General features: G+C 72.5%; 51 protein-coding genes (2 of these 51 running past the window's edge). 32 read left to right on the top strand and 19 right to left on the bottom strand.

All coding sequences use genetic code 11. The annotated features are described in order from the left end of the window. Window positions 1-767, bottom strand: the 5' end (the start) of a protein-coding gene (locus tag OHS82_RS19110) for a phosphatidylglycerol lysyltransferase domain-containing protein (protein WP_057577724.1). Its footprint begins 1,045 nt before the window's first position; 767 of the gene's 1,812 nt are visible here — the first part of the coding sequence; the start codon lies at window positions 765-767; its stop codon lies off the left edge, out of view. Window positions 768-1,001: 234 nt separating this feature from the next. Between OHS82_RS19110 and OHS82_RS19105 the strand changes: the two genes are divergently transcribed. After that, window positions 1,002-2,129 (top strand): alpha/beta hydrolase, encoded by a 1,128-nt coding sequence (locus OHS82_RS19105; RefSeq protein WP_057577723.1) that lies wholly within the window; start codon window positions 1,002-1,004, stop codon window positions 2,127-2,129. Between the two features lie 239 nt (window positions 2,130-2,368). Beyond that, window positions 2,369-3,898: a hypothetical protein gene (locus tag OHS82_RS19100; RefSeq protein WP_328434196.1), complete on the top strand. Its 1,530-nt coding sequence runs from the start codon at window positions 2,369-2,371 to the stop codon at window positions 3,896-3,898. Window positions 3,899-4,006: 108 nt separating this feature from the next. Here the strand turns inward: OHS82_RS19100 and OHS82_RS19095 are convergent, their stop codons facing one another. Both OHS82_RS19095 and OHS82_RS19090 read right to left on the bottom strand, forming a co-directional pair. Continuing rightward, the gene (locus tag OHS82_RS19095) at window positions 4,007-5,341 is read right to left on the bottom strand and encodes a PH domain-containing protein (protein WP_328436081.1); all 1,335 of its coding nucleotides are present in this window, start codon (window positions 5,339-5,341) and stop codon (window positions 4,007-4,009) included. Window positions 5,342-5,388: 47 nt separating this feature from the next. After that, window positions 5,389-5,901: a PH domain-containing protein gene (locus tag OHS82_RS19090; protein WP_057577721.1), complete on the bottom strand. Its 513-nt coding sequence runs from the start codon at window positions 5,899-5,901 to the stop codon at window positions 5,389-5,391. 31 nt (window positions 5,902-5,932) lie between these two features. On the opposite strand from OHS82_RS19090, the gene OHS82_RS19085 reads away from it, so the two are divergent. Then, window positions 5,933-7,084, top strand: coding sequence for an NADH-quinone oxidoreductase subunit D (locus tag OHS82_RS19085; protein ID WP_057577720.1), 1,152 nt, complete (start codon window positions 5,933-5,935; stop codon window positions 7,082-7,084). 95 nt (window positions 7,085-7,179) lie between these two features. On the opposite strand, the gene OHS82_RS19080 is transcribed toward OHS82_RS19085, so the two are convergent. Then, window positions 7,180-8,436, bottom strand: coding sequence for an SAM-dependent methyltransferase (locus tag OHS82_RS19080; protein WP_328434195.1), 1,257 nt, complete (start codon window positions 8,434-8,436; stop codon window positions 7,180-7,182). Between the two features lie 154 nt (window positions 8,437-8,590). Between OHS82_RS19080 and OHS82_RS19075 the strand changes: the two genes are divergently transcribed. The 3 genes from OHS82_RS19075 to OHS82_RS19065 all read left to right on the top strand — a co-directional run bounded on the left by OHS82_RS19075 (window position 8,591) and on the right by OHS82_RS19065 (window position 11,267). Then, on the top strand, window positions 8,591-9,796 hold the full coding sequence (locus tag OHS82_RS19075; RefSeq protein ID WP_328434194.1) for a sensor histidine kinase: 1,206 nt from the start codon (window positions 8,591-8,593) through the stop codon (window positions 9,794-9,796). 110 nt (window positions 9,797-9,906) lie between these two features. Next, window positions 9,907-10,575 (top strand): response regulator, encoded by a 669-nt coding sequence (locus OHS82_RS19070; protein WP_057577717.1) that lies wholly within the window; start codon window positions 9,907-9,909, stop codon window positions 10,573-10,575. Between the two features lie 59 nt (window positions 10,576-10,634). Next, window positions 10,635-11,267 carry an AAA family ATPase gene (locus OHS82_RS19065; protein WP_057577716.1) on the top strand — a complete coding sequence of 211 codons (633 nt, stop codon included), beginning with the start codon at window positions 10,635-10,637 and terminating at the stop codon, window positions 11,265-11,267. A gap of 16 nt (window positions 11,268-11,283) precedes the next feature. On the opposite strand, the gene OHS82_RS19060 is transcribed toward OHS82_RS19065, so the two are convergent. Both OHS82_RS19060 and OHS82_RS19055 read right to left on the bottom strand, forming a co-directional pair. Beyond that, window positions 11,284-12,390 (bottom strand): DUF5937 family protein, encoded by a 1,107-nt coding sequence (locus OHS82_RS19060; RefSeq protein ID WP_057577715.1) that lies wholly within the window; start codon window positions 12,388-12,390, stop codon window positions 11,284-11,286. Between the two features lie 237 nt (window positions 12,391-12,627). After that, window positions 12,628-13,824 carry a threonine aldolase family protein gene (locus OHS82_RS19055; protein WP_057577714.1) on the bottom strand — a complete coding sequence of 399 codons (1,197 nt, stop codon included), beginning with the start codon at window positions 13,822-13,824 and terminating at the stop codon, window positions 12,628-12,630. 282 nt (window positions 13,825-14,106) lie between these two features. Here OHS82_RS19055 and OHS82_RS19050 point away from each other — a divergent pair, with 282 nt between their 5' ends. From OHS82_RS19050 to OHS82_RS19005, 10 genes are all read left to right on the top strand, one after another. Beyond that, window positions 14,107-15,072: a Rossmann-like and DUF2520 domain-containing protein gene (locus OHS82_RS19050; protein WP_057577713.1), complete on the top strand. Its 966-nt coding sequence runs from the start codon at window positions 14,107-14,109 to the stop codon at window positions 15,070-15,072. After that, window positions 15,069-16,061, top strand: coding sequence for a pantoate--beta-alanine ligase (gene panC / locus OHS82_RS19045; RefSeq protein WP_057577712.1), 993 nt, complete (start codon window positions 15,069-15,071; stop codon window positions 16,059-16,061). Before OHS82_RS19050 ends, panC begins: the two co-directional genes overlap by 4 nt. Further along, the gene (locus OHS82_RS19040; protein WP_057577711.1) at window positions 16,058-17,773 is read left to right on the top strand and encodes an L-aspartate oxidase; all 1,716 of its coding nucleotides are present in this window, start codon (window positions 16,058-16,060) and stop codon (window positions 17,771-17,773) included. Before panC ends, OHS82_RS19040 begins: the two co-directional genes overlap by 4 nt. A gap of 5 nt (window positions 17,774-17,778) precedes the next feature. Next, window positions 17,779-18,780, top strand: coding sequence for a carboxylating nicotinate-nucleotide diphosphorylase (nadC, locus tag OHS82_RS19035; protein ID WP_057577710.1), 1,002 nt, complete (start codon window positions 17,779-17,781; stop codon window positions 18,778-18,780). Window positions 18,781-18,796: 16 nt separating this feature from the next. After that, on the top strand, window positions 18,797-19,594 hold the full coding sequence (locus OHS82_RS19030) for a type III pantothenate kinase (RefSeq protein WP_057577709.1): 798 nt from the start codon (window positions 18,797-18,799) through the stop codon (window positions 19,592-19,594). Window positions 19,595-19,929: 335 nt separating this feature from the next. Then, the gene (locus OHS82_RS19025; protein ID WP_057578085.1) at window positions 19,930-20,625 is read left to right on the top strand and encodes a hypothetical protein; all 696 of its coding nucleotides are present in this window, start codon (window positions 19,930-19,932) and stop codon (window positions 20,623-20,625) included. Between the two features lie 52 nt (window positions 20,626-20,677). Then, the gene (locus tag OHS82_RS19020; protein ID WP_057577708.1) at window positions 20,678-20,857 is read left to right on the top strand and encodes a hypothetical protein; all 180 of its coding nucleotides are present in this window, start codon (window positions 20,678-20,680) and stop codon (window positions 20,855-20,857) included. A 134-nt stretch (window positions 20,858-20,991) separates the two neighbouring features. Next, complete coding sequence (locus OHS82_RS19015; RefSeq protein WP_079041156.1) at window positions 20,992-21,471, top strand: BlaI/MecI/CopY family transcriptional regulator; 480 nt, start codon at window positions 20,992-20,994, stop codon at window positions 21,469-21,471. A 9-nt stretch (window positions 21,472-21,480) separates the two neighbouring features. Further along, window positions 21,481-22,029: an amino-acid N-acetyltransferase gene (locus OHS82_RS19010; protein ID WP_057577706.1), complete on the top strand. Its 549-nt coding sequence runs from the start codon at window positions 21,481-21,483 to the stop codon at window positions 22,027-22,029. Window positions 22,030-22,253: 224 nt separating this feature from the next. Then, the gene (locus OHS82_RS19005; RefSeq protein ID WP_057577705.1) at window positions 22,254-22,589 is read left to right on the top strand and encodes a histone-like nucleoid-structuring protein Lsr2; all 336 of its coding nucleotides are present in this window, start codon (window positions 22,254-22,256) and stop codon (window positions 22,587-22,589) included. Here the strand turns inward: OHS82_RS19005 and OHS82_RS19000 are convergent. Continuing rightward, entirely contained in the window at window positions 22,568-23,206 is a 639-nt protein-coding gene (locus OHS82_RS19000; protein WP_328434193.1) for an SCO3374 family protein, read from the bottom strand. The genes OHS82_RS19005 and OHS82_RS19000 overlap by 22 nt on opposite strands. A 430-nt stretch (window positions 23,207-23,636) precedes the next feature. On the opposite strand from OHS82_RS19000, the gene OHS82_RS18995 reads away from it, so the two are divergent. Continuing rightward, window positions 23,637-26,165 (top strand): ATP-dependent Clp protease ATP-binding subunit, encoded by a 2,529-nt coding sequence (locus tag OHS82_RS18995; RefSeq protein ID WP_057577703.1) that lies wholly within the window; start codon window positions 23,637-23,639, stop codon window positions 26,163-26,165. Window positions 26,166-26,232: 67 nt separating this feature from the next. Here OHS82_RS18995 and OHS82_RS18990 read toward each other — a convergent pair whose 3' ends face one another. Continuing rightward, complete coding sequence (locus tag OHS82_RS18990) at window positions 26,233-26,877, bottom strand: HAD family acid phosphatase (protein WP_057577702.1); 645 nt, start codon at window positions 26,875-26,877, stop codon at window positions 26,233-26,235. A 536-nt stretch (window positions 26,878-27,413) separates the two neighbouring features. Between OHS82_RS18990 and OHS82_RS18985 the strand changes: the two genes are divergently transcribed. Further along, a complete protein-coding gene (locus OHS82_RS18985; RefSeq protein ID WP_057577701.1) occupies window positions 27,414-27,995 on the top strand; it encodes a M23 family metallopeptidase in 582 nt (193 codons plus the stop codon). A 20-nt stretch (window positions 27,996-28,015) separates the two neighbouring features. Here the strand turns inward: OHS82_RS18985 and OHS82_RS18980 are convergent, their stop codons facing one another. Continuing rightward, entirely contained in the window at window positions 28,016-28,603 is a 588-nt protein-coding gene (locus OHS82_RS18980; RefSeq protein WP_328434192.1) for a TetR/AcrR family transcriptional regulator, read from the bottom strand. A gap of 170 nt (window positions 28,604-28,773) precedes the next feature. Between OHS82_RS18980 and OHS82_RS18975 the strand changes: the two genes are divergently transcribed. Further along, entirely contained in the window at window positions 28,774-30,354 is a 1,581-nt protein-coding gene (locus OHS82_RS18975; protein WP_328434191.1) for an MDR family MFS transporter, read from the top strand. 544 nt (window positions 30,355-30,898) lie between these two features. Here OHS82_RS18975 and cseC read toward each other — a convergent pair. From cseC to OHS82_RS18950, 5 genes are all read right to left on the bottom strand, one after another. Further along, window positions 30,899-32,242, bottom strand: coding sequence for a two-component system sensor histidine kinase CseC (cseC, locus tag OHS82_RS18970; RefSeq protein WP_057577698.1), 1,344 nt, complete (start codon window positions 32,240-32,242; stop codon window positions 30,899-30,901). Window positions 32,243-32,261: 19 nt separating this feature from the next. Next, entirely contained in the window at window positions 32,262-32,963 is a 702-nt protein-coding gene (gene cseB / locus OHS82_RS18965; protein WP_057577697.1) for a two-component system response regulator CseB, read from the bottom strand. A 199-nt stretch (window positions 32,964-33,162) separates the two neighbouring features. After that, window positions 33,163-33,807: a hypothetical protein gene (locus OHS82_RS18960; RefSeq protein ID WP_057578083.1), complete on the bottom strand. Its 645-nt coding sequence runs from the start codon at window positions 33,805-33,807 to the stop codon at window positions 33,163-33,165. Window positions 33,808-33,881: 74 nt separating this feature from the next. Continuing rightward, window positions 33,882-34,424 (bottom strand): SigE family RNA polymerase sigma factor, encoded by a 543-nt coding sequence (locus OHS82_RS18955; RefSeq protein WP_057577696.1) that lies wholly within the window; start codon window positions 34,422-34,424, stop codon window positions 33,882-33,884. A 401-nt stretch (window positions 34,425-34,825) separates the two neighbouring features. After that, on the bottom strand, window positions 34,826-35,764 hold the full coding sequence (locus tag OHS82_RS18950) for an A/G-specific adenine glycosylase (RefSeq protein ID WP_328434190.1): 939 nt from the start codon (window positions 35,762-35,764) through the stop codon (window positions 34,826-34,828). A gap of 237 nt (window positions 35,765-36,001) precedes the next feature. On the opposite strand from OHS82_RS18950, the gene OHS82_RS18945 reads away from it, so the two are divergent. Then, on the top strand, window positions 36,002-36,853 hold the full coding sequence (locus OHS82_RS18945) for a hypothetical protein (protein WP_328434189.1): 852 nt from the start codon (window positions 36,002-36,004) through the stop codon (window positions 36,851-36,853). A 79-nt stretch (window positions 36,854-36,932) separates the two neighbouring features. On the opposite strand, the gene disA is transcribed toward OHS82_RS18945, so the two are convergent. After that, on the bottom strand, window positions 36,933-38,057 hold the full coding sequence (disA, locus tag OHS82_RS18940) for a DNA integrity scanning diadenylate cyclase DisA (protein WP_057577693.1): 1,125 nt from the start codon (window positions 38,055-38,057) through the stop codon (window positions 36,933-36,935). An 81-nt stretch (window positions 38,058-38,138) separates the two neighbouring features. Continuing rightward, the gene (gene radA, locus OHS82_RS18935; protein WP_057577692.1) at window positions 38,139-39,548 is read right to left on the bottom strand and encodes a DNA repair protein RadA; all 1,410 of its coding nucleotides are present in this window, start codon (window positions 39,546-39,548) and stop codon (window positions 38,139-38,141) included. A gap of 219 nt (window positions 39,549-39,767) precedes the next feature. On the opposite strand from radA, the gene OHS82_RS18930 reads away from it, so the two are divergent. Then, window positions 39,768-41,579 (top strand): RNA polymerase sigma factor, encoded by a 1,812-nt coding sequence (locus OHS82_RS18930; RefSeq protein WP_063894241.1) that lies wholly within the window; start codon window positions 39,768-39,770, stop codon window positions 41,577-41,579. Window positions 41,580-41,712: 133 nt separating this feature from the next. Here OHS82_RS18930 and OHS82_RS18925 read toward each other — a convergent pair whose 3' ends face one another. Then, window positions 41,713-42,582 carry a hypothetical protein gene (locus OHS82_RS18925; protein WP_079041154.1) on the bottom strand — a complete coding sequence of 290 codons (870 nt, stop codon included), beginning with the start codon at window positions 42,580-42,582 and terminating at the stop codon, window positions 41,713-41,715. A gap of 71 nt (window positions 42,583-42,653) precedes the next feature. On the opposite strand from OHS82_RS18925, the gene OHS82_RS18920 reads away from it, so the two are divergent. The 4 genes from OHS82_RS18920 to ilvD all read left to right on the top strand — a co-directional run bounded on the left by OHS82_RS18920 (window position 42,654) and on the right by ilvD (window position 47,641). Then, on the top strand, window positions 42,654-43,586 hold the full coding sequence (locus OHS82_RS18920; protein WP_057577689.1) for a Ppx/GppA phosphatase family protein: 933 nt from the start codon (window positions 42,654-42,656) through the stop codon (window positions 43,584-43,586). Between the two features lie 413 nt (window positions 43,587-43,999). Further along, a complete protein-coding gene (locus tag OHS82_RS18915; RefSeq protein ID WP_328434188.1) occupies window positions 44,000-45,058 on the top strand; it encodes a sugar phosphate isomerase/epimerase family protein in 1,059 nt (352 codons plus the stop codon). Continuing rightward, window positions 45,055-45,660, top strand: coding sequence for a TetR/AcrR family transcriptional regulator (locus OHS82_RS18910; RefSeq protein WP_057577686.1), 606 nt, complete (start codon window positions 45,055-45,057; stop codon window positions 45,658-45,660). The genes OHS82_RS18915 and OHS82_RS18910 overlap by 4 nt, the downstream gene beginning before the upstream one ends. Before the next feature lie 127 nt (window positions 45,661-45,787). Further along, a complete protein-coding gene (gene ilvD / locus OHS82_RS18905; RefSeq protein WP_057577685.1) occupies window positions 45,788-47,641 on the top strand; it encodes a dihydroxy-acid dehydratase in 1,854 nt (617 codons plus the stop codon). A gap of 199 nt (window positions 47,642-47,840) precedes the next feature. On the opposite strand, the gene OHS82_RS18900 is transcribed toward ilvD, so the two are convergent. Continuing rightward, window positions 47,841-50,126 carry a protein kinase domain-containing protein gene (locus tag OHS82_RS18900; protein WP_057577684.1) on the bottom strand — a complete coding sequence of 762 codons (2,286 nt, stop codon included), beginning with the start codon at window positions 50,124-50,126 and terminating at the stop codon, window positions 47,841-47,843. Between the two features lie 181 nt (window positions 50,127-50,307). Between OHS82_RS18900 and OHS82_RS18895 the strand changes: the two genes are divergently transcribed. From OHS82_RS18895 to proC, 6 genes are all read left to right on the top strand, one after another. Continuing rightward, complete coding sequence (locus OHS82_RS18895) at window positions 50,308-50,631, top strand: SH3 domain-containing protein (RefSeq protein ID WP_057577683.1); 324 nt, start codon at window positions 50,308-50,310, stop codon at window positions 50,629-50,631. A 327-nt stretch (window positions 50,632-50,958) separates the two neighbouring features. Beyond that, a complete protein-coding gene (locus OHS82_RS18890) occupies window positions 50,959-51,531 on the top strand; it encodes a hypothetical protein (RefSeq protein ID WP_057577682.1) in 573 nt (190 codons plus the stop codon). Window positions 51,532-51,604: 73 nt separating this feature from the next. Further along, on the top strand, window positions 51,605-52,381 hold the full coding sequence (locus tag OHS82_RS18885) for a class I SAM-dependent methyltransferase (RefSeq protein WP_057577681.1): 777 nt from the start codon (window positions 51,605-51,607) through the stop codon (window positions 52,379-52,381). A gap of 201 nt (window positions 52,382-52,582) precedes the next feature. Then, window positions 52,583-53,383, top strand: coding sequence for an ABC transporter ATP-binding protein (locus tag OHS82_RS18880; RefSeq protein WP_057577680.1), 801 nt, complete (start codon window positions 52,583-52,585; stop codon window positions 53,381-53,383). Then, window positions 53,380-54,183 carry an ABC transporter permease gene (locus OHS82_RS18875; RefSeq protein ID WP_328434187.1) on the top strand — a complete coding sequence of 268 codons (804 nt, stop codon included), beginning with the start codon at window positions 53,380-53,382 and terminating at the stop codon, window positions 54,181-54,183. Before OHS82_RS18880 ends, OHS82_RS18875 begins: the two co-directional genes overlap by 4 nt. Window positions 54,184-54,419: 236 nt before the next feature. Beyond that, complete coding sequence (gene proC / locus OHS82_RS18870; protein WP_057578082.1) at window positions 54,420-55,232, top strand: pyrroline-5-carboxylate reductase; 813 nt, start codon at window positions 54,420-54,422, stop codon at window positions 55,230-55,232. A 31-nt stretch (window positions 55,233-55,263) separates the two neighbouring features. On the opposite strand, the gene OHS82_RS18865 is transcribed toward proC, so the two are convergent. Further along, entirely contained in the window at window positions 55,264-55,851 is a 588-nt protein-coding gene (locus OHS82_RS18865) for a cysteine hydrolase family protein (RefSeq protein WP_328434186.1), read from the bottom strand. A 75-nt stretch (window positions 55,852-55,926) separates the two neighbouring features. Here OHS82_RS18865 and OHS82_RS18860 point away from each other — a divergent pair, with 75 nt between their 5' ends. Beyond that, a protein-coding gene (locus tag OHS82_RS18860) for a GlxA family transcriptional regulator (protein WP_057577677.1) crosses the window boundary here: on the top strand, window positions 55,927-56,819 show its 5' portion. It continues 157 nt past the right edge of the window; 893 of the gene's 1,050 nt are visible here — the first part of the coding sequence; the start codon lies at window positions 55,927-55,929; the stop codon falls past the right edge of the window.

Raw genomic sequence — 56,819 nt, 5'->3', positions numbered from 1 at the left:
GAGTCGCGCCGGCCGTGCTTGTCCAGCAGGGCGCGCAGCCGGCTCTCGTCCTCCTCGGTGAGGCGCGCGGCCGGGTGCTCGGGGCGGAAGGCGAGGTAGATCGTGGTGACGGCGGTGATCCAGCCGAGGGCGCCGAGGGAGAAGGCGACCGTCCAGGAGGTGTTGCCCTGGTAGTCGACCGGGCCCTCGAAGCCGAAGAGGCCGTACAGGACGTGCGTGATGCGATCGGCCAGGCTCGGGTCGCCGATCAGGCGCCCCGGGTGGACGCTGACGATGACCAGGCCCAGACCCAGGGAACCGGCGCCCATGAGGACGAAGTTGGCGAGTGCACGCCAGCGGCTGCGCGGATCGGGCAGCGCCTTGAACTGGTCGCGGTGCACCAGCAGCGGAACGAGGAGGGCGACCGAGATGAGCGCGCCCACGATCGAGTGCCGGTACATGAACTGCGAGATCGCGCCCGCCGGGAGCAGGACCACCGCGGCTCGCCAGGCGCGCCGCTTGCCGCGCCGGAGACCGTGGGCGAGCAGCAGCAACAGGACGCCGGCGCTGAGCGACAGCGCCGCCGCGAAGGGGCCGAACGAACCGGGCAGCACCTCGGCGAAGCTGTGCATACGGCTGTGCCGGAACCGCGGGAAGACGCCGCCGGCGACGTCCAGCAGGCCCACGAGGGCACAGGCCCGGGCGACGAGGGAGGGCACGGCCTCGGGGCGCGGACCTCGCACTATCCGCCGCACCCGGCTGCTACGGGGCGGAACCCCACCCGACATTTCCCCATCTTCGGTGACAGACATCGCATCCCGTAGTTCCGCGAGAGACTTTGGACCCGGTGCCGATTCGGGCATCCGGCGACATTGCGCCCTCTAGGACGGTGTCTTGGGGAGAGAGGTTCACTCGTCTCGCCAAAGCCGTTGAAAAGAACAGGGAAAGTTCGGGACAAGCCCTCGCGAAGGAGTCGGGGGAGCGGGCGTGATCCCGGACGGAGAGCAGGCAGGAAACACCGCATGGGTCTCACGAGCAACAAAGTGCTGCTGCTGTCAGTGCTGTTCGCCGTATTGCTGTTCATCGGAACGGTGTGGCTGTGGCCGCGGCTGGCCAAGCGCAACTGGCGGGCCGTCGGCGGGCGCATCGGGCTGCTGCTCGCCACGCAATTGGCGCTCTTCGTGTCCATAGGGCTGTCCGCCAACCAGGCGTTCGGCTTCTACGCCAGTTGGGCGGACCTGTTCGGTCAGGAGACGGATCAGGGCGTGGTCGTCGACCATGCGAAGGGCGGCGCGCCGGCCGGTCCGCTGCGGGTGGTCGACACCCGGCGGGTGGACGGCAGCGGCAGCGGGATGCCGCGCTTCGGCGGGCAGATCCAGAAGATCGCCGTCATCGGGCGTACGACGGACATCGCCACGCCCGCGTACGTGTATTTGCCGCCGGAGTACTTCGAGCCGCAGTACCGCACGCGGACCTTCCCCGCGGCCGTCGTCCTGACGGGCTACCCGGGCACGGCGGAGGCGCTGGTGAACAAGCTGCACTACCCGAGCACCGCGCGGACGCTCGCGAAGAACGGGCGCATGCAGCCGATGATCCTGGTGATGATGCGGCCGACCGTGGCGCCGCCGCGGGACACCGAGTGCGTGGACATCCCGCACGGCCCGCAGACCGAGTCGTTCTTCGCCAAGGACCTGCCGGAGGCTGTGACGGCCCACTACCGGGTGAACAAGAAGCCCGGCGGCTGGGGCATCATCGGCGACTCCACGGGCGGCTACTGCGCCCTGAAGCTGGCGATGCACCACCCGGAGGTCTACGGGGCGGGCGCGGGCCTGTCGGCCTACTACAAGGCGCCGAGCGACCCGACCACCGGCGATCTCTTCCACGGGAACAAGAAGCTCCGCAATGAAGCCGATTTGCACTGGTTTCTGAAGAATCGTTCCGCTCCGGCCACCTCGCTGCTCGTCACCAGCAGCAAGGCCGGGGAATCGAACTACAAGCCCACGCTGAAGTTCATAGAGCTGGCGAAGTCCACCCACCGGACCAGGATCTCGTCGATCATCCTGGAAAGCGGCGGGCACAACTTCAACACCTGGCGCCGGGAGATCCCGCCGACCCTGGAGTGGATCAGCGCGCGGCTCACCGCGCGGTGAACGGGGCGATGAGGCGGGCGGTGAACGGGGCGGTGAACGGGGCGGTCGGCGGGGGCCGGGGCCCCGTGGGGCCGGGGAGACCGGTGAGGTGATTCGGGATCCGGGGGCCAGAAATGATCTTGTCGTTTGTCGAATTCGGTGACAGCCGGGATTCGTGATGTCGTGTGAAGGCTTCGGTATGGCTGAGTTTTTGTGGGGCGGGGCGCCAACATTCGCCTACGCGCGGTAAGTTTCTGGCCATGCCACGTGGACGTCACCGTCATTCCCCGCCTCTGCACAGGCTGCTGCCCCCCTCGGTGATCGCAGGCGTCTCCCTTGTCTGCGCTCTCGGCCCCTGGGTGTTCACGCAACAGACGACTCTCCGCGGCCTGGCGGCGGCGGCCGCGGCCACGGCGATCGTCGGCGCGGTCGTGATGCGCCGCTGGGACATGCAGGCCGGCAAGCACGTCGCCGACCTCACGCGCGCGCGTGCCAGTGACGAGTGGCGTTACGAGGAACGGGTCGCCGAACTGGAGAGCGACCTCGACGAGTCGCGTGAGCTGCGGGTCAAGCTCGAGCAGCGGCTGCGGGCCAAGCGTGCCGAACTCGCCGGCCTGCGCAACGAGCACGCGGCGCTGCTGCGCCGCTACGCCACCGCGGAGACCGAGCGGGCAAGCGCCCTGGAAGGTCGCCGGCTGCTCGAGATAGAGGCGGTGCCGGCACTGCCGGGCGCGCCCGCGAGCGAGGCCGCCGAGTCGGCGGAGGTCGACGGGGCGGTTGCGGCGGACAGCGCGGTTGCGGCGGACGAGACGGCTGCCGCCGAGCCGGCCGAGCCCCGCGAGGACGCGGCGCCGTTCTCGACGGTCTTCTCGCCCGAGGGTTCGAAGCTGTTCCTGCGGGCGCAGGCCGCGCTGGCGCGGCTGGACACCGACGTCGTCGAGTCGGGGAAGGACGAGGACCTCGCCGGGGACCTCGCCGCGGACCCCTCCGGGGAGGAGCCCGCGCGGGCGGCCTCCGCGGAGCACGGTGCCGCCGACGACGCGAACGCCGCCCAGGAGGACGAGGCGCAGGGGAAGCCCGAGGCGGTCGACGAGCACGCGCACGCGACCGCCCCCCACCCGGCAGCCGACACCGAGACCTCGCAGGACACCGAGACCTCGCAGGACTCCGAGGCTTCGCAGGACTCCGAGACGCCGCAGGGCGACAGGGCGCCGCACGACACGGCCCCGGGAATCGCCCTGGAGACCGCGCGCCCGGGCACCCTGGCCGACGCACCGGCAGTCGACGCACCCCAAGCGGTCAGGTCCCGTGGGGAGTCGGACGCCGCGCGGACCGCGTCGCAGCCCGAGCCGCCTCTGGACCCGGAGCCCGGCGCCGCCCCGGCGCCCACCGCCCCCGCCGCCGTCGAGGCCGCTGCGGCGGGTGAGGCCGACGCGCTCGTTCCGCGCCCAGCCACTTCCGTTCGGGCGCCGTCCGGTCACTTCGCCGTGCCGACCGCCGTGGCCGTCGTACCGGCCGCTCAGCCCTTGCGGCGTCGGACGGCCGAAGGCGGGTTCGACTTCTTCGGCACCAAGAGCGAGTCGGCTCCGGACGCCCTCGAGGCCGTCCAGAACGAGGACCTGGCGGACGTCGTCGGCCAGGAGGCCCTCGCGCTGCACAAGGCCGAGTCCGAGGCGGAGTTCAAGCCGGCCGACGAGGCGTCGCGCGGAGTCGGCCAGGTGATCGACCTGACCGCCCACGACGAGACGGAACAGATCGACCTCCAGCAGCTGCGCAGCGCAGTCTCCTGACGCCGTTGCCGTACTGCCGCTGCCGCTGATGCCGCTGTCGCCGCACCGCGCCCGGGCCCGGGCCCGAGCGGCACGCGGCCGGGGCGGCACGCGGCCTGGGCGGGCGGGTCATGCCATCCACCGGTCGGGCCGAGCGTCGCGGCGCCCGGTCCGAGACCGTTCGGCCTGACTGCGGAGCAGTCGCGCGGCCTCCTGAGCGTCCCTCAGACGGGCCGTGACGGTTTTGCCGGCCCCCGTGTCCACATGGACGTCCGCGAGGCCCCAGAGGCGCTGCCAGGGCCCCTGCGTCAACCGAACGCTCTGGACCTTGGCGTGCGGCACCAGCGACAGACGTCGGCGCAGCAGGCCGTGCCGCGCCGCGAACACGGTGCCCGTGACCGTGACGCCGTAGCCCCGCCACCACACCGGGACGCAGCGCCCGGCCCTGCGCGGCGGGCGCTGCAGCGACGCTTCGGCCGGCACGGCCACCCCGGGCAGCACGCGCGCGACGACGGTCTCCGCGGCCGCGTACGGGGCGACCGGCACGAGCACGGAGTTGGCGGAGCCGGCCACGTCCAGCTCGACGCGCACCCAGCGGCGCCGCCGCCACAGCAGCGGCTGGACGATGCGCACGGTCTGCACCCGCCCGGGCGGCACCGTCTCGTGCGTGCGGTCCAGCAGGCCGTGATCGATCCGCAGCCCGTCCGGCGACTCGCCGACCGTCCAGTCGTACTCGCCGACGAACCGCCCCATGCTGCTCGCACCGGCCGCGCCGAGCAACGGCACCCCGGTCGCCAGGACCGTCCACACGCTGTGGGTGGCCAGCCACAGCACGGGCGGCACGACGAGCGCGGCGGCCAGCGCGCCCCAGGTGGCGCCCGTCAGCGCCAGCGCGATCGCGAGCTCGCGGGCCGGCACCCGCAGCACCTCGCGCGCGGGTGCTTCCCCCACCTCGCGCGCCGCCTCCGGGGCGAAGCCCGCCGCGCGCGCGAGGAGCTCGGCCCGCAGCGCGCGGGCCTCGTCCTCGCCCAGGAAGGCGAGTTCGTCCTTCTTCTCGGCGCCCACGACGTCCAGCCGGAGTTTCGCCACGCCCGCGACCCGGGCCAGCAGCGGCTGACTGACGTCGATCGCCTGGATGCGTTCCAGCCGGATGTGCGCGGTGCGCCGGAACAGCAGCCCGGTCCGGATGCGCAGTTCGCCGTCGGTCACCGCGAAGTGGGTGAACCACCAGGTCAGAAAACCGTAGAGGGAGGCCGCGGGGACGAGGACGGCGAGCGCGACGAGCAGCGTCGTCGTGGTCAGCCGGGTGAGCTGCTCCTGCGCCTGGTTCGGGTCGTGCACCGCCCAGCCGACGAGGACGGCGACGGGCGCCCAGGCCCGTCGGAACGGCGTCACGGGATGCAGTCGGCGTTCGGCGGCGAGCGCCCCCGGACGGGCCCCGGACCCGCCGGGCGCCTGCGGCACGCCGTCCTCCACGTTGTCCTCCACGCCGCCCTCCACGCCCGGTGCCGTCACAGCCCCGCCGATCGGGCCTCGCCGAGTTCGGTGAGCCGGTCGCGCAGCCGTTCCGCCTCGGCGGGGTCGAGACCCGGGATGGCGGCGTCGGTCGCGGCGGCCGCGGTGTGCAGCTGGACGCCGGCCAGCCCGAAGCGGCGCCCGACGGGGCCTGAGGTGACCTCGACGAGCTGCATGCGCCCGTACGGCACGACGGTCTCCTCGTGCCACAGCACGCCCCGGCTGATCAGCAGGTCGTCGGCCCGCTCGGCGTACCGCCAGGAGCGCCAGTTGCGGCCGAGCAGCACCCAGCCCCAGCCGATGCCGGCCAGCGGCAGCAGTGCGAACGCGGCCCACGCGGGGCCGACGAGCAGGCCGAGCAGCAGGCCGGTGCCGACGGCGGCCGGCACCAGCCACACCACCAGCAGCAGCCGCCGCATCCGCAGCAGTGCGGCCGGCAGCCCGGTCCACTCCGGTCCGGCCTCCGTCGTCTCCGCGCCCCCCGGGCTCACCGGGCTCCCCGTCTCCATGGGCCCAGCGTACGTAGGGGAGACTGGTGCCATGACTCCCACGACGGAGACCACGGTCGGGATCGGCGGCGCCGCGGAGAGCACCGACATGGTGCTCAACATCGGCCCCCAGCACCCCTCCACGCACGGTGTGCTGCGGCTGCGGCTCGTGCTGGACGGCGAGCGCATCCAGCACGCGGAGCCGGTGATCGGCTACATGCACCGGGGCGCGGAGAAGCTGTTCGAGGCCCGCGACTACCGGCAGATCGTCATGCTGGCCAACCGTCACGACTGGCTGTCGGCGTTCTCCAACGAGCTGGGCGTGGTCCTCGCGGTGGAGCGGATGCTCGGCATGGAGGTCCCCGAGCGCGCGGTGTGGACGCGCACGCTGCTCGCCGAGCTGAACCGGGTGCTGAACCACCTGATGTTCCTCGGGTCCTACCCCCTGGAGCTCGGCGGCATCACACCGGTGTTCTACGCCTTCCGTGAGCGCGAGGTGCTGCAGAACGTGATGGAGGAGGTCTCCGGCGGGCGCATGCACTACATGTTCAACCGCGTCGGCGGCCTCAAGGAGGACGTGCCGGCCGGCTGGGCCTCCCGCGCGCGGGGGGCGGTCGCCGCCGTGCGCTCCCGTATGGACGTCTTCGACGACCTCGTGCTCGGCAACGAGATCTTCCGCGGGCGCACGCGGGACGTCGGCGTCCTCGCGCCGGAGCATGTGCACGCCTACGGCGTGAGCGGGCCGATCGCGCGCGGCTCGGGCGTCGATTTCGACCTGCGCAGGGACGAGCCCTACCTCGCCTACGGGGAACTGCAGGACACCCTGAAGGTGGTCACGCGCACCGAGGGCGACTGCCTCGCGCGCTTCGAGTGCCTCCTGGAGCAGACGTACAACGCGCTCGCTCTCGCGGACGCCTGCCTGGACCGTCTCGCCGACCTGCCGCCCGGCCCGATCAACCAGCGGCTGCCGAAGGTCCTCAAGGCGCCCGAGGGCCACACGTACGCCTGGACCGAGAACCCCCTCGGCATCAATGGCTACTACCTCGTCAGCAAGGGCGAGAAGACGCCGTACCGGCTGAAGCTGCGCTCGGCGTCGTACAACAACATCCAGGCGCTCACCGAGCTGCTGCCGGGCACGCTGGTCGCCGACATGGTGGCCATCCTGGGGTCGATGTTCTTCGTGGTGGGAGACATCGACAAGTAGTCGGCCGCAGGGCTGCCGGGTGGCGCGCGTGCGTGGCGACGGCCGGCCGGCCGGACGGCGGTCGCTCAGGGGGCGGCAGCACCGGAGACGGTCGCTCAGGGGGCCAGCGGGTCCGGGATGCCGACCGGCTGGACCAGCCAGCCGAAGTCGCCCAGCCCGCCCGGCGCGGTGAGTTCGCCGGCCGCTCCGGCGTTCACGAGGGCGCGCACATATGCGGCGGGGTCCGTGGAGGCGAGTGCGAGCGGGGGGCGCGTACCCGTGAGCCCCAGGGCGCGCAGTGCAGCCCGTTGGGTGAGCAGGCGTGCGCCGGGGCGCGTGCCCAGGCCCGTGATCGTGCGGGAGCCGGAGTGCGTGCCGGTGGCGGAGTGCCCGGGAGAGCCGGGCAGGGGGTGCGGGGCGTGCGTCAGCGCCGCGGTCCGCGCCCCCGCCTCCGCGCAGGCGTCCAGCGCCACGTGGGCCGTGATGTCGCAGGACCCGTCCGGGACGGGAGCCGTCTCACGTCCGTCCCGGAACCCGGTGAGAGTCCCGTACGGGGGGCGCGCGTCCGCGGTGTGCGCGTAGTCCACCGCCACCGCGAGCCCCCGTCCGACGCACGCCACGGCCGACGCCCACGCCAGGTCCCTGGGCAGCCCGATCTCGGCCCGCAGCCCCTCCTCGCCCCCCGGCGGCCACCAGCGCCCCAGCCAGTCCGCGTCGGCCCCCGACACCGGCTCCCCGAGTCGCTCGGTCCCGTCCTGCCGGACGAGGACCAGCCGCGCCACCCCGGCGGAGTCGACCTCCGCGACCTCGACCGGGACGTTGTCCAGCCACTCGTTGGCGAACAGCAGCCCGGTGACGGCCGACGGCGGCTCGCGGAGCCACTCGATCCGGTGAGCGAGCCCCTCGGGGCGGTCGGCGATCTCGACGGCGTACGCGCGCGTGCGGGAAAGCACTCCGGCGGGGAGCGCCGCCAGCACCGCGGCCACCAGTTCGCCCCGGCCGGCGGCCATGTCGACGAAGTCGAGCGACTCGGGCCGGCCAAGCGCCTCGTCCACCCGGCACAGGAGCCGGGCCACGGCCTCGGCGAAGAGCGGCGAGGCGTGCACGGACGTGCGGAAGTGCCCGGCGGGACCTTCGGGCCGCCGATAGAAGCCCTGCGCGGAGCCGCCCGAGCCCGTCCCGCCCGTGGCACCTGTAGCGCCCGTCGCGCCCGTCGGACGCGTCACGCCTGTCACGCCCGCCACGTTCGCCGCGCCCGTCACCCCTGGCGTGGCCGTCGTGCCCTCGCCGCTCGCTCCGTACAGCGCGGCCTGCGTCGCCGCGCGCCAGCCGCGCCACCCGCCCGAGCCGGTCGCCTCGCCCGAGCCCGTCACCTCGTCCGCCAGACCTCGTCCACCCCGACAGACTAGGCGGGTGGACCAGCCGTACAGGTGATCACGGCATCCACCTTGCGGAGTACACGCGCCCGTACCGGATCGGCCCTCCGGTTGACCCCCGCACGCATCGGGCTTCCCTACGCTGGGTTACGTGCAGCGCTTCTATGACTTCCTCCGCAGAAACCCGACCGGGGTCGACGGCTTCTGGGCCCTCGTCCTGTTCGGGATCTCTGTCGTGGCCGGAACCACCGGCCGGAACCAGCGCGGGGGCACCGACTCCATGGCGCTGTACGTGCCCGTCGTGCTTCTGCTCTGCCTGGTCATCGCGCTGCGTAGGCGGCTGCCCGAGAAGATGCTGCTGCTGGCCGCCGCCCTGGGGGTGGCGCAGCTGGCGCTGGACGTCTCGACGACGGCCGCCGACTTCGCCCTGCTGGTGATCGTCTACACGGTCGCGGCCAACGGCGCGCGCTGGGCGTCCAGGCTGGCGCTCGTGATGGGTCTGAGCGCGGCCACCCTCGCCCAGCTGCGCTGGCCGAACGAGAACTCGGGCGTGCCGGGCAACGCTGCGACCGTGGTCTTCCTGACGGTGCCGTTCGCGTTCGCCTGGGTGCTCGGCGACTCCATGCGCACCCGCCGCGCGTACTTCGCCCAGCTGGAGGAACGCGCGGCCCGTCTGGAGAAGGAGCGCGAGGCGCAGGCGAAGGTCGCCGTCGCCGCCGAGCGCGCCCGCATCGCCCGCGAGCTGCACGACGTCGTCGCGCACAACGTGTCGGTGATGGTGGTGCAGGCCGACGGCGCCGCATACGTCCTGGACGCCGCGCCCGACCAGGCGAAGACGGCCCTGGAGACGATCTCCTCCACCGGCCGCCAGGCCCTCGCCGAGATGCGCCGGCTGCTGGGCGTGCTGCGCACCGGCGAGCACCAGGAGGGCGGCGAGTACGTGCCGCAGCCCGACGTCGAGCAGATCGAGGACCTGGTCGAGCAGTGCCGCGGCTCGGGCCTGCCCGTGGACTTCAAGGTCGAGGGCACGGCCCGGCCGCTGCCCAGCGGCGTGGAGCTGACGGCGTACCGCATCGTGCAGGAGGCGCTGACCAACACGCGCAAGCACGGCGGGCCGAACACGGGTGCGAGCGTCCGCCTGGTCTACTTCGACGACGGTCTCGGGCTGCTCGTGGAGGACGACGGCAAGGGCGCCCCGCACGAGCTGTACGAGGAGGGCGGGGCCGACGGCGCCGGGCACGGACTGATCGGCATGCGCGAACGGGTCGGCATGGTCGGCGGCACCCTGGACGCGGGCCCGCGACCGGGCGGAGGATTCCGGATCAGCGCCCTGCTCCCGCTCAAACCGGCGCATTGACGCTGACGCACGCCCCTCGTTGACACCTGTCACGCCCCGTGAACCGCCCGCCCGACCCACCCCACCCGCTCTCCCCACGCTCCCCCGACCCAAGTACGGAAGAGGACTCGATGACGATCCGCGTGATGCTGGTCGACGACCAGATGCTGCTGCGCACCGGGTTCCGGATGGTGCTCGCCGCCCAGCCGGACATGGAGGTCGTGGCGGAGGCGGGCGACGGCGTCGAGGCCCTCCAGGTGGTGCGTTCGACGGAGGTGGACGTCGTTCTGATGGACGTCCGGATGCCGAAGCTGGACGGCGTGGAGGCCACCCGGCGCATCTGCGAGGAGCCAGACCCGCCGAAGGTGCTGATCCTGACCACCTTCGACCTCGACGAGTACGCGTTCTCGGGGCTGAAGGCAGGCGCCTCCGGCTTCATGCTGAAGGACGTCCCGCCCAGCGAGCTGCTCGCCGCGATCCGCTCCGTGCACAGCGGTGACGCGGTGGTCGCGCCCTCCACCACCCGCCGTCTCCTGGACCGTTTCGCGCCGATGCTGCCCGCCACGGGAGGCGAACCCCGCCACAAGGAGCTGGAACGGCTCACGGAACGCGAGCGCGAGGTGATGGTGCTGGTCGCCCAGGGTCTGTCCAACGGGGAGATCGCTGCCCGGCTGGTGCTCTCCGAAGCGACCGTCAAGACCCATGTGGGACGCATCCTCACCAAGCTCGGCCTGCGCGACCGCGTCCAGGTGGTGGTGCTGGCCTATGAAACGGGTCTCGTCCGCGCCGGCGGCCACTGAGGGGTGTCGCGCCGGGCCGCGCTCCGCCCCGGGGCGGGGGTCCGTACTAGGGTCTGCGCATGCTCCTGTGGATCAACGGTCCCTTCGGCGGCGGCAAGACGCAGACCGCCTACGAGATCCGGCGCCGTCTGCCCGGCAGCGTGGTGTGCGACCCCGAGCACGCCGGGTTCGGCCTGCGCCGCATGCTGCCGCCGGATCTGCGCGGTGACTTCCAGGACCTGGCGTCCTGGCGGCAGGGCGTCGTCGAGGTCCTCGACCTGGCGCTCCAAAAGCACGACGGCGTGGTCGTCGTCCCGATGACCGTCACCGACCCGGTGTACTTCGCCGAGACCGTCGGCAGGCTGCGCGAACTCGGTCACGACGTACGTCACTTCACGCTCCTCGCCGAACGGGAGACGGTCCTGCGGCGGCTGCGCGAGCGCGGCCCGGGACACCTCCTCGGGTTCGCCGTGGGCCGGAACGCGGGGCTGCGCCGGGAGACCTGGGCCGTCAGACGGCTCGACCACTGCCTGGAACACCTGCGCGAGCCGGAGTTCGCCGAGCACCTGTGGACGGACCACGCGACCGTGCCGAAGACGGCCGACCGCATCGCCGTCCTCGCCGGTCTGACGCTCCGGCCCCACACCGGGGGCGCGCTGCGGACACGGCTGCGGCAGGCCGGCGTGGGGCTGAGACACATCCGGTTCGACTGAAGCGCGGGCGGCCCGCCTAGCGGAGTATCCCCTCCAGGAAGTCGCTGCCCAGCCGGGCCACCACCGTGACGTCGAGCTGGTGCAGCAGGTACCGGCCGCGTCGGCGCGTGGTGACCAGGCCCGCCTTCTTCAGCAGCGTGAGGTGCCGGGATATCTCGGGCGCCGACACACCGTGGACCTGGGCCAGTTCCGTCGTGGTGTACGCGCTGCGGGCCAGCATCCGGCAGATGCGCATCCGGACGGGATGGGACAGCGCGGTCATCCGCAGCGCCAGCTGCTCCACCGACGGCGGTGCGGCCGGCTCCGGCGAGCCGACCGGGTAGTGCAGCACCGGCTGCCAGCCGTACCGGTGCAGCACCATCAGGTGCGGCCAGCCGAGGCTCGTGGGCACCAGCAGCAGGCCGCCGTCCCCCGTCGTGCTGTGGCCCACGACCAGTTTGTCGACGGTGATCCGCGCGGCCTCCTCGTCGAGCGTCACGGCCGAGGACACGGCGGTGAGCGTCTCCGCCAGCCCCCTGCGGCGCAGGAGGTCCGTCTTCAGACGGGCGTCGGCGGCGAGGGGGAGCCGCACCCGCGCCCAGACGTCGGAGAAGAACGCCTCGTCGCAGTCCCGAAGGAACTGGCGCAGCCAGCCACGCACGCGTGGCGGGTCGTCGAGCAGCCGCCGCGTGAACCGCACCTGTCGCGGGCCGCGGGTGGCGGCCAGGTCGAAGGCGCGTCGGCGCAGCTCCGGGTGGCGGAGGACGCCGGCGCCCGGCAGGTCGTATCCGGGCGCGCAGATGAATTCCAGCGCGCAGTCGACGAACTGTTCGTCCGTCAGCTTGTCCAGGAGGTCGAGTTCGTCGGCCAGCGTCGCGCCGGGGAGGGTGGTTCTGCCCGGGACGCCCGCACAGGGCAGGAAGAGGTCCGAGAACGTCGTCCGCCACAGGAAGTCCGCCTCGCACATCCGGTCGGCCAGATGCGGGTCGAGCCCGGCGGTGACCGCGGTGACCCAGCCCTGCAGGCCGGGATGGTGCCCCGGCTCGGCCAGCGCGTGCAGCGCCATGCCGAGCTCGGCCAGGGGCGAGGGCGCGACGGAGACCCTCTCCGGCCGCAGCCCGGCGACGTCGATGCGCAGGCTCATGCCCTCATGGTGCACTCCGGCACTGACAACCCGGCCCGGGCGACGTCCCCGCTCGACCGGCCGCCGGGGCACCGGGCCGCCGGGCCGCCGGGCCGCCGGGCCGCCGGGCCGCCAGGGTGCCGGGGTGCCGGGGTGCCGGGGTGCCGGGGTGCCTGGGCAGGTCTGCTGCCCGTGCCCCGCCCGCCCGGGCACGGACCCCGTGCGGGCCAGGCGCCCGTTCCCCGCTCGCCTCCCCGCCTACCCGTCGACCTCGTCGGCGGCCCGGGCCGTCCGGGGGATCCGTGTGGCGAAGTCCGCGACCGCCGCCCTCACGTCGTCCGCCGTCCATGTCAGGCCCTCGGAGCGGACGCCGACCTCGGTGACGGAGAGCCCCGGTCCGCCCCGTTCCCAGGCGCCCGCGAAGAGCATCGTCCCCGTCTCCTCGGCCTGGAGCGCCGCCGCTTCGGCGAGGACGTCGGCCTCGTAGGGCAGCCAGACCTGGAACTCGTGGGTGTGCGGCGGCTCCGGGAACACGCGCGCCCACGGCACGTCCGTCGCGGCGAGACCCTCGCGCAGCGCGCCGGCCACCACGCGCGCGTGGTCCACGTACTCGGGCAGCCTGGGCAGTTCGCGCTCCAGGCCGATGAGCGCCGACAACGCGGTGGGGAACTGCTGGAATATCGTGCCGCCGTACCGGTGCCGCCAGGTCTTCGCCTCCTCCACCAGCGACCGCGGGCCGGCGAGCGCGGCTCCGCCGAAGCCGTCGAGGGACTTGTAGAACGACACGTAGACGCTGTCCGCCAGGTCGGCGATCTCGTGCAGAGGACGCCCGAAACGCCGGGTCGTCTCCCACAGCCGCGCGCCGTCGAAGTGGACCACGGCGTCGCGCTCGCGCGCCGCCGCCACGGTCTCGGTCAGCTCCTCCCAGGAAGGCAGCACATAACCGGCCTCCCGCAGAGGCAGCTCCAGCATCAACGCGCCGAAGGGCTCCTCGAAGCCGCGCACCTCCTCCGCCGTGGGCAGCCGGGGCTCCCCCGTCACCCGGACGGTGCGCAGCCCGCTGACGGCGCTGAACGCGCCCCGCTCCCACCTCTCGGGATGACTCAGCGCGTGCAGCGCGACCGTCGGGTTGCCGGTGCGGCCCGCCCAGCAGCGCAGCGCGATCTGCTGGGCCATCGTGCCGGTCGGGAAGAACGCGGCGGCCTCCGTGCCGAGCAGGCCGGCGACCCGCTCCTCCAGGGCTCCCACGACCCCGTTGCCGTACATGTCACCGGACTCGTCCAGGTCGTGGACGTCGGGTGCGTGCTCGTGGAGGTACGCGAGCCGGTCGCGAAGCGTTGCGCGGAATCCCGCGCGCGACAGGACGCGCTCCGCCTCCCGGTGAGCGACCGCCCGCCGCTCGCGGAGGCGCTGCTGTGCCGTCTTCTCGTCGCCCTGGTCCGTCGTGTATGCCATGCTCCGGATGATGCCGTGCCGCCCCGCGCGTGAGCACGCGCATATCCCGGCGGCTCTCCCGGCGGCTGTCCCGGCGGCCCCCGCCCAGGAATCCCTCGTGGGCCCCGGAGCGCCGCCCGACCCACTCGTGCCCCAGATTTCCCGCCCGTCCCGTCCGATGTCGGGAACCGGGTGGGAAAGCCCACAGCCTGTGGACGACCGGACGCCCCTCGAACGGATCGCGTTAACATGACGAGAAATCGTCCGGTACCCCGAGCGGACTGGAACGGAAGGCCGCGTCGCGTGAGTACAGCCCAACAACCAGACCCGAGGGACCGCCCCGCGCGGCTGGCCGTCGGCGTCGTCGGCGCGGGCCGGGTGGGTCCCGCCCTGGCCGCGTCCCTCCAGCTCGCCGGACATCGTCCGGTCGCCGTCTCGGGTGTCTCCGACGCCTCCAGGCGACGAGCCGGGCTCCTGCTGCCCGACGTGCCGCTCGTCCCGCCCGCCGAGGTCCTGCGACGCGCTGACCTGGTGCTGCTGACGGTCCCCGACGACGCCCTGCCCGGCCTGGTGGAGGGCCTCGCCGAGACCGGCGCCGTGCGCCCCGGCCAGCTCCTCGTGCACACCTCCGGACGGTACGGCGCGAAGGTCCTCGACCCCGCCCTGCGCGCGGGCGCCCTGCCGCTCGCGCTGCACCCCGCGATGACCTTCACGGGCACCCCGGTGGACGTTCAGCGCCTGGCCGGCTGCTCCTTCGGCGTCACCGCGCCCGACGGCCTGCGGATGGCCGCGGAGGCCCTGGTGATCGAGATGGGCGGCGAGCCGGAGTGGATCGCCGAGGAGAGCCGCCCGCTCTACCACGCGGCCCTCGCCCTGGGCGCCAACCACCTGGTCACCCTGGTCGCCCAGTCCATGGAGCTGCTGCGCGCGGCCGGCGTGGAAGCACCCGACCGGATGCTCGGCCCGCTCCTCGGCGCCGCTCTCGACAACGCGCTGCGCTCGGGCGACGCCGCGCTCACCGGCCCCGTCGCACGCGGGGACGCGGGCACGGTCGCCGCGCACGTCGCGCAGCTGCGCGAGCACGCCCCGCAGACCGTCGCCGGCTATCTGGCGATGGCCCGCGCGACCGCCGACCGCGCGCTCGCCCACGGGCTCCTCAAGCCCGAACTCGCCGAGGACCTCCTCGGGGTGCTCGCCGGCCACCCGCACGGCGCCCCGTCCGACCCCGGCGGCACCGGCCCGCACGGCGCCGAAGGAGATGCCGGATGACCGTCGCCCTGCTGCGCACCGCCGACGAGCTGCACGCACGCACGCGTGACGGCCGCCGGGCCGTCGTGATGACGATGGGCGCCCTGCACGAGGGGCACGCCACCCTGGTGCGTACCGCCCGCGAGCTCGCCGGGCCCGGCGGCGAGGTCGTCGTCACGGTCTTCGTCAACCCGCTGCAGTTCGGCGCGGGCGAGGACCTCGACCGCTACCCGCGCACCCTGGACGCCGACCTCGAGATCGCCGGGCGGGCCGGCGCGGACGTCGTGTTCGCCCCGTCCGTGGACGAGGTCTACCCGGGCGGCGAGCCGCAGGTCCGCATCTCCGCGGGCCCCATGGGCGAGCGACTGGAGGGCGGCTCCCGGCCCGGGCACTTCGACGGCATGCTCACCGTCGTCGCCAAGCTGCTGCACCTCACCCGGCCCGACGCCGCCCTCTTCGGACAGAAGGACGCCCAGCAGCTCGCCCTGATCCGCCGGATGACGCGCGACCTGAACTTCGGCGTGCAGATCGTCGCCGTGCCGACCGTGCGCGAGGAGGACGGGCTGGCGCTGTCCAGCCGCAACCGCTATCTGTCCGCGCGGGAGCGGCGCACCGCGCTCGCCCTCTCCCAGGCCCTCTTCGCCGGCCGCGACCGGCACGCGGCGCAGGAAGCACTGCGGGCCCGCGCGCGGGAGGTGCCCGCCACACACGCGCGTGCCGAGGCGCTCAGCGCCATCGGCGAGTCCCGTGCGGCCGCCGACGCGCACGCGGTCGCCAAGGCCACCCCCGGCAATCCCGCCGCGGTCCGCGCGGCCGCCCGTCAGATCCTGGACGAGGCCCTGCGGCTCGACCCCCCGCTGCGGCTGGACTACCTCGCGCTCGTCGACCCGTCCGACTTCACCGAGATCGAGGACGACTTCACCGGCGAGGCCGTTCTCGCCGTCGCCGCCCGGGTCGGCACGACCCGGCTGATCGACAACCTCCCCCTCACCTTCGGAGCCGCCTCGTGACCAGCACAGGCATACGACTGCACGCACCCGCGCCCGGGTGGAACATCTCCGCGGACGTGGTGGTCGTCGGTTCCGGCGTCGCCGGCCTGACCGCGGCCCTGCGCTGCGAGGCCGCGGGGCTGAGGACGGTCGTCGTCACCAAGGCGCGCCTCGACGACGGCTCCACCCGCTGGGCGCAGGGCGGCATAGCCGCGGCCCTGGGCGACGGCGACACGCCCGAACAGCACCTGGACGACACACTGGTGGCGGGCGCGGGCCTGTGCGACGAGGAGGCCGTGCGCATCCTCGTCACCGAGGGGCCCGACGCCGTGCGCCGGCTGATCGAGACCGGCGCGCACTTCGACGAGTCCGAGGAAGGCGGCCTGGAACTGACCCGCGAGGGCGGCCACCACCGTCGCCGTATCGCGCACGCGGGTGGCGACGCGACCGGCGCGGAGATCTCCCGCGCGCTCGTCGAGGCGGTACGCGCGCGGGGACTGCGCACGATCGAGAACGCACTCGTCCTGGACCTCCTCACGGACGCCGAAGGCCGCACCGCCGGCGTCACCCTGCACGTCATGGGTGAGGGCCAGCACGACGGCGTGGGGGCCGTGCACGCCCCCGCCGTCGTCCTCGCGACCGGCGGCATGGGCCAGGTGTTCTCCGCGACCACCAACCCTTCGGTGTCCACCGGCGACGGCGTGGCGCTCGCCCTGCGCGCGGGCGCGGAGGTCTCCGACCTGGAGTTCGTCCAGTTCCACCCGACGGTGCTGTTCCTGGGCGCGGACGCCGAGGGCCAGCAGCCCCTCGTCTCGGAGGCCGTGCGCGGCGAGGGCGCGCACCTGGTCGACGCGGACGGCGTGCGCTTCATGCTCGGCCAGCACGAGCTGGCCGAGCTCGCGCCCCGCGACATCGTCGCCAAGGGCATCATGCGCCGCATGCAGGAGCAGGACGCCGAGCACATGTTCCTCGACGCCCGCCACTTCGGCGCCGAGATGTGGGAGCACCGCTTCCCGACGATCCTCGCCGCCTGCCGTGCCCACGGCATCGACCCGGTCACCGAGCCCGTGCCGGTCGCCCCGGCGGCCCACTACGCCTCCGGAGGCGTGCGCACCGACTCCCGCGGCCGGACGACCGTGCCGGGCCTGTACGCGTGCGGTGAGGTCGCCTGCACCGGCGTGCACGGCGCGAACCGGCTGGCATCCAACTCGCTCCTCGAAGGCCTCGTGTACGCCGAGCGCATCGTGGCCGACATCGCCGCGAGCCGGACGGACGACGCACTGCGCGCGCGGGTGCCCGCGCCCGTGGAGCGCCCCGAGCGGCCCGCACACCCGCTGCTCGCCCCCGAGGCCCGGTTCGCGATCCAGCGGATCATGACCGACGGCGCGGGCGTACTGCGCTCCGCCGCGTCCCTGGAGAGGGCCGCCGACCAGTTGCAGCGGCTGCACACCGAGGCCCGCGACGCCCTCGACGAGAACGGCAAGACGGCCGAGCCCGGCGTCGACACCTGGGAGGCCACCAACCTCCTGTGCGTCGCGCGCGTGCTGGTCGCCGCCGCCCTCCTGCGCGAGGAGACCCGCGGCTGCCACTGGCGCGAGGACCACGCCGACCGCGACGACGCCGGCTGGCGCCGCCACATCGTCGTACGGCTGAATCCGGACCGCACCCTCGCCGTACACACCACCGATACCGCAGACTTCCCCCCGACCCGGCAGCACCACCAGGAGCAGTGACAGACGTGAGCACCCCCGACATTCCCCTCGCCCCGAGCGTCGGCTGCGGCGACGGCTGTGCGTGCGGCGCCGACGCAGACGCCGGATTCACCGACGAGGGATACGCCGAATACGAGGAGTGCGGGCTCGACCCCGCGCTCGCCCAGCTGCTGGTCGACGCCGGACTGGACCCCGTCGAGGTGGAGGACATCGCCAACGTCGCCATCCAGGAGGACCTGGCGCACGGCGTCGACGTGACGACGGTCGCGACCATCCCCGAGGAGGCGGTCGCCACCGCCGACTTCACCGCGCGCGAGGCGGGCGTGGTCGCGGGACTGCGGATCGCCGAGGCGGTCGTCTCGGTCGTCTGCACGGACGAGTTCGAGGTCGAGCGGCACGTGGAGGACGGCGACCGCGTGGAGGCCGGGCAGAAGCTGCTGTCGGTCACCACGCGCACGCGTGACCTCCTCACCGCCGAGCGCAGCGCGCTGAACCTGCTGTGCCGCCTGTCCGGCATCGCCACCGCCACGCGCGCGTGGGCGGACGTCCTGGAGGGCACCGCGGCACGCGTGCGCGACACCCGCAAGACGACGCCGGGCCTGCGCTCGCTGGAGAAGTTCGCCGTCCGCTGCGGCGGGGGCGTCAACCACCGCATGTCGCTGTCCGACGCGGCACTGGTCAAGGACAACCACGTGGTCGCCGCGGGCGGTGTCGCCGAGGCCTTCGAGGCGGTGCGGGAGACCTTCCCGGACGTGCCGATCGAGGTCGAGGTCGACACCCTGCACCAGCTGCGCGAGGTCCTCGACGCGGGGGCCGACCTCATCCTGCTGGACAACTTCACGCCCGCCGAGTGCGCCGAGGCCGTGGCCCTCGTGGGCGAGCGCGCGCTGCTGGAGGCGTCGGGCCGGCTCACCCTGGACAACGCCAAGGCCTACGCCGACACGGGCGTCGACTTCCTCGCCGTGGGCGCGCTGACGCACTCCTCGCCGATCCTGGACATCGGTCTGGATCTGCGGGCGGCGGAGTAGGGAACGGGGACCGGCCATGCTGCTGACGATCGACGTGGGCAACACGCACACCGTGCTCGGCCTCTTCGACGGTGAGGACATCGTCGAGCACTGGCGGATCTCCACCGACGCCCGCCGCACGGCGGACGAACTGGCCGTGCTCCTGCAGGGCCTGATGGGCATGCACCCCCTCCTCGGGGACGAGCTGGGCGACGGCATCGACGGCATCGCGATCTGCGCCACGGTGCCGTCCGTGCTGCACGAGCTGCGCGAGGTGACGCGGCGCTACTACGGCGACGTGCCCGCCGTGCTCGTCGAACCCGGCGTGAAGACGGGCGTGCCGATCCTGTTCGACAACCCCAAGGAGGTCGGCGCCGACCGCATCATCAACGCCGTCGCGGCGAACGAGCTCTACGGCGGTCCGGCGATCGTCGTCGACTTCGGCACGGCGACGACGTTCGACGCGGTCAGCGCGCGCGGGGAGTACGTCGGCGGGGTCATCGCACCCGGCATCGAGATCTCGGTGGACGCGCTGGGCGTCAAGGCCGCGCAGCTGCGCAAGATCGAACTGGCCCGGCCCCGGAGCGTGATCGGCAAGAACACGGTCGAGGCCATGCAGTCCGGGATCGTCTACGGCTTCGCCGGCCAGGTCGACGGCGTGGTGACCCGGATGGCCCGGGAACTCGCGGAGGACCCGGACGACGTGACGGTGATCGCGACCGGCGGCCTGGCGCCGACGGTGCTGGGCGAGTCCTCGGTGATCGACGAGCACGAGCCCTGGCTGACGCTGATCGGGCTGCGCCTGGTGTACGAGCGGAACGTGTCCCGCATGTGAGCCGGCCGCCCTCCCGGAGTGGGGGAGGGCGGCCGACGACCCCGGCCGACGCTACGCCCGCCCCGTCCCCCCGACGCGACGCCCGTCCTGGCCCGCGTCCCGCCTTGCGCGGCTCCCGTCCCGTCCCGCACCCTCGCGGCCCGTCCTGCGCCCGCCCCGTAGCGGCCCGTCCTGCGCCCGCCCCGTCCCGGCCGCCGACGCGACTCCCTGCCCCGGCCCGGCCGACGGGGCCGTGAGAGCGGATTCGGGTGCGCCACACCCGTCCGTTATGTCGAATTTGTCTGATTAGCGCGTATCGTCGCCGCATGCCCACGCCCTACGGATCCCGCGGCGGCCTGGCGTTCGGCGCGGAGGAGCTGCGCGTGCTCCGCCGCGCCCTCGCCCTCGCCCTACACCCCGGCCCCGTCTCCGCCGAGGACATCCAGGACTGCCACCGCCTAGCCGAGTCCCTCGACGAGGCGATGCACGAGGCCGCCCGGCTCCGGGCCTTCCTGGTCGCCGACCTCGGCCGGTATCGCGCAGCCCTTCCCGGCACCGCCGCCGGCTACCTCGCGCTCCTGGAGGAGGTGCTGGCCACCGGCTACCGGCCCGATCCCGACGATCTCGCCGCGCTGCGCGCCCTGCGCGGCAACCCGGTGGGCGCGGCCCTCCTGGAGCGCTGCCAGACGCTCGCCGAGCAGGACGTACGCGCCCGGCTGGCCGGTCGTGCGGCCCGCAGGGCCCCGGCGGCCACCGCGACCGTCCCGGCGTCCCGTACGCGCCTCCTGGCCCTCCCCGGAGGCCTCTCGGAGGAGGCGCCCTTCCCTGTGCCGGCGGGTTCCGCGGCCGGCGCGGACCCCGGCGGCAGGCCGAAGGAGGAGCCGCGGAAGAAGCCCGCCGGGAAGCCGGCCACGCCGGGCCCCGTGCCCGCCGAGCCCGCCGCCCCGGAGCCCGCGCGCCGGCCCGTCCCCACCCCGGGCGAGGTCTTCCCGCGCCGCAGGCCGACCCCGCCGCCCGCCGACCCGGAGCAGCGACGACTCGCCGTCGGCTGATCCCGGCCCACCCCGCCCCGGTGTCCCGTTCCTCCCTGGCTACCCTGGTTCCATGGACTACGTCTCCGCGTTGCTGCCCCCCGTCGTCATGGCGGTGTTCTTCATCGGCCTGATCAGGGTGATCGTGAAGACCCAGGGCGGCGCCAACAAGGCCAAGGAGGACGCGGCCGTCGACGCGGCCCTCGCGCGCGCGGAGGGGACCCGCCAGGCCTCCGTGACCCCGGAGGCCTGACCGCCCCCAGCGCTCCGCCGCCCTCCGAGGCGCGCGGCTCCTTTCGGAGCCGCGCGCCCTTTTTGTTGCCGTTTGCTGGTGAAAGTGCCCGTCCGGCACGCGATCGGAGTGATCTCCCACTATTGTTCTGAGCTGTGCCTCGCCCATTGGGAGAACTCGAAGACGCGGTCATGACGCGGGTGTGGAAGTGGAACCGCCCGGTCACCGTTCGAGAAGTCCTGGAAGACCTTCAGCAGGAACGGTCCATCGCGTACACCACCGTGATGACCGTTTTGGACAATCTCCATCAGAAGGGCTGGGTGCGCCGTGAAGCGGAAGGGCGGGCCTATCGATATGAGGCGGTCTCCACCCGGGCCGCCTACGCCGCCGCCCTGATGAACGACGCCTGGGCGCAGAGCGACAACCCCGCCGCCGCTCTCGTCGCCTTCTTCGGGATGATGAGCGACGAACAGCGGCGCGCGCTGAGCGACGCCGTGCGCATGGTCCAAGGCCCGGAAACCGCAGAACCCGCAACAACGCCGAGTGCACCCGCCGCACCGAGTGCGCAGACCGAGGCCGGTAAGGGCGGCGCCGCGCAGAACCCCGCCTCGGCGACGGAGCACGACGGGCGATAGCGTCCGTACATGTCAGCAGAGAGTCCCTCGGCCGAGAACCCCGAAGTCACCGCTAAAGCCATCACCGTCCGGCGGGCCCGGACCGGCGATGTCCCCGCCGTGCGCCGCCTCCTCGACGCCTACGTCCGCGGCGGCATCCTGCTCGACAAAGCGACGGTCACGCTTTACGAGGACATCCAGGAGTTCTGGGTCGCCGAACGCGACGACAACGCCGAGGTGGTCGGCTGCGGCGCCCTGCACGTCATGTGGGAAGACCTGGCGGAAGTGCGGACTCTCGCGGTGAAGCCCGGGCTGAAGGGTGCCGGCGTCGGACACCGGTTGTTGGAGAAGTTGGTCCACACCGCACGTTGGCTCGGCGTTCGCCGGGTTTTCTGCCTCACCTTCGAAGTGGACTTCTTCGCCAAGCACGGGTTCGTGGAGATCGGTGAGACGCCGGTCGACACCGATGTCTACGCGGAGCTGCTGCGTTCCTATGACGAGGGTGTCGCGGAGTTCCTCGGACTCGAACGAGTGAAACCGAACACCTTGGGCAACAGTCGGATGCTTCTGCATCTGTGATCGTCGCACCCATTCCCGCCGACCTGCCTTGCCCGGGTTCCCTATGTCCGAAACGCGCACGTTTCCGGTCGGTGGGCGGGCCGTCAGCCTTGGCCGAGGGTTTGTGTTTTCCCAGCAAAAGCGGTTTGCTTTCCGACGTACTGCAGTACTGCATATAACAGGGCGCGGCTAAACGGCGGACGCCGCGGACCCCGACCCTCACGTTTTCGATGAAAGGAAATCCGGTGGCACAGAAGGTTCAGGTCCTTCTTGTCGACGACCTCGACGGCGGCGAGGCGGACGAGACCGTGACGTTCGCGCTGGACGGCAAGACCTACGAGATCGATCTCACGACCACCAATGCGGACAAGCTGCGTGGACTTCTCGAGCCCTACGTGAAGGGCGGCCGGCGCACCGGCGGTCGTGCCGCGGGCGGGCGTGGAAAGACGCGCGCCGCTTCCGGCGGAAGCCAGGACACCGCTCAGATCCGCGCGTGGGCCAAGGAGAACGGTTTCGAGGTCAACGACCGCGGCCGTGTTCCGGCGACCATTCGCGAGGCCTACGAGAAGGCCAACGGCTGAGCGCACGCGCCCAGCAGCCGGACACGGTGGCATTGCGTCGCCAGCGTGTCCACCAGCCGTACCAGATCGGGGGCGTCCTTCACGCCCCCCAGCGCCGACATGGTCGGCAGCGAGGCCTCGACCTCGCGCCCTGCAACGGGGGGCCGCAACCACACGGCGGCCCCCTGCACCGGCCCGCGGTCCGATCCGGTGGCGCGGCAGGGAGCCCGGTCCGCAGGCCAGGGCGCCTCGATGAGGCCGCCGGACCCGAGCACCGTCAGGCCCAGGGGCAGCGTGCCCCACTCCAGCCACTCCAGGACCCCCGGCACCTCCTCCGCGCAGCCGGCAGCCACCAGCAGCAGCATCCGGTCGCCCCGCACGGCCACCGGAGAGGCCGGCGCCAGTCGCCGGAGCGCCGCGCGCCCCGCCTCGGCCGGTACGTCCAGGACGTCGAAGCGCTCGCCGGTCCTGAGCCGCGGTGGATTCCCGGGCACGGTCGCCCAGCCCAGTTCGTTCTCGTACCAGTCACGGATCCGGTCGGCCGGGTCCGACGGCCGTCGAGGGAGAGGAACGATGGGCGGTGAAGAGGAGGCCGAGCGGGCCGCCGGGGGGTTCACGGAGGGAACTGAGCCAACCATGCCAAGTCCAACCGTCCGAAAGGCCCCCGAGTTACGCTGGGTGTTTCCGCGACTGCACACCGTGCCGTCGATCACGGCGGGGCGGGTGTCGCGAGACGCAAGGTTGTTCGCCCGTAGCGGAGGGAACCGGTGCCCACGGCATGGAGTGTCAGTCCCGGCGGGTAAGACATCCCTAGTGGGAGGGGGCGACACGCAGGCAAGGCACGTCTCACGTTCGCCATCGGCGTACTGGCGACTGGGGTAACTGCCTGGCCTGCGGGAACATCGTCTCGCACCATCGGGTTGGAGCAGATGTCGGCGTTCGGGGTCAGGAGGCCATCGACGGTGTCGGCAGTTGGAATGAGCGGTCCCCGCTTGCGGGACTAAGCTGCGGAAGGACAGGGAGGGGAAGTTCCCCCCACTGCCTGACCGCTCTGAGGAGCGATTAACGATGTTCGAGAGGTTCACCGACCGCGCGCGGCGGGTTGTCGTCCTGGCTCAGGAAGAAGCCCGGATGCTCAACCACAACTACATCGGCACCGAGCACATCCTCCTGGGCCTGATCCACGAGGGTGAGGGTGTCGCCGCCAAGGCCCTTGAGAGCCTCGGGATTTCGCTCGAGGCGGTCCGCCAGCAGGTGGAGGAGATCATCGGGCAGGGGCAGCAGGCCCCGTCCGGGCACATCCCCTTCACCCCCCGTGCCAAGAAGGTCCTTGAGCTGTCGCTCCGCGAGGCGCTTCAGCTGGGCCACAACTACATCGGCACGGAACACATCCTGCTCGGCCTGATCCGTGAGGGCGAGGGCGTCGCCGCCCAGGTCCTGGTCAAGCTGGGCGCCGACCTCAACCGGGTGCGGCAGCAGGTCATCCAGCTGCTCTCCGGCTACCAGGGCAAGGAGACCGCCGGCGCCAGTGGCGGTCCTGCCGAGGGCACGCCCTCGACGTCCCTGGTCCTCGACCAGTTCGGCCGGAACCTCACCCAGGCCGCTCGTGAGTCCAAGCTCGACCCGGTCATCGGGCGCGAGAAGGAGATCGAGCGGGTCATGCAGGTGCTGTCCCGCCGCACCAAGAACAACCCGGTGCTCATCGGCGAGCCCGGCGTCGGCAAGACCGCCGTCGTCGAGGGCCTCGCCCAGGCCATCGTCAAGGGCGAGGTGCCCGAGACCCTCAAGGACAAGCACCTCTACACCCTGGACCTCGGTGCGCTGGTCGCCGGCTCCCGCTACCGCGGTGACTTCGAGGAGCGCCTGAAGAAGGTCCTCAAGGAGATCCGCACCCGCGGCGACATCATCCTGTTCATCGACGAGCTGCACACGCTGGTCGGTGCGGGTGCCGCCGAGGGCGCCATCGACGCCGCCTCGATCCTGAAGCCGATGCTGGCCCGTGGTGAGCTGCAGACCATCGGCGCCACCACGCTGGACGAGTACCGCAAGCACCTGGAGAAGGACGCGGCCCTCGAGCGCCGCTTCCAGCCCATCCAGGTCGCCGAGCCGTCCCTGCCGCACACGATCGAGATCCTCAAGGGTCTGCGCGACCGGTACGAGGCCCACCACCGCGTCTCCATCACCGACGAGGCGCTGGTCCAGGCCGCCACCCTGGCCGACCGGTACATCTCGGACCGCTTCCTGCCGGACAAGGCGATCGACCTGATCGACGAGGCCGGCTCCCGGATGCGCATCCGCCGGATGACCGCTCCGCCGGACCTCCGCGAATTCGACGAGAAGATCGCCGGCGTCCGCCGCGACAAGGAGTCCGCGATCGACTCGCAGGACTTCGAGAAGGCCGCCTCCCTGCGCGACAAGGAGAAGCAGCTCCTGGCCGCCAAGGCCAAGCGGGAGAAGGAGTGGAAGGCCGGCGACATGGACGTCGTCGCCGAGGTCGACGGCGAGCTGATCGCCGAGGTCCTCGCGACCGCCACCGGCATCCCGGTCTTCAAGCTGACCGAGGAGGAGTCCTCGCGTCTGCTGCGCATGGAGGACGAGCTCCACAAGCGGGTCATCGGCCAGGTCGACGCCGTCAAGGCGCTGTCGAAGGCGATCCGCCGTACGCGTGCCGGTCTGAAGGACCCGAAGCGTCCCGGTGGTTCGTTCATCTTCGCCGGCCCGTCCGGCGTCGGTAAGACCGAGCTGTCCAAGGCGCTCGCCGAGTTCCTCTTCGGCGACGAGGACGCGCTGATCTCCCTCGACATGTCGGAGTTCAGCGAGAAGCACACGGTCTCGCGTCTCTTCGGTTCGCCCCCCGGCTACGTGGGCTACGAGGAGGGCGGCCAGCTGACCGAGAAGGTGCGCCGCAAGCCGTTCTCCGTCGTCCTCTTCGACGAGGTCGAGAAGGCCCACCCGGACATCTTCAACTCGCTGCTGCAGATCCTGGAGGACGGTCGCCTGACCGACTCCCAGGGCCGGGTCGTGGACTTCAAGAACACGGTCATCATCATGACGACCAACCTCGGCACCCGGGACATCTCCAAGGGCTTCAACCTGGGCTTCGCCGCCTCGGGCGACTCGAAGACCAACTACGAGCGCATGAAGAACAAGGTGTCGGACGAGCTCAAGCAGCACTTCCGCCCCGAGTTCCTCAACCGCGTCGACGACGTGGTCGTCTTCCCGCAGCTCACGCAGGAGGACATCCTCAAGATCGTCGACCTGATGGTCGGCAAGGTCGACGAGCGGCTCAAGGACCGGGACATGGGCATCGAGCTGTCCCAGTCCGCCAAGGAGCTGCTGTCCAAGAAGGGTTACGACCCGGTGCTGGGCGCGCGGCCGCTGCGTCGCACGATCCAGCGCGAGATCGAGGACACGCTGTCGGAGAAGATCCTCTTCGGCGAGCTGCGTCCCGGTCACATCGTGGTCGTGGACACCGAGGGCGAGGGTGAGACCAAGACCTTCACCTTCCGCGGCGAGGAGAAGTCGGCGCTGCCCGACGTCCCGCCGATCGAGCAGGCGGCCGGCGGCGCCGGACCGAACCTGAGCAAGGACGCCTGACCCCCCAGGGGTTGAGCCCGCGAAAGGGGCCGGTGCTGAACAGCACCGGCCCCTTTCGCATGCGCTCCTACGACAGCTGGCCGTTGTAGTCGGGCAGCTTGTACGTCGTCTCGGCGTGGCCGCCAGAGAGGTCGGTGGCGCTGTTGCCGATGTTCGCGATGATCGTGTAGCCCTTGGACTCGATGGTGACGCGCTGGGCGGTCTTGTAGGCGGCGACGTCCTTGAAGAGGTCGAGGAAGCCGCGTACGTACAGACCGGAGACCTTGTAGCCGACGGACTTGAGGTTGTAGTCGGTCACCCCGGAGATGATGCCCGGGCGGGCGGTGACGAAGAACAGGGAGACGCCGTGCTCCTGGGCGTACTTGGCCACCTCGAGGACGGGCTTGTTGGCCGGCGACGGGTAGCTGAAGCCGTAGTCGGTCTCCAGGGTGGTGTTGTCGACGTCGAAGACGATCGCCTGCTTCTCGCCCGGCTTGGCAGCGGCGATCCGCTGCTTCAGCGCCGGCAGGGCCTGGTTCATCACCGTCTGACAGTCCTGCTGCCAGGTCGCGTAGTCGACGTCCGCCGCGGCGGACGCGGAGGCGGTGGCAGCGGCGGTGGAGGCGCCGGCGGCCGTAGCGGCCTGGGCTCCGACCGGAACGGCCAGGGCCGTGGCGGCGGCCGTGGCTACGGCGGTCATGGTGATGCGGCGCTTCCAGGTGCCTCTGGTCATGTGTGGGGTCCTCTCGCGTCCTTGCGCTGCCGGTGTCGTGGGCATGCTGATCGGTGGGGATGACTTGCGGGGAACCAAGGGGTTACCGGGGGAAACCAGCGGGTTACTGGACGGTAGAGCCGACTGAGAGGCCCGTCACAGACCCGTGCACGCGATCGTGACCGGGGTCACAAGTGCCCTACGGGGTGCGGGAGTAGTCGCCGTCACATTCCGAAGTCCCTTGAGGCGGGCGGCCGGTGACATGCCGCACAAGGGATTTGGGCCCTACTAGGCCGGATAGTCACATCACGAAACAGAACAAAAAGGACACCGACTCGAGGCCCGGGACGTCATCGCAGCCTTCTGGTGTGGGTGATGTCGGAAGTGTCCGTAACGGGCGTCCTGTCAAGAAGTGAGAAGTTTTGGTATGAAGTACTAGCTTACGTCGTAGATCACACGTTTGAGCCCTCATGGGCCTCGGGGTTACCAAGGGATGGCCACTGCGGCGGACGTTCACGCCGGGTGGTTTCTTCTGTCCCCTTCCCCGTGAGGTCTTCATGTTCCAGCGCGTCACGTTCCGTTCTTCCCGTACGTCCCTGCTCCGCACCCGCGTGGCCGTCGGGGCCGCCGCAGTGGGCGCCTCGGTCGTGCTGGGGACCGGAGTGGCGTCCGCCGCCGCCCCCGCCGCGGCGCCCGCCGCCGCCAAGAAGGCCGTGTCGGCCTCCTGGGTCGACCCGGTGAAGAAGTACACGCTGTCCGCCGGGTTCGCCCAGGCCGGCAAGATGTGGCAGTCCACCCACAGCGGTCAGGACTTCGCCGTGCCGAGCGGCACCAAGGTCATGGCCGCCCACGGCGGCACGGTGGTCAAGGCCGGCGGCAACGGCGCCGGCGACGGCCCGGCCTACGGCAACGCCATCGTGATCAAGCACGCCAGCGGCGTCTACTCGCAGTACGCCCACCTCTCGCGCATCGACGTGAAGATCGGCCAGGTCGTGAAGACCGGCCAGAAGATCGCGCTGTCCGGCAGCACCGGCAACTCCAGCGGTCCGCACCTGCACTTCGAGATCCGGACGACCGCCAACTACGGTTCGGCGATAAACCCGGTCACCTTCCTGCACTCCAAGGGCGTGAAGGTCTGACGCCGGCGACGCCGGCGTGATCAGGCGCCCTGGTGCGCCTGGGTCACCATATCGACGGCGACCTCGAGGACGGCCAGCCGCTTCTCCTCGGGGTCGCCTTCGAGGTCCTGCAGGAAGAACATCCCGGCGTGCAGCGTGAAGATGGCGCTCACACAGCGGACCTGGTCGGTCAGCGGGGCCTCCGGGTCGATGATGATGTCGCGCAGGCTCCGCATGCGGTCCTTGAACGAGTCGCCGATCTGGAGCTCGCGCACCGTCGCCTGGTTCTCCTGCATGAAGCGGAAGAGCGGGGCCGCCTCGGAGAGAGCCCGGCTGTAGCGGCGCACGAGTTCGTGCTTCGTCTCCAGGGTGTGCGGCTGGCTCCTGCCCCACTCGATCAGGTCTTCGATCGGCTTCGTCAGATCCGTGAAGATGCTGACGGTGATCTCTTCCTTGGTCTTGAAGTGGTAGTACAGGGCCGCCTTGGTGACCTCCAGGCGCTCCGCGATCTCGCGGAGCGAGGTCTTCTCGTAGCCCTGTTCGGCGAAGAGTTCGAGTGCCACGTCCTGGATGCGCTGGCGGGTGTTGCCGCGACGCTGCTGCTTGGTGCCGTCCATGGTGACGTCCATCCTCGTACGTCTCGGGCTCCCGCGAAAAGTCAGGTGCCGTCCGGCCGGCGCGCCCCGAAAAACTTACTTGACGCCCGGCTAGTTACAGGTCTACCTTCCCCAGTGTAGTGAACTAGCCGGGCGGCAAGTAAGTGGCCGGCGGCGGTGAGTGGTCCAGGGGAGTGGGAACGATGGCGGACACGCAGACGACCGAGACAGAAGCCGAGAAACAGCCCAGGAGTGTGCGGGTCGTCCTGCTGGCACTCATGATCACGATGATGCTCGCGATGCTCGACAACATGATCGTGGGCACGGCGATGCCGACGATCGTCGGCGAGCTGGGAGGTCTCGAACACCTTTCCTGGGTGGTCACCTCGTACACCCTCGCCACCGCGGCCTCCACCCCGATCTGGGGCAAGATCGGTGACATGTACGGGCGCAAGGGCGCCTTCATGTCGTCGATCGTCATCTTCCTGATCGGGTCCGCGCTCAGCGGCATGGCCCAGAACATGGGCGAACTGATCGGCTTCCGCGCGGTCCAGGGCCTCGGCGCGGGCGGTCTGATGGTCGGCGTCATGGCGATCATCGGCGACCTGATCCCGCCCCGCGAGCGCGGCAAGTACCAGGGCATGATGGCCGGCGTCATGGCGCTCGCGATGATCGGCGGTCCGCTGGTCGGCGGCACCATCACCGACAACTGGGGCTGGCGCTGGTCCTTCTACATCAACCTGCCGCTCGGCGTGGTCTCGCTGTCCCTCATCAGCGCCGTCCTGCACCTGCCGAAGAAGCGCTCGCAGTCGAGGATCGACTACCTGGGCGCGACGCTGCTGACCGTCGGCATCACCTCCATCGTCCTGGTCACCACCTGGGGCGGCACGGAGTACGCGTGGACGTCCGCGCGGATCATGGAACTCATCGGGATCGGCGTCGCCTCGCTCATCGGGTTCGTGTTCTGGCAGACCAGGGCCGCCGAGCCGATCGTCCCGCTGCATATCTTCCGCAGCCGCAACTTCACCCTGATGTCGCTCATCGGCTTCATCACCGGCTTCGTGATGTTCGGAGCCACGCTCTTCCTCCCGCTGTACCAGCAGTCGGTGCAGGGCGCCTCCGCGACCAACTCCGGGCTGCTGCTCCTGCCGATGCTCGGCGCGATGCTCGTCACCTCGATGGTCGCGGGCCGGGTGACCACCAACAGCGGCAGGTACTACGTCTTCCCGGTCGTGGGCAGCGTCCTGATGGTGATCGGCCTGTACCTGCTGTCGACCATGGACACCGGGACCAGCCGCCTCACCTCCGGCGTCTTCATGGCCGTCGTCGGCCTGGGCATGGGCTGCCTGATGCAGATCACGATGCTGGTCGCCCAGAACAGCGTCGAGATGAAGGACATGGGCGTCGCGTCCTCGTCCACCACCCTCTTCCGCACGCTCGGCTCGTCGTTCGGCGTCGCGATCATGGGCGCCCTGTTCAACAACCGGGTCCAGGACGTCATGAGCGAGCGGGCCGGTGCGCTGGGCTCGAAGGTCACCGAACAGTCCGCTCAGCTGGACGCGGCCAGCCTGGCGAAGCTTCCGGCTGCGGCCCGTGAGGCCTACCAGCACGCGGTGTCGGCCGGTACGCACTCGGCGTTCCTGCTGGGCGCCGTCGTGGCGGTGGGCGCACTGGCGGCCGCGGTGTTCGTCAAGGAAGTCCCGCTGAAGGGCGCCGGGCCGCAGAAGCCCGATGCCCCGGCCGGCGCTGCGGCCCCGCAGCCGCCCGTGGTCGAGGCCGTCTGACCCGGCCACCACGACCGAAGGCCTCCCGGCGCTGTCCGCCCCGGGGGGCCTTCTCCGCGTGCCCCGTCAGCCCTGCCCGCCGCTGGAGCTGCGCCCGCCCGTCGAACCCCTCTGGCCGTCGGACCTGCTCGGCGATCGGATCCGTCCGGCGATCGGATCGGTCCGGCGAACGGATCGGTCCGGCGATCGGATCGGTCTGGCGGTCGCATTCGTCCGGCAGTCGGATTCGGCTGGCGGCCGGACCGCTCCCGCCATCGCACCCGTCCCGCCGTCGGACCCGGTGGGCCGCCGCGGTTCCGGGACTTCCGCCCGGCTTCGGCGGACTCCGGAGACTTCCCGCGAGCCTCGGCGCACGCACTGTTCGCGGGCGCCCCGGTGGACTTCCGCAGGCCTCGGTAGCCTCCGGTGGGCCTCTCGGGCCCGCGCCCCGATGGACTTCCGCGGGCGTACGGCGACCCTGGTAAGCCTCTGCGAGCCCCGCCGGCCCTGGTGAGCCTCTGCGGGCCTCGCCGGCCCCCGGTGGGCCTCTGCGGGCCCCGGTGGCCTACGGCATCACCTGGTAGCTGCCCGTGTTCGTGGGGGCGTGCTCGGGCAGCCACAGGACGGCGACGGCGCCCTCGGAGGGTATGTGCTCCGCGGCTCCGGCCGGCCGTACGTTGCGAAAGGTCAGCCGGGCGCCCAGGACGCGGGCCTGGCCGGCCGCGATGGTGAGTCCGAGTCCGTGCCCGTGCCCGGCGCGGTCGACGCTTCCGGTGCGGAAGCGGCTCGGCCCCTCGGCGAGCAGGTTCTCCGGGAAACCGGGACCGTGGTCGCGGACCCGGATGACCCGCCCCTCGACGGTGACCTGGATGGGCGGCTTGCCGTGCCGGGCGGCGTTGGCCAGCAGGTTGAACAGGACCCGCTCCAGGCGGCGCGGGTCGGTCGTGACCACCGACTCGTGCACGACCCGCACCTCGGCCTCCGGGTCCTTGGCGGCCACCCGCCGGGCCACGAACTCGCCCAGGATGATGTCCTGCAGCTCGGCGCGTTCCGAGGCGCCGTCGAGACGGGCCACCTCCAGCACGTCCTCCACGAGGGTGCGCATGGCCTGCGCCCGGTCCAGGACCAGCTCCGTCGGCCGGCCGGGCGGCAGCAGTTCGGCGGCCGTCAGCAGTCCCGTGACCGGGGTGCGCAGCTCGTGCGCGATGTCCGCGGTGACCCGGCGCTCGGCCTCCAGCCGCTCCTGCAACGTGTCCGCCATGGCGTCCACGGCTCTCGCCAGGTCGTCGGTCTCGTCCCGCACGACCCCGCCGATGGCGTCCCGGACGCGGACGTCCGACTCGCCGCGGGCGACCTGGTTGGCCGCGGCGGCCGCCTTGCGCAGCCGGCGCGAGAGCTGCCCGCCGATGAGCACCCCGAGCGCGCTGCCGCCGAGGACGACCGCGATGGAACCGATCACCAGAGCCTGGTCGAGGTCGTTCAGGATGTCCGTGCTGCGGTCGGTGAACCCGGTGTGCAGGGACAGCACGTGCCCGTCCTTGACCGGCACCGCGGCCCAGATGTCGGGCACTCCGCCGGGGCGGTCGGAGACGAACGTGGCCCGGCGCCCCTCCTGCATCTTGTGCCGCAGCGACGTCGGCAGACCGGGGTCGTCGATCTTGATGTTGGGGAAGTTCAGCCGCCCGGACTGCTCGTAGTTGCGTTGGGCGATCCGCACCCGCTCGTCGGCGAGGTCCCGGGCGTTGTCCAGCATGGACACGCGTGCGGCGTTGTGCACGACGAGGCTGAGCGCGACCGCCACCAGCGCCCCGACCAGCGCGATCGCCGCACTCAGCTTCCATCGCAGCCCTGTGCGGATGCCCGCGCCCGCCGCGCGCGCCGGTACCAGACGCTCGATCATCCCCCGCATATCCCTGTCCCCGCCCCGCTCAGGCCTTCAGCTTGTAGCCGAAGCCGCGGACCGTCTCGATGCGGTCCTGACCGATTTTCGTCCGCAGCCGCTGCACATGGACGTCGACGACCCGGGTGTCGCCGCCCCAGCCGTAGTCCCACACCCGCTCCAGCAACTTGTCGCGGGAGAGGACCGTGCCCGGAGCGGAGGAGAACTCCAGCAGCAGCCGCATCTCGGTGGGCGTGAGCGCCACCGGCTGTCCGGCCCGGCGCACCTCCATGCCCTCGGTGTCGATCTCCAGGTCGCCGAAGGCCAGCACACCCCCCTCGGCGGCGGCCTCGGGCTCGGTGCGGTCGCCGCCGCCCGCGTGACCGAAGCGGCGCAGCACGGCGCGGATCCGCGCGACCAGCACCGCTCCGTCGAACGGCTTGGTCACGTAGTCGTCGGCGCCGGCCTCCAGGCCGAGGACGACGTCGATGGAGTCGGCGCGCGCCGACAGCATGATCACCGGCACCGTGGACTCGTCGCGGATGCGCCGGCACAGGCTCACGCCGTCCAGGCCGGGGACCATCACGTCCAGCAGGGCGATGTCGGGCCGGTCGGCCCGGAACGCCTCCAGGCCGGAGAGGCCGTCGGGCATCGCGGTGACCGCGAAGCCGTCCCGCTCCAGGGCGAGCTGGGTGGCTTCGCGGATGACGTCGTCGTCCTCGACGAACAGGACGTGGGTCTGGTCTGCCATCCCGGTGCTCTCAGTTCTCGTATGCGGTCTCGTGCTGCTGTCGGGTTCCTGTCGGAGCGCCCCTTGGAGGGACGCGCGAAGCACGGCGAGCGTTCACTTCCCGCGCCGCCGCCTTGCCCGTCCACTCATTGATCGCACCGAGCACCCCGATCGGTTCACGCCGGCCGAAGTTTTTTGCGATCGCCCGCTTCCGGGCGGGTCAGCCGGTCTCCGGCACCGGCGTCGGCGCCCCGCCGCCGACGCTGCTGTAGTCGTTGTGCCAGCTGTACTCCTTCATGAAGCGGCCCGAGGCCCAGCGGTACGTGATCACGTTCTCGCCGGACGGACTGGAGACCGGGTCGCCCTTCTCGTACACCTGTTTGGTCACCACGAGGTCGCCCCGGTCTATCTCCGCGTAGACGGGAGGCTCCTCTGCCTTGAACACGTTCTGGTAGCCGTCGTCGCTCTCGCGGTACACGTAGGAGCCCACACCGACCGCGTCACCGCAGGTCAGCACGTTGACGATGACGTCGTCGCCGGTACCGCCGGTCAGGTTGCCGTAGGAGACGTCCACCGGGTACTCGTCGCCGACGCAGGGCTTGAGCCCGCCCTTGACCTCGGCCGAGACCGCCGGGTCGTCCTTGATGAGCTGGACCGCGTCCGACTGGTCGAGGCTCTCGGAGGCGGCGGCCTCGGGCATGGGGTTCGCGCCCGCCACCGCGTCGCCGTGCGCCGGCCCCTCGTCGCGTGCGCCGGTGCCGCCGGTCGCACAGGCCGAGGCGAAAAGGGCAAGGGCGGCGAGCACGGCCATCGCCGTGGTCGCCGCCTGGATGGCGCCTCGGGCCGGTGTCGGCCCATGGTTCATGTCGAAGGATCCCCCGGCGCCTCGCCGCCCGCCCCCGGGGCGCACGACGGGGCCATCGACACCGCCCTTGTCGGTCAGGCCGCCGTGCAACGCTCCCGCTCCTCACGCTCCAGCGCGCGTGCGTCCAGGTCGCGGGCCTCCAGCTCCTCGCGGAGCCGGGCGAGCGCCCGGTGCAGCGTGCTCTTGACCGTCCCCGCCGACATGCCGAGGGCAGCGGCGGTCTCCTCCGTGGACATCTGCTCCCAGTGTCGCAGCACCACGACGCTGCGCTGCTTCGGAGCCAGGACTTTCATCGCGTCCATCAGCAGGGCGCGGTCGGCGTGCTGCTCGGTGGAGTCGTCCACCCGGGCGTCCGGGAGCTGCTCCGTCGGCACCTCGTCCAGCTTGCGGGCCCGCCACCACTCGGTGCGCGTGTTGATCATGACCCGGCGCAGGTAGGCGTCCGCGAGCCGCTTGTCCGCGATGCCGTCCCAGCGGCCGTACGTGCGGGCCAGCGCGGTCTGCAGGAGGTCCTGTGCGTCGACCGGGTCCGGGACCAGACGTCGGGCGCTGCGCAGCAGTGCGTCCTGCCGCGTGCGGACGTATTCCTCGAACTCGAGCACCTCGCCCTGCGCCATGGTGAACCCCTCCGTCTTTTCCCCGTTCCGGCGGGCTGTCGCCTGCCGGTTCCTGCTGTGGTCGGTGGCCCGGTGTTCTCGGTGGGCACGCAAACGAAGCTACGGAGGTGTTGTCACGGGGCTGTCCGAAGCAGCCTGCGGCTAGCGCTCGGCTGTCCGTCGGTTGTGTAACGGAAATGAGTTCTGGGTAGAGAGCCAGGCTCGATGGCCCAAGTATGGGGCGCTTTGCCCCCTCGTTGTGTGTGACACAGGCACCGTCACGGCTCGATGAAGTCTGTGAAGGACGCCGCCGCCTGTGAAGTGACCATGCGTCAGCTCGGTCGCGGTCACCTCAGTGGCAGTCAGCTCGGTCGCAGTCTCCTCAGTGGCAGCCACCTCGGTGACGGCCGGCTCGGTGGCGGTCAGCTCAGCGGCAGGCGGTACAGCCCGCCGGGGAGCGGCTCCACCAGTCCGTCCGCGACGAGCCCGTCCAGCGCACGCGCGCGTTGCACCGGCTCGTGCCACACGCGGTCGAGGGCGGTCTGCGGCACGGGCGCGTGCGCGTCCCGCAGGACGGCGAGGAGCTTGCCCCGGACCTGCCGGTCGGTGCCGGCATACGTCTGACCGCGGCGCGGCGGTCCGTCGTGCTCCGGCTTGCCCGCGAGCCGCCACGCGCACTGCCCGGCGATCGGGCAGCGCACGCACGTCTCGTTCCTGGCCGTGCACACGAGCGCGCCGAGCTCCATGGACGCGGCGGCCCAACGCGCCGCCGTCGGCTCGTCGTCGGGCAGCAGGGCACGGGCGAGTCTGCGCTCGGCGGCCGTGGTGGCGTTCGGCGGGTACTGCACGCCCGTCACGGCGCGCGCGAAGACCCGGCGGACGTTGGTGTCCAGGACGGCGTGCCGCTGCCCGTACGCGAAGGAGGCGACGGCCGCGGCCGTGTACTCGCCGATGCCGGGCAGCGCGAGCAGCTGGGCGTGGTCGGACGGCACGTCGCCGCCGTGCCGTTCCGTTATCGCCGTCGCGGCGCCGTGCAGTCGCAGGGCGCGGCGCGGGTAGCCGAGCCGCCCCCAGGCGCGTACCGCCTCGCCCGGGGCCTCGGCGGCCAGGTCGGCGGGGCGCGGCCAGCGGGCGAGCCACTGCTCGTAGACCGGCAGGACCCGGCTGACCGGCGTCTGCTGGAGCATGAACTCGCTGACCATCACGCCCCACGCGCCGGCTTCGGGGCGTCGCCAGGGCAGGTCACGGGCGTTGTCGTCGAACCAGTCGATCACGGGGGAGTGCAGGTCCGCCCCGAGGGCGTCGGCGTCGGCTTCGGCCCGGGCGGGGCCGCTGTGCGGGGGCTTCGTGGGCGCAGTCATGGCCCTTCCGATCCTGCCATGCCCACCGGCGCCCGCGCGTGCACCGCCACTCGGCCGGGACGCGCGCGTGCCGGGGGTGCGGCGGTGGGTGCGGCGGGGTGATCGTCAAGGAGCGATGACCCGGCGGGCCGAAGTCGGGCGCGCGAGAACGGTTTCCGGGATGATGATCCGGAAAAGTTGTGTTCCCAGCGGCGGGTGGGGCCGGTGAACACCACGATCTCTCGTACAGTTTGCGCCGTGGGATCTCTGCGCAATCCGGTCGGGCCGCTTCCCTCCTCCATCTACTGGCGACGGAGGGTCGTACTGCTGTCCGTGTTCGCCCTGTTGGCGTTGCTGACCTTGTGGGTCGTGACCTCGGGCGGGGGCGGGGGCAGGAACGGGGCCGGTAAGGGCAACGGCAAGAACCCCGCCTCGTCCATCACGCCCGGGCCGTCCGGATCCGGGCCCGCGATCAGCCAGAACCCGGGCGGGCGCGACGAGTCGAGCCCGGGGTCCACCGACGGATCGGGTGCGGACGCGGGCGCCGGTTCCGGTGGTTCGGGCGGCGGCTCGGCCGGTGCCGGCGACACCGACGACGGCGCCAACGGCAGCGGTGACGGCAACGCGGCAGGCGCCGACGCGGGCGGGGCCGGGGCCGGCGGCGGTGGCGGCGGTACGGCCACGACGCTGCCCGTCGGCACCGCTCTCCCCGACTGCACTGCGGGCGCGGTCACTTGGACGCTGCGCAGTGTCCGCAACGACTACTCGCCCGACCAGACGCCGACCTTCCAGCTGATCGCGAAGAACAGCTCGGCGAGCGACTGCAAGGTCGATCTCGGCCCGAAGCGGGCGGTGCTGACGATCACTCAGGCGTCCGACGACGACGACTACTGGTCCTCCGCCGACTGCCCCAAGGCAACCGGGAGCCTGCTGTACCGGGTGCCGGCCGGGCAGAGCTTCACCTACACCGTGAAGTGGGACCGCAGGCCGAGCGCCCCCCAGTGCGCGACTCCGCCGGCCGGGACGGCCAAGGCCGGCACGTATCTCCTCGAGGCGCAGGCCCCGGGCTTCGCGAAGGCGCAGGCGTCGTTCGTGCTCAAGGACGACTGAGCGCGCGCCCGCTCGCCCCCCGCGGTGCCTCCGCCCGTCGCGCCCCCGGCGGTCACGCGCTGCCGCACGCGGGGACGGTTTAGACGTAACGCTCCAGGATCGAGGACTCGGCCAGTCGGGACAGGCCCTCGCGGACGCTGCGGGCCCGCGCCTCGCCCACGCCGTCCACCGTCTGGAGGTCGTCGACGCTCGCGGCGAGCAGCTTCTGCAGGCTGCTGAAGTGCTCCACGAGACGGTCGATGATGGCTCCGGGGAGGCGCGGCACCTTCGCCAGCAGGCGGAAGCCGCGTGGGGACACCGCCGAGTCCAGTGCCTCGGGGGAGCCGGTGTAGCCCAGCGCGCGGGCGACCGTGGACAGTTCCAGGAGCTCGGCGTGGGTGAGCGCGTCCAGTTCGTGCAGCGCCTCGTCGACCGTGCGGGAACGCTTGGCCGTCGGCTCGGGGACGTAGTCCCGGACCACCAGTTCGCGCTCCGGCTCCACGCCCGCGATCAGCTCGTCGAGCTGGAGGGCGAGCAGTCGTCCGTCCGTGCCCAGTTCGACCACGTATTCGGCGATTTCGGTGGCGATGCGACGCACCATCTCCAGTCGCTGGGCCACCGCCGAGACGTCCCGGACCGTCACCAGGTCCTCGATCTCCAGCGCTGACAACGTTCCCGCGACCTCGTCCAGGCGGAGTTTGTAGCGCTCCAGGGTGGCCAGCGCCTGGTTCGCGCGGGACAGGATCGCCGCGGAGTCCTCCAGGACCCGGCGCTGCCCGTCGACGTACAGGGCGATCAGGCGCATGGACTGCGAGACCGAGACGACCGGGAAGCCGACCTGCTTGCTGACCCGGTCCGCCGTGCGGTGCCGGGTGCCGGTCTCCTCCGTGGGGATCATGGGATCGGGCACCAGCTGGACGCCGGCCCGGAGGATCTTCGACAGGTCGGAGGAGACCACGATGCCGCCGTCGAGCTTGCACAGCTCACGCAGGCGCGTGGCCGCGAACTCCACGTTCAGGACGAACCCGCCCGTGCACATCGCTTCGACCGTCTTGTCGGAGCCCAGCACGATCAGCCCGCCGGTGTTGCCGCGGAGGATCCTCTCCAGGCCGTCGCGCAGGGCCGTGCCGGGGGCCACCGCGCTCAGCGCGGCGCGCATCAGGCCGTCGGAACCGGAACTCCCACCGGACTTTCCGGGAGCTGCCGCCCGGTCGTTGGCTGCCACTGCACTCCTCCGGTCACTGGGGTCTGGGGCGTCCCCGTTTCGCGCACTCGTTCGTACGGACGGGCGAGACCAGGGCAAAGTCTACCGGCGGTCCTCCGCGTCCTGTGGGGCCTCTCGGCGACGGGAGCGCGGCAGGACCCGCAGGGCGTCCCCCATGTCGGCCACTTCCAGGACCTTCATGCCCGCGGGGATCCTGCCGGGATCGCCCGGTACGAGTGCGTGCGTGAAGCCCAGACGGTGGGCCTCGGCGAGCCTGCGCTGGACGCCCGTGACCCGTCTGACCTCGCCCGCGAGGCCCACCTCGCCGATCGCGACGAGGTTCTTGGGCAGCGGGGTGTCACTGGCGGCGGACGCCAGGGCGAGGGCGATCGCGAGGTCCGCGGCGGGCTCCGAGAGCTTCACGCCGCCGACCGTCGCCGAGTAGATGTCCCGCTTGCCGAGCGCGCTGATCCGGCCGCGCTGCTCCAGGACGGCCAGCATCATCGAGACGCGCGAGGTCTCCAGGCCGGACGTCGTGCGGCGGGGGGAGGGGATCTGGGAGTCGACGGTGAGCGCCTGCACCTCGGCGACCAGGGGCCGGCGGCCCTCCAGGGTGACCGTCAGACAGGTGCCAGGTACCGGTTCGTCACGACGGGTCAGGAAAAGTCCGCTCGGGTCCGCAAGGCCCGTAATGCCCTCGTCGTGCAGTTCGAAGCAGCCGACCTCGTCGGTCGCGCCGTAACGGTTCTTGACGCCGCGCACCAGGCGCAGCCGGGCGTGCCGGTCGCCCTCGAAGCTCAGCACGACGTCGACGAGGTGTTCGAGGAGGCGGGGGCCGGCGATCGCGCCGTCCTTCGTGACGTGGCCCACCAGCAGCGTGGACATGCCGCGTTCCTTGGAGGCGCGGATCAGGGCGCCCGCGACCTCGCGGACCTGGGCCATGCCGCCGGGCGCGCCGTCGATCTCCGGGGAGGCCACGGTCTGCACGGAGTCCACGATCAGCAGGGACGGCTTGACCGCGTCCAAGTGGCCGAGGACGGCCGCCAGATCGGTCTCCGCCGCGAGGTACAGGTGGTCGTCGATGGCGCCGATGCGGTCGGCGCGCATCCGGACCTGCGAGGCGGACTCCTCGCCCGTGACGTAAAGGGTGCGGTGCTCGTCGCTCGCCGACTTGGCGGCCACGTCCAGCAGCAGGGTCGACTTGCCGACGCCCGGCTCGCCCGCCAGGAGCACGACCGCGCCGGGCACGAGCCCGCCGCCGAGGACGCGGTCCAGCTCGGCCACGCCGGTGGGGCGGGCGGTGGCCTGCCGCCCGTCGACCTGGCCGATGGGCAGGGCGGAGGTGGTGACGCGCCCCGGCGCAGTGGTGCGGACCGCGGGCGCGCCGTACTCCTCGACCGTGCCCCAGGCCTGGCACTCGGGGCAGCGGCCGAGCCACTTGGCCGTCTGCCAGCCGCATTCCGTGCAGCGGTAGGACGGACGGTCCTTGGTGGTCTTCGTACGGGCAGCCATGGGGAAACCGTAACCGCCCGCACCGACAGCCGGGTCTGCCTGTGGATGAAGGGGGCGCGAAACACCGACGCCCCCTGTGAATCAGCCACGTCCCCTCACGAACGAGCCACGCGTCCCCCCTGGGCGGTCCCCTTTTGAGGGATCGTTTCACCCGTACGGATTAAAAGGACTCAAGGGACAAGAAGACCTGGTTCCGTGCCGCCTACGGTCGCACGGGTGATGAGCAGCAGCCCGGAAACCTCGACCCGCACGACCGGCGCGCACCGGGCGCACCGGGAGGCGCGCGACGGCGCTGCGGCGCGCACGCTCGCGCAGCGGCCGCCCACGCGTTACGAGCCGTACCTGGACGGCCTGTTCACCTACTGTCTGTCCGTTCTGTGCGACCACGAGGCGGCCACCGCGGCCCTCGTCGACGCGCTGGCGTTCGCCGAGCGGCGCGGTCAGCGCGGGCCGGACGCCGCGGGCGACCGCAGGGCCTGGCTCTACGCCCTGGCCCGCTGGGCCTGTCTGCGCAAGCTCGCCGAGGCCAGGCAGAATCACCGGAACGCACACGCGGCGCACCGTGACGGCAGCCGCCGGCAACCGGGTCCGCAACCGGGAACCGCATCCCCGTCTGCCGCCCCGTCCGGGCCCACGCCGTCCGGGTCCGCCCCGTCCGCCCGTTCGGCCACGGCCTGCGCGCCCGACGCCGACCAGGAGCGGCGAAGGCGCGAGCTCTCCCGGCTGGCCTGGCCGGAGGCCGCCGGGACCACCCCGGAACAGCGCGAGGCGCTCGAACTCGCCGTGCGCCACCACCTCGCCGTCCACGAGGTCGCCGCCGTCCTCGGCAAGGACCTCGCCGCCGCCCGCGAACTGCTCGCCACGGCCGCCTGCGAGGTGGAACGCACGCGTGCGGCCCTCGCCGTGGTCGAGACCGGCGGCTGTCCCGGCGTGGCGCGGCTGACCGGCGGGAACCAGTTCGTGCTCAACGCCGCGCTGCGCCGGGAACTCGTCCGGCACGTCGACGACTGCCCGCACTGCCGGCGGGCCGCCGGACGCGCCGTTCCCGGTCGCTGGCCCGGCGCCGGCGTCACCCCCGCCGAACTGCCCGTCCTGGAAGCGCCCCGCGCGCGGCTGCGCGTCGCCCTGAACCGCCTTCCGCGCGCACGGCGGGCCGCCGTGCCGCGCTACGACCGGCGCGGCTTCCCCATGGACCCCAAGGACCACGCAGCCCGCCGGGAGCGGCTGCGCGCGCGTGCCGTCACGACGACCGTCGTCGCCACCGTCGTCGCCGCTCCCGTGCTCGCCCTGTGGGCGGCCTACCGGGGAACGCCGACGGGGGAGGGCGCCGACGGACGCTCGGTCGGCGTCAGCGAGGCGCACGGCTCCGACAGCCTGGACGGCGAGACGGAGGGCTACGAGAACGCCGGGAACGTCAGCACCCGCCCCCGGAGCGACCGTGCGAAGGGCGACGACCCGGACGTGTCGGTGGAGGTCGTCAGCGTCTCGGGACTCGGCGAGAGCGCCGCCGGGCGGCTCTCCGTGACGGCCGCCACCCACGGCGACACCACGCTCGTCACCCTGACCGCGGACGCGGACGCCGACGGTCCGGTCCGCTGGTCGGCCGTCACCGCGGCGCCCTGGCTGTACCTGAGCCGGTCCGCGGGCGTCCTGCGGCCCGGCGAGTCGGTGACGGTGAGGGTGTACGTGGATCATCTGCGCGAGCCGGCCGGGCCATGGCACGCACGCGTGGCGATCGCCCCGGCCGGCTCCGTCGTCTCGATCGGGGGCTACGGCACCGCTCCCGGCCCGTCCCGACCCGGAGACGGACCCGGGCACGGTCCGGGACACGGCCCCGGTACGGGCCACGGCGACCCGCCGCCGGCCACGGACCCGGAACCCACGCCCACGACGCCCTCCGGACCGGACCCGACCCCCACCGACCCGCCCTCCGACCCGGACCCGACCCCGGCCGACCCGACCCCGACCGACCCGGAGAGCCCGCCACCGCCGACCGGCGACGGCGACCCCCCGAGCCCGGCGACGTCCTGAGCCGCGCCCGTCATGTCTTCGCCCGTGTCTTGGCCGGTGTCTTCACCCAGGTCACCGCCCGCGTCGTCGCCCACGCCGCGGCATGATCCGGGCGTGTCGCGGGCACCCGGCCCGTCGGGCGCGCCCCGGACGCTCAGGCCGTCGGGCGCACCGGGTCCGCCGGGTGCGGGGCGAGGAGCGGGAGCTGCCCGGCGAGGCGTTCCTCGCACAGCTCGACCAGGCGGTCGTAGCCGGCCTTGCCCATCAGCTCGGTCAGCTCCGGCCGGTAGGAGACGTACACGGGGTCGCCCGCGCCGTGCGCCGAGGTCGCCGACGTGCACCACCAGTGCAGGTCGTGGCCGCCCGGGCCCCAGCCCCGCCGGTCGTACTCGCCGATCGACACCTGCAGCACACGCGTGTCGTCGGGCCGGTCGATCCAGTCGTACGTCCGCCGCACCGGAAGCTGCCAGCAGACGTCCGGCTTGGTCTCCAGCGGTTCGCGGCCCTCCTTGAGGGCCAGGATGTGCAGCGAGCAGCCCGCGCCGCCCGCGAAGCCCGGACGGTTCTGGAAGATGCACGAGCCGTTGAACGGGCGGGTCTGCCGTGAGCCCTCGTCGTCCTCGGCGATCCAGCCGTCCCGTGTGCCCTCGGCGTGGTGCTGCCAGATGTCGGGGGTGAGCCTCGCCACATGCCCGGCGACGCGCTTCTCGTCGTCCTCGTCGGAGAAGTGGGCGCCCAGCGTGCAGCACCCGTCGTCCGCGCGGCCCGCCTGGATGCCCTGGCAGCCGCTGCCGAAGATGCAGTTCCAGCGAGAGGTCAGCCATGTCAGATCGCAGCGGAAGACCTGCTCGTCGTCCGCCGGATCCGGAAACTCCACCCACGCGCGCGCGAAGTCGAGCCCCTTCTCGTCCGCTGCCAGGGTCGCTTCCAGGACCTTCTTCGCCTTCTTGGCTGCCGTCACCGCGTCCGCCCGCGAAGAACCGCCGGTGGATTTGTCGGTCTTCGCCTTTTTCGTCTTTGGCACCCGTCCAGGGTAAGTCGCCGGAAGGCGCTTCGGGGCCGGAGCACGGTCGCACGGGCAGTAGCGTGCCCTACATGAGACTCGGTGTCCTCGACGTGGGATCGAACACGGTGCATCTGCTGGTGGTGGACGCCCACCCCGGCGCGCGGCCCCTTCCCGCGCACTCGCACAAGGCGGAACTGCGCCTCGCCCAACTCCTCGACGAGGGCGGGGCGATCGGCGACGACGGCATAGAGCGGCTGATCACGGTCGTCCACGAGGCCCTGCAGGCCGCCGAGGACAAGGGCGTCGAGGACCTGCTGCCGTTCGCGACCTCCGCGGTGCGCGAGGCCACCAACGCCGACGACGTCCTCGCGCGCGTGCAGGCCGAGACCGGTGTGGAGCTCCAGGTCCTCACCGGCGCCGAGGAGGCCCGGCTCACCTTCCTCGCCGCCCGCCGCTGGTTCGGCTGGTCGGCGGGCAAGCTGCTCGTCCTGGACATCGGCGGCGGCTCCCTGGAGATCGCGTACGGCATGGACGAGGAGCCCGACGCGGCAGCGTCCCTTCCGCTGGGGGCCGGCCGCCTCACCGCGGGCTGGCTTCCCGGCGACCTGCCCGACCCCGAGGACATACGCGCTCTGCGCCGTCACGCCCGGGCGCAGATCGCCCGCACGGTCGGCGAGTTCAGCCGGTTCGGCGCCCCCGACCACGTCGTCGGCACCTCGAAGACCTTCAAGCAGCTCGCCCGCATAGCAGGCGCCGCCCGTTCCACCGAGGGCCTCTACACGCAGCGTGAGCTCAAGCGGGAGTCCCTGGAGTCCTGGGTGCCCCGCCTCGCCGGCATGACGACCGCCCAGCGCGCGGAGCTCCCGGGCGTGTCCGAGGGCCGCGCCAACCAGCTTCTCGCCGGCGCGCTGGTGGCCGAGGGGGCGATGGACCTCTTCGGCGTGGAGACGCTGGAGATCTGCCCCTGGGCCCTCAGGGAGGGCGTGATCCTCCGCAAGCTCGATCACATGGCGTCCACGTGACCGGGACCGCCGGACGGGCCGGCTGACGGACCGCTGGGCGGGGCAGCGGACGGGTTGACGCCCGGGCCTGCGCCCGGACCGACGGACAGCCCGGCGCCCGGGACGACGGACAGCCCGGCGCCCGGGACGACGGACAGCCCGGCGCCCGGGACGACGGACAGGCCGACGACCGGGACTGACGACCAAGCCGGCACCCGGGCCGGCGGACACCCCGACGCCCGGGCCGGCGGACACCCCGACGCCCGGGACGACGCCCGGGCCGGCACCCGGCCGCCCACCCCCGTGCCGCCCCTCATGCGGGGGGCGCGGTCGGCGGACCGCACGACCCCGGCGCACACGCCCACCCGTGGGGAACACCACAACGGCGATCGGGCGCGCGGTCCCACCCGACCGCACCCCGTAACCTGTCCCCCATGGCAGAGCCAGTCGTGCGGATCCCGGATGCGAAGGTCGCCCTGTCGACGGCCTCGGTCTACCCGGAGTCGACGGCGACGGCCTTCGAGATCGCCGCGCGCCTCGGCTACGACGGCGTCGAGGTCATGGTCTGGAACGACCCCGTCAGCCAGGACATCGACGCGCTGCGCAGGCTCAGCGACCACCACCGCATCCCGATCCTCGCCGTTCACGCCCCCTGTCTGCTGATCACGCAGCGGGTGTGGTCGACCGACCCGTGGACGAAGCTCCAGCGGGCCCGCGCGGCGGCGGAGAAGCTCGGCGCGAGCACCGTCGTCGTCCACCCGCCGTTCCGCTGGCAGCGCCAGTACGCGCGCGACTTCGTCACCGGCATCTGGCGGATGGCCGACGAGACGGATGTGCGGTTCGCCGTCGAGAACATGTACCCGTGGCGCTACCGCGACCGCGAGATGCTCGCCTACGCGCCCGACTGGGACGTCACGAAGGACGACTACCGGCACTTCACGATCGACCTCAGCCACGCCTCGACGGCCCGCGCGGACGCGATGCAGATGGTCGACCGCATGGCCGACCGGCTGGGTCACGTCCACCTCGCCGACGGAAACGGTTCGGCGAAGGACGAGCACCTGGTGCCCGGGCGCGGCTCCCAGCCCTGCGCCGAGCTGCTGGAGCGGCTCGCGCTGACCGGCTTCGACGGGCATGTGGTCATCGAGGTCAACACGCGGCGCGCGATGTCCGGCGCCGAACGCGAGGCCGACCTGGCGGAGGCCCTCGCCTTCACCCGCCTGCACCTCGCGTCGCCCTCCTCGGCCCCCGCGCCCTCTTCGGCCGCCAGGCGGTTCCCGGCGGCCTCTCCGGCCTCCCCGGCCTCTCCGGCCGCCGCGCCCCCGCCGGAGAGCTCCTCGACGCCTCCGGGGCCCTCGTCGCCGACGGGCTCCTCGGCGTCCGACGGCGCCTCGGGGCCCGACGGCTCCTCGGGGCCCGCGATGCCTTCCTCGAGGTCCTCCTCGCCGAAGTCCCCGGCCGGGTTCCGGCGTCCGAAGGCCCGCCGCCGATGACCGGCGTCACGGCCCGCAGGCGGGGCCGCCCCCCACGCGCGGAGTCGGCGGACACCCGGGACCGCATCCTGGCGGCCGCCCGTGAGGAGTTCTCCGAGCGGGGTTACGAGAAGACGTCCGTTCGCGGCATCGCGAAGGCGGCCGGTGTCGACCCGGCCCTCGTGCACCACTACTTCGGCACCAAGGAGCAGGTCTTCGAGGCCTCGATCGAGGTGGCCTTCGCGCCCGCGCTCAACGCGCCGGAGGCGGTCGCCGACGGGCCCCCGGACCAGGTCGGCGAGCGGCTCGCCCGCTTCGTCCTCGGCGTCTGGGAGAACCCCACCACCCGCAAGCCCCTGCTGGCGATCGTGCGCTCGGCGGTCGACAACGACACCGCGGCCGCCGTCTTCCGCCGCCTCGTCTCCTCGCAGCTGCTGCGCCGCATCGCCGCCCAGCTCGACCTGCCGGACGCCGAGCTGCGCGCCGAACTCGCGGCGGCGCAGCTGGTCGGCTGCGCGATGCTGCGGTACGTCATCAAGGTCGAGCCGCTGGCCTCGGCGGATCTGGAGCAGATCATCGCGCGCGTGGCGCCGGTCGTGCAGGGCCACCTGACCGGACCGTGAGCCATCGCCCGCAGGTGTGAGACATTCGTCCCGGTATACGGACACAGTGTCCGCCCCCTGGATGACCGGCGTACGCTCGTTAGCAGTCAGAAGTCTCTGATCGCAGTCTCTGAAGGAGCGAGCGACGATGCCCGAGCTGAGGTCCCGCACAGTCACCCACGGCCGCAATATGGCGGGCGCCCGCGCCCTTATGCGCGCCTCCGGTGTACCCGGTGCGGACATCGGCCGGAAGCCGATCATCGCGGTGGCCAACAGCTTCACCGAGTTCGTGCCCGGGCACACGCACCTCCAGCCGGTCGGCCGGATCGTCAGCGAGGCGATCACCGCGGCCGGCGGCATCCCGCGCGAGTTCAACACGATCGCCGTCGACGACGGCATCGCGATGGGCCACGGCGGCATGCTCTACAGCCTGCCCTCCCGCGACCTGATCGCGGACAGCGTGGAGTACATGGTCGAGGCGCACTGCGCCGACGCCCTGATCTGCATCTCCAACTGCGACAAGATCACCCCGGGCATGCTGAACGCGGCCCTGCGCCTGAACATCCCGACGGTCTTCGTCTCCGGCGGCCCGATGGAGTCCGGTCGCGCCACGCTCGTCGACGGCACGGTCCGCACGCTCGACCTGGTCGACGCGATCTCGGACGCCGTCAACGACAAGATCTCGGACGAGGACATCCTCCGTATCGAGGAGAACGCCTGTCCGACCTGCGGCAGCTGTTCCGGCATGTTCACCGCCAACTCGATGAACTGCCTGACCGAGGCCATCGGCCTCTCGCTCCCCGGGAACGGCTCGGTCCTGGCCACCCACACCGCCCGCAGGGCGCTGTACGAGGACGCCGGCCGCACGGTGATGGACATCACCCGCCGCTACTACGAGCAGGACGACGAGACGGTCCTGCCCCGCAACATCGCCACCATCGCGGCCTTCGAGAACGCGATGGCCCTCGACATCGCGATGGGCGGCTCGACCAACACGATCCTGCACCTGCTGGCCGCCGCCCAGGAGGCGGGCGTCCCCTTCGGCCTGGAGGAGATCAACGAGGTCTCGCGCCGCGTGCCCTGCCTGGCCAAGGTCGCGCCGAACGTGGCGAAGGACCGCACGTACTACATGGAGGACGTGCACCGGGCCGGCGGCATCCCCGCCCTGCTCGGCGAACTGCACCGCGCGGGCCTGCTCAACGAGGACGTGTTCTCGGTCCACAGCCCGTCCCTGGCGGACTGGCTGAAGACCTGGGACGTCCGCGGCGGCTCCCCCTCGCCCGAGGCGCTCGAACTGTGGCACGCGGCCCCCGGCTGCGTCCGCTCGGCCGAGGCCTTCTCCCAGTCCGAGCGCTGGGAGGCGCTGGACGTGGACGCCGAGGGCGGCTGCATCCGCTCCGCCGAGCACGCCTACAGCAAGGACGGCGGCCTCGCCGTCCTGCGCGGCAACATCGCCGTCGACGGCTGCGTGGTCAAGACGGCCGGCGTCGACGAGTCGATCTGGACCTTCGAGGGCCCGGCCGTCGTCTGCGAGTCGCAGGAGGAGGCCGTCGAGAAGATCCTCAACAAGCAGGTGACGCACGGCGACGTCGTCGTCATCCGCTACGAAGGTCCCAAGGGCGGCCCGGGCATGCAGGAGATGCTCTACCCGACGTCCTTCCTCAAGGGCCGCGGCCTCGGCAAGACCTGCGCCCTGATCACCGACGGCCGCTTCTCCGGCGGCACCTCCGGCCTGTCCATCGGCCACGCGTCCCCCGAGGCGGCCTCCGGCGGCGCCATCGCCCTCGTCGAGGACGGCGACCGCATCCGCATCGACATCCCGAACCGCACCATCGAGCTCCTCGTGGACGACGCCGAGCTCGCCCGGCGCGAGGCGGCCCTCGGCGGCGTGTACGCCCCCAAGAACCGCGAGCGCAAGGTGTCCGCCGCCCTGCGGGCCTACGCCGCGATGGCCACGAGCGCCGACAAGGGCGCGGTGCGGGACGTGTCGAAGCTGGGCTGACGCCCGCGACCGACGCCGCGACGGGACCCCGGACGCCGGACCGACTCCGGCCCCGATTCGGACGTCCCGTTCGACCCGGACCCGACGCCGACGTCCGACTACCGGACGTCCGACTGCTGACCGCTGACTGCTGACGCCCTGAGGGCCGTCTCCGCCGGTACCCCGTGCGGAGGCGGCCCTCGGCGCGTGTCGGCCGCGGCTACCAGTCCTCCGGAGCCCGCCCGTCGACCGCGAAGACGGTCCCGTCGGGCGCGCCGGCGTAGACACGGCCGTCGACCGCCGCGGGAGCGGGCAGCGAGGCCACCACCTTGTCCGACTCGGCCCCGAGCCGCAGCCGCGTCTGCCCGACGAGCCTGCCCTCGTCGGCGTCCACCGCGAGGAGACGTCCGTCGGCGGCGCCGAAGTACACGTGCTCGCCGTCGGCGGCCGGCGCCGACCCCCGGCTCACCGCCGTCTGCAGGGACCACAGCTCCTTCCTCGCGGCCGTGTCGACGGCCACCAGCGACCCGTCGAAGGCCAGCAGGTAGACCCGGTCGCCCTGCACGGTGGCGCGCACCCCCTGGAGAGCGACGCCCAGAGCGGTCCGCCGCGGTGCGGCGTCGCCCGGCCGGTAGCGGAGCACGGCGTCGACATCGCCGTAGTCACTGCCCTCGGACAGCAGGACGAGACTGTCGCCGGTGGCGCCCGCGGGGACCACCGTCCCTTCGAACCGCTCCTCCCACCGCACCTCGCCCGTCGTGGGGTCCACGGCCGTGATCCGGGTGCGCCGCCCGCCGTCCGACGTGTTCGACGCATAGGCCAGCGGCCGTGCGCCCTGCGCGAACGACACGAAGTACGGCTCGTTCAGCCCCGGGATCCGCCGGCTCCACGCCGTCCTGCCCGTCGCCGCGTCCACCCCGGTCACCGTGTCGTCGGCCGCAGTCAGCAGCAGCATGCCGCCGACGGTGCGGACGCCGGGGTACGGCGTCAGGTCCCGCTGCCAGCGCGGCACGCCCGACGCCGGGTCGAGCGCCTCCATCCGCCTGCCCGAGTCCGTGACCACCAGCGCCAGTCCACCCGCGAGCGCCGGCGCCTCGACGGATCGGCCACCTCCGGGAACCGCCCGCCGCCACAGCACGCGCCCGTCGGACGCGTCCAGCGCGGACACCTGCCCGGACTGCACACAGACCAGCAGTCGCGCGCCGTACACGCACCGCGGAAGTCCGCCCGTGCCGCCGTGTGCGTCGTCGCCGCCCTTCACGGGCCGCACGCTCCAGTCGGCGAGAGCGGGCGACGCGGAGTGCGCCCCGCCCGCGTTCCCCCGCCCACCCCGGTCGGCGTCGCCGTCCCCGAGCATCCGCGCCGCACCGAGCGCGCCGCCGCAGAGGACGACGGCCAGCGCGCCGGCCGCGAGCACCGCCCGCCTGCGTCGTCCCCGTCGCCTCCCGTCCTCGCCCGTCCCGGGCTCACGCTCGCCCGCGGACACCGCGCCGCCGCCCCCGCCGGACCTCCCGCCGGTCCCGGCCTCGTCGGTACCGCCTGCCCCCGCGGCGCCGCCTTCCCCTCCGGTCCCGGCGGTCCCGACGGCGCCGGTGGGCTGCCGGGCTTCCGTGGCCGGTCCGTGCTCCGGCTCCTCGAGAGCCCGCTGAGGCGGTATGAACACCTGCGTGTCGTAGGAGGCCGACACCGTCCGCAGTGCGTGCATGAGTTCGTCCGGGGTGGGCCGGTCCTCCGGCTCCTTGGCGAGGCAACGCGACACCAGCGGCGCGAGGTTGTCCGGCACGCCCGTCAGGTCCGGCTCGTCGTGGACGACCTGGTAGGCGACGACGTAGGGACTGTCGGAGTCGAACGGCCCGCGTCCCGTCGCCGCGTGCACCATCACGGAGCCGAGCGCGAAGACGTCGGCGGCGGACCCGACCTCCCTGGGACGCCGGAACTGCTCCGGCGCCATGAACGGCGGCGTGCCGATCAACTTGCCCGTCTCGGTGCGCAGTTCGCTGTCCTTCGGGCGGGATATGCCGAAGTCGATCACCTTCGGCCCGTCCTCGGCGAGCAGGACGTTGCTCGGTTTCAGATCCCGGTGCACGACCCCCACGCGGTGGATGTCCCGCAGCGCCTCGGCGAGGCCGGCCATCAGCCGCCGCAACTCGCCGGCGTTCATGGGCCCGTTCCGTTTCACCTGCTCGGCGATGGTCGAGCCGGGGATGAACAGGGTGGCCATCCACGGCCGTTCGGCCTCCGGGTCCGCGTCGACGACGGGCGCGGTGAACGCCCCGCTCACCCTGCGGGCGGCTGCCACCTCCTGCCGGAACCGCCCCCTGAACTCTGGATCGCGGGCGAACCGCGCGTGCACGACCTTGACCGCGACCTTCATGCCGGAGGTGCTGCGGGCCAGATGCACCACGCCCATGCCGCCGGCACCCAGGCACTCCTCGAGCCGGTAGTGACCTGCGTACTCCGGAAGTTCCGCTTCCGCGCCCGCTCCGGTGTTGCGCTGTGGCGTCATGGACCACCCCCGTGCTGTTCATCCGCGCGCGCGACGCACGGAGCCTAGTCGATGACTCGTGCGGCGCAGAGGCGGCTTGCTAGCCTCCGCGTACGAATTCCGCACACGTGTTTCATGGCGGGTTTCGGGGGAATCAACGGGACCCCATGGCAGTCATGGGGTGCAACGGGGGAGGTTTCACATGTCTGTCGACCACGTGGAAGAGGCCGGGAACAGTGACGCGGCGGAAGCCGTCACCGCGACCGCGACCGCGGCGCTCACCTACTATCCGGTCGCGCCGGGCGTCCGGCTGAACGTGCGCAGCGGCCCCGGCACCGGTTACTCGGTCGTCCGGGTCCTGCCCGAGGGCGCGAACGTGCCCATCTTCTGCCAGTGCCCGGGCACGTCGGTCTCCGGCCCGTACGGCACCACGAACATCTGGGACAACATCGCCGACGGCCAGTTCGTCTCGGACGCGTACGTGCGGACGGGCAGCGACGGATACATCGCGCCGCGCTGCTCCTGATCTCGGAGGGTTCCGGGCGGGGGTCGCGGACGGGGGACCGCGGGCGGATGCCGGACGTCCGGTCGCCGGAGGGCGGAACGCAGCCACACAACAACGGACCCGGCCCGTCCGGGCCCCGTTCGCCCCCGCTCCGCCTCCGGCGCCCCGCCCTCCGGCGACTCGCGGGGCGGCGGTCCGCGGCACCCGGCCGCGGACCGTCTGCGGGCACCTGCGGGCCGCGGGCGGTCCGCGTGCACCGGACCGTAGGGGGCCTGCGGGCACCCGGCCGCGGGCGGTCCGCGGGCACCCGCCCGGTGGGCGGCCCGCACCCGGAGCCATAATCGTGCCGTGAGCGACGAAAACGGCACCCCGGACACCTCGGCGGAATCCCGGGGCGCCGCCGAGGTCTCCTCGGGCGCCCCCTCCGGCCCGGCAGGCGACCCTGCCGGCGCCGGCCCCCGCCCCGAGCCCCTCCGCTTCTTCGGCACCACCTGGCTGAACCACGACGGCGGCCCGCGAGGCTACGCCGTCCGGCGCGGCGCGGTCGCCCTCGGCTCACTCCTCGCCGTCGTCGTCTCGTGTCTCGTCCTGCGCTTCGCCTACCAGGGCATCGCGATCGCCGACCTGGGCGGCTTCGTGACCGTCCTGGTCGTCGTGATGTTCGCGGTGTGCAGCGCGCTCGCCTTCCGGCACACCTGGGAAGGCTTCGCCAAGCGTCCCGACCCCGACCGCCAGGCCTCCCTGCGCGGTCTGCTGGCGGTCGGGTTCGTCGGCTCGCTGCTCGCGTACTTCTTCCGCGCGCTCACCGAGGCGCCCGGCGAGAGACTCCACCGCGAGGAGTACGAGGCGGCCCGCCAGCAGCACGAACGCCGCACGACGCGCCGCACCGGCAACCCGTCGAGGAAGCGCCGCCGCCGCTGAGCCGTACCGGGCGGGGAGAGGAACACGGCAGGGGCCCTGTTCCTCTGCCCGCCCCGCCCGCGATCATGGCCCCATGACGGCTTCCACCCCCGCCCCATCCCACGCGGCCCGAGCCCGTTCCTTCGACGCCGCCGCGGCCCAGTACGCCGCGAACCGGCCCTCCTACCCGAACGCCCTCTTCGACGTGATCGAGGATCTCGCCGGCCGCCCCCTCGCCGGCGCGCGGACGGCGGACGTCGGGGCCGGCACCGGCCTGTCGACCGCACGCCTGCGCGCCCGCGGTGCTGACGTCCTCGCCGTCGAACCAGGGGACGGCATGGCCGCGCAACTGCGCCTGGCCCTCCCCGACGTGCCGGTCGTCCGCGGCGACGGCAACCGCCTCCCGTTGGCCCCTTCCAGCGTCGACCTCCTCACCTACGCCCAGTCCTGGCACTGGACCGACCCGGCGCGCTCGGTCCCGGAGGCGCTGCGGGTGCTGCGGCCGGGCGGCGCGCTGGCGCTGTGGTGGAACACCGACGCGCTCGACGTGCCGTGGCTCGCCGAGGCGGAGGAACGCATCGGACGCCACTTCGGGCGGGGCGGCGGTCCCGCGGTCAGGAACGTGGAGGCCCGGGTCGTCGACCCCGAGGGCCGCCTCGACCTCGTCCGCCGCACGGTCCGCTGGAGCCGCCGGGTCCCCGTGGACACGCATCTGGCCAACATCGGCAGCCATTCGATCTTCCTGGTCCATGGCCAGGAGGCAGCCGCCGCCTTCCTCGCCGAGGAACGCGACCACCTGATACGGGCCTTCCCCGACGGCGTCGTCGAAGAGGTCTACGACGTCATCCTGCTGCTCGCGATCAAGCCCTGACCACCCGGCCACCGTCCCTCCCTTTCTCCCTCGCTTTCGCCCTCGCTTTCTCCTTCTCAGCGCTTCCTCACCGCCCTACCGTGCGCGGCGGCCCCTCACCTCCGGGGCCGCCGCGCACGCATGTGCGGCCCCGGAACCCGTCCCACCCCGCGTCCGACCCGCGCCTTGACGGCGCCCCTCACCGCGAGCATTATTCATCACATGATGAATTCTAAGCGGTCCGGCGCCCGCCCGCCCGACGCACCCGCGGTACGCGCCGAAGGCCTGACCGTGGTCCGCGGGCCGCGCACCGTCCTGCGCGCCCTCGACTTCACCGTCCCCCGCGGCCAGATCACCGGTCTGCTCGGGCCCTCCGGCTGCGGCAAGTCGACCCTCATGCGCTCGATCGTCGGCACCCAGGCCAAGGTCGCCGGGACCCTCGACGTGCTGGGCCGCCCCGCGGGCCACGCCGTCCTGCGCACCCGCATCGGATACGTCACCCAGGCCCCCTCGGTCTACGACGACCTGACGATCCGCCAGAACCTCGACTACTTCGCCGCGATCCTCGACCCGGGCCGAGCGGCAGCGGACCGCCGCCGCGAGAACGTCACCCGGGCCATCGCCGACGTGGACCTCACCACCCACGCCGACGCCCTCGCCGGCAACCTCTCCGGCGGTCAGCGCAACCGCGTCTCCCTGGCCGTCGCCCTGCTGGGCGCCCCGGAACTCCTGGTCCTCGACGAACCGACCGTCGGTCTGGACCCGGTCCTGCGCCGCGACCTGTGGAACCTCTTCCACGACATCGCCGCGACCCGGGGCGCGACCCTCCTCATCTCCTCCCACGTCATGGACGAGGCCGAGCGCTGCCACCGCCTGCTCCTGATGCGCGAGGGCGAGATCCTCGCCGACGCGACCCCCGACGACCTGCGCACCCGCACCGGGTCGGACACGGTCGAGTCGGCCTTCCTGCACCTGGTGGACGCCGCGACGGAAGCGGCCCGCGCGAAGGAGACCACCCGATGACCACCACGACGACCCCCGACACCCCGGCCGCCCCCGTCCGCGCCCCCGCCCCGACCGGCGCCCTGAACGCCTCCCGGACGGCCGCCACCGCAGGCCGCGTCCTGCGCCAGCTGCGCCACGACCCCCGCACCATCGCGCTGATGATCCTCATCCCCTGCGTGATGCTGTTCCTGCTCCGGTACGTCTTCGACGGCAGCCCCCGCACCTTCGACAACGTCGGCGCGTCCCTGCTGGGCATCTTCCCGCTGATCACGATGTTCCTGGTCACGTCCATCGCCACCCTGCGCGAACGCACCTCGGGCACTCTCGAACGCCTTCTCGCGATGCCCCTCGGCAAGGGCGACCTCATCGCCGGCTACGCCCTGGCCTTCGGAGCCGTCGCGATCGTCCAGTCGGCCCTCGCCACCGGCCTGGCCGTCTGGTTCCTCGACCTGGACGTCACCGGCAGCCCCTGGCTGCTCCTCCTGGTCGCCCTCCTCGACGCCCTCCTCGGCACCGCCCTCGGCCTTTTCGTCTCGGCCTTCGCGTCCTCCGAGTTCCAGGCCGTCCAGTTCATGCCGGCGGTGATCTTCCCCCAGCTCCTCCTCTGCGGCCTCTTCGCCCCCCGCGACACCATGCACCCCGCCCTGGAGACCCTCTCGGACGTCCTCCCCATGTCGTACGCGGTCGACGGCATGAACGAGGTCCTCACCCACACCGACATGACGGCCACCTTCGTACGGGACGTCCTCATCGTCGGCGGCTGCGCCCTCCTCGTCCTCTGCCTGGGCGCCGCAACCCTCCGCCGCCGCACACAGTGACCCCCCTTCCAGCCCGTCCGGCGCTTGAGGACGAGGCCCGTCCAGGGCCGAACCGGGGGTCTGGGGGCAGCGCCCCCAGGGACGGGACGGGCAGGGGCGGCGGGGGCGAAAACCCCCGTCCGCCCACCGGACGCACCGGCCGGACCAGCACCCCCGGTGCGAGGATGGCCCCGGACGACGACGGCATCACCGCGGCGCGCACGCCCACGACGCACCCTCCGGAGGACCCCCCAGCCATGACCCAGAAAGTCGCAGTCCTCGGCACCGGCAAGATCGGCGAAGCCCTCCTCAGCGGCATGATCCGCGGCGGCTGGCCCCCCGCGGACCTCCTCGTCACCGCCCGCCGCCCCGAGCGCGCCGAAGAACTCCGCGCCCGCTACGGAGTCACCCCGGTCGCCAACGCCGAGGCCGCCAAGGCCGCCGACACCCTCATCCTCACCGTGAAGCCGCAGGACATGGGCGCCCTCCTCGCCGAACTCGCCGACCACGTCCCCGCCGACCGCCTGGTCATCAGCGGAGCGGCCGGCATCCCCATCTCGTTCTTCGAAGAGCGCCTCGCCCCCGGAACGCCCGTCGTCCGCGTCATGACGAACACCCCCGCCCTCGTCGACGAGGCCATGTCCGTCATCTCCGCCGGCACCCACGCCACCGCCGACCACCTCGCCCACACCGAGGAGATCTTCGGCGCCGTCGGCAAGACGCTGCGGGTCCCGGAGTCCCAGCAGGACGCCTGTACCGCGCTCTCCGGCTCCGGCCCGGCCTACTTCTTCTACCTCGTCGAAGCCATGACCGACGCCGGCATCCTGCTCGGCCTGCCCCGCGACAAGGCCCACGACCTGATCGTCCAGTCCGCGATCGGCGCCGCCACGATGCTCCGGGACAGCGGCGAACACCCGGTCAAGCTCCGCGAGAACGTCACGTCCCCCGCGGGCACCACCATCAACGCGATCCGCGAACTCGAGAACCACGGCGTACGGGCCGCGCTCATCGCCGCCCTGGAGGCCGCCCGCGACCGCAGCCGCGCACTGGCCTCCGGCAAGAAGGACTGACGGGCCGGGGGACGGCGAAGCGGCCCGGCGTTCACCCGCCGGCCGCCCCCACGATCTCCTTCGTGGTCACCACGCGCGCGAACCCGCCCCCGTGCAGCGACACCGCCGAGGCCTGCGCCAGCTCCTCGGCGCTCCGCCGCCAGCCGAACGGCCCCTCCAGACCGAACGTGTACGTCGCGTCGTAGGCGAACAACACGTCGTACCCGAGGTTCCCGCCCATCCGCGCCGTCGTCTCCGCGCACATGTTGGTCTGGATCCCGGCCACCACGATCTGCGCGATCCCCTGAGCCGTCAGCCAGACCCCCAGATCCGGTGTCCCGAGGAAGGCCGAGTTCACGGTCTTCGTGACGAGCAGCTCGGGCCCCGCACCGCGTCCCCTTCGCTCCTCCACGTACTCCTTGAAGGCGTTCCCCTGATACCCCGCCCGCAACGGCGACCGCGGCCCCGACGAGTCGTGCCGCACGAACACGACCGGCCGCCCGGAGGCCTGCCAGACGTCGATGAGGGCGGCGATGTTGTCGTCCGCCCCCGGATTGTTGCGCTCACCCCAGAACCCGAGCTCCTCGAAGCCCTTCTGCACGTCCACGACCACCAGCGCTGCGTTCTCTGCGATGTCCATGCCCACGATCCTGCCGCCACCCCGGGCCACGCCCCAGAGGCGCAGAAGCCATCGATCGATGGTTTACTGCCAGCCATGAAGAAGCCCGCCCACCGGGTCGCCCTCGTCGCGTTCCCCGGTATCCGCGCCTTCGACGTCTCCGTCATCACCGAGGTCTGGGGCACCGACCGCACCGACCGCGGCGCCCCCGCCTTCGATCTGCGCCGCGTCGCCGCCGACCCCGGCACGCCCGTCCCGATGCGCGGCGGCCTGGCTCTCTTCCCGGACCGCACCCTGGCCTGGCTCTCCCGCGCCGACCTGATCATCGTCCCCGGCCTGGACGACCACCTCACCCCGGCGCCCGCCGCCGTCCTCGAGGCCCTGCGCAGCGCCCACGCACGCGGCACCACCCTCGCGGCCCTCTGCGGCGGCGCCTTCACCCTCGCCCAGGCCGGACTCCTGGACGGCCGCCGAGCGATCACCCACTGGAACCTCGTCGACCTCCTGCGCACCCACCATCCCCGGGTCACCGTCGTCCCCGACGCCCTCTTCATCGAGGACGACAACATCTGGACGGCCGCCGGGACGGCCGCCGGCATCGACCTCTGCCTCCACCTGGTCCGGTGTTCCCACGGTGCGGAAGCCGCCGCCACCATCGCCCGCTCGATGGTGACCGCCCCCTTCCGCACCGGCACCCAGGCCCAGTTCATCGAGCACCCCACGCCCCGCTCGGACCGCGCCGCCGACGCCCTCGCCACCGTGCGCGAACACGCCCTGCGCCGACTGCACGAACCGCTCACCGTCGCCGACCTCGCCGCGCACGCCGGCATGTCCCCGCGCAGCTTCGCCCGTCACTTCACGGCCGAGACCGGGGTCACCCCCCTGCGCTGGCTTCTCGACCAGCGCATCGCCGCCGCCCAGCGCCTCCTCGAGCGCACGGACCTCGCCATGCCGGAGGTCGCCCGGCGGGCCGGCTTCGGCAGCGAGGT

The organism is Streptomyces sp. NBC_00425 (assembly GCF_036030735.1).
Taxonomy (GTDB): Bacteria; Actinomycetota; Actinomycetes; order Streptomycetales; family Streptomycetaceae; genus Streptomyces.
The sequence above is the reverse complement of the archived record's forward strand: the minus strand, read 5'-3'. Positions and strand labels throughout refer to the sequence as shown.

Excerpts from the sequence above, each read along its gene's own strand:
- OHS82_RS19105 (WP_057577723.1), top strand. The coding sequence starts at position 1,002 with ATGGGTCTCACGAGCAACAAAGTGCTGCTGCTGTCAGTGCTGTTCGCC.
- OHS82_RS19100 (WP_328434196.1), top strand. The coding sequence starts at position 2,369 with ATGCCACGTGGACGTCACCGTCATTCCCCGCCTCTGCACAGGCTGCTG.
- OHS82_RS19090 (WP_057577721.1), bottom strand. The coding sequence starts at position 5,901 with ATGGAGACGGGGAGCCCGGTGAGCCCGGGGGGCGCGGAGACGACGGAG.
- OHS82_RS19085 (WP_057577720.1), top strand. The coding sequence starts at position 5,933 with ATGACTCCCACGACGGAGACCACGGTCGGGATCGGCGGCGCCGCGGAG.
- OHS82_RS19070 (WP_057577717.1), top strand. The coding sequence starts at position 9,907 with ATGACGATCCGCGTGATGCTGGTCGACGACCAGATGCTGCTGCGCACC.
- OHS82_RS19065 (WP_057577716.1), top strand. The coding sequence starts at position 10,635 with ATGCTCCTGTGGATCAACGGTCCCTTCGGCGGCGGCAAGACGCAGACC.
- OHS82_RS19060 (WP_057577715.1), bottom strand. The coding sequence starts at position 12,390 with ATGAGCCTGCGCATCGACGTCGCCGGGCTGCGGCCGGAGAGGGTCTCC.
- OHS82_RS19055 (WP_057577714.1), bottom strand. The coding sequence starts at position 13,824 with ATGGCATACACGACGGACCAGGGCGACGAGAAGACGGCACAGCAGCGC.
- panC (WP_057577712.1), top strand. The coding sequence starts at position 15,069 with ATGACCGTCGCCCTGCTGCGCACCGCCGACGAGCTGCACGCACGCACG.
- OHS82_RS19030 (WP_057577709.1), top strand. The coding sequence starts at position 18,797 with ATGCTGCTGACGATCGACGTGGGCAACACGCACACCGTGCTCGGCCTC.
- OHS82_RS19020 (WP_057577708.1), top strand. The coding sequence starts at position 20,678 with ATGGACTACGTCTCCGCGTTGCTGCCCCCCGTCGTCATGGCGGTGTTC.
- OHS82_RS19010 (WP_057577706.1), top strand. The coding sequence starts at position 21,481 with ATGTCAGCAGAGAGTCCCTCGGCCGAGAACCCCGAAGTCACCGCTAAA.
- OHS82_RS19000 (WP_328434193.1), bottom strand. The coding sequence starts at position 23,206 with ATGGTTGGCTCAGTTCCCTCCGTGAACCCCCCGGCGGCCCGCTCGGCC.
- OHS82_RS18995 (WP_057577703.1), top strand. The coding sequence starts at position 23,637 with ATGTTCGAGAGGTTCACCGACCGCGCGCGGCGGGTTGTCGTCCTGGCT.
- OHS82_RS18990 (WP_057577702.1), bottom strand. The coding sequence starts at position 26,877 with ATGACCAGAGGCACCTGGAAGCGCCGCATCACCATGACCGCCGTAGCC.
- OHS82_RS18985 (WP_057577701.1), top strand. The coding sequence starts at position 27,414 with ATGTTCCAGCGCGTCACGTTCCGTTCTTCCCGTACGTCCCTGCTCCGC.
- OHS82_RS18980 (WP_328434192.1), bottom strand. The coding sequence starts at position 28,603 with ATGGACGTCACCATGGACGGCACCAAGCAGCAGCGTCGCGGCAACACC.
- OHS82_RS18975 (WP_328434191.1), top strand. The coding sequence starts at position 28,774 with ATGGCGGACACGCAGACGACCGAGACAGAAGCCGAGAAACAGCCCAGG.
- cseC (WP_057577698.1), bottom strand. The coding sequence starts at position 32,242 with ATGCGGGGGATGATCGAGCGTCTGGTACCGGCGCGCGCGGCGGGCGCG.
- cseB (WP_057577697.1), bottom strand. The coding sequence starts at position 32,963 with ATGGCAGACCAGACCCACGTCCTGTTCGTCGAGGACGACGACGTCATC.
- OHS82_RS18960 (WP_057578083.1), bottom strand. The coding sequence starts at position 33,807 with ATGAACCATGGGCCGACACCGGCCCGAGGCGCCATCCAGGCGGCGACC.
- OHS82_RS18955 (WP_057577696.1), bottom strand. The coding sequence starts at position 34,424 with ATGGCGCAGGGCGAGGTGCTCGAGTTCGAGGAATACGTCCGCACGCGG.
- OHS82_RS18950 (WP_328434190.1), bottom strand. The coding sequence starts at position 35,764 with ATGACTGCGCCCACGAAGCCCCCGCACAGCGGCCCCGCCCGGGCCGAA.
- radA (WP_057577692.1), bottom strand. The coding sequence starts at position 39,548 with ATGGCTGCCCGTACGAAGACCACCAAGGACCGTCCGTCCTACCGCTGC.
- OHS82_RS18930 (WP_063894241.1), top strand. The coding sequence starts at position 39,768 with ATGAGCAGCAGCCCGGAAACCTCGACCCGCACGACCGGCGCGCACCGG.
- OHS82_RS18920 (WP_057577689.1), top strand. The coding sequence starts at position 42,654 with ATGAGACTCGGTGTCCTCGACGTGGGATCGAACACGGTGCATCTGCTG.
- OHS82_RS18915 (WP_328434188.1), top strand. The coding sequence starts at position 44,000 with ATGGCAGAGCCAGTCGTGCGGATCCCGGATGCGAAGGTCGCCCTGTCG.
- OHS82_RS18910 (WP_057577686.1), top strand. The coding sequence starts at position 45,055 with ATGACCGGCGTCACGGCCCGCAGGCGGGGCCGCCCCCCACGCGCGGAG.
- ilvD (WP_057577685.1), top strand. The coding sequence starts at position 45,788 with ATGCCCGAGCTGAGGTCCCGCACAGTCACCCACGGCCGCAATATGGCG.
- OHS82_RS18900 (WP_057577684.1), bottom strand. The coding sequence starts at position 50,126 with ATGACGCCACAGCGCAACACCGGAGCGGGCGCGGAAGCGGAACTTCCG.
- OHS82_RS18895 (WP_057577683.1), top strand. The coding sequence starts at position 50,308 with ATGTCTGTCGACCACGTGGAAGAGGCCGGGAACAGTGACGCGGCGGAA.
- OHS82_RS18885 (WP_057577681.1), top strand. The coding sequence starts at position 51,605 with ATGACGGCTTCCACCCCCGCCCCATCCCACGCGGCCCGAGCCCGTTCC.
- OHS82_RS18880 (WP_057577680.1), top strand. The coding sequence starts at position 52,583 with ATGATGAATTCTAAGCGGTCCGGCGCCCGCCCGCCCGACGCACCCGCG.
- OHS82_RS18875 (WP_328434187.1), top strand. The coding sequence starts at position 53,380 with ATGACCACCACGACGACCCCCGACACCCCGGCCGCCCCCGTCCGCGCC.
- proC (WP_057578082.1), top strand. The coding sequence starts at position 54,420 with ATGACCCAGAAAGTCGCAGTCCTCGGCACCGGCAAGATCGGCGAAGCC.
- OHS82_RS18865 (WP_328434186.1), bottom strand. The coding sequence starts at position 55,851 with ATGGACATCGCAGAGAACGCAGCGCTGGTGGTCGTGGACGTGCAGAAG.